Source organism: Allobosea sp. 05L423, assembly GCF_056397745.1.
Window position 1 is genome coordinate 55,910 of record NZ_JBFTOA010000015.1, and the last position, 57,671, is coordinate 113,580.

General features: G+C 62.4%; 41 protein-coding genes, 1 tRNA gene and 1 pseudogene (2 of these 43 running past the window's edge). 24 read left to right on the forward strand and 19 right to left on the reverse strand.

The features are described 5' to 3' along the window. Positions 1-638, reverse strand: the 5' end (the start) of a protein-coding gene (locus AC1DNE_RS23755) for an ATP-binding cassette domain-containing protein (RefSeq protein WP_476766923.1). 877 nt of this gene lie to the left of the window's left edge; the window shows 638 of its 1,515 coding nt (coding positions 1-638); it begins with the start codon at positions 636-638; its stop codon lies beyond the left edge, outside the window. 604 nt (positions 639-1,242) lie between these two features. On the opposite strand from AC1DNE_RS23755, the gene AC1DNE_RS23760 reads away from it, so the two are divergent. After that, positions 1,243-2,682 carry a DUF1254 domain-containing protein gene (locus AC1DNE_RS23760; RefSeq protein WP_441472619.1) on the forward strand — a complete coding sequence of 480 codons (1,440 nt, stop codon included), beginning with the start codon at positions 1,243-1,245 and terminating at the stop codon, positions 2,680-2,682. A 90-nt stretch (positions 2,683-2,772) separates the two neighbouring features. Beyond that, a complete protein-coding gene (locus AC1DNE_RS23765) occupies positions 2,773-2,982 on the forward strand; it encodes a hypothetical protein (protein ID WP_441472618.1) in 210 nt (69 codons plus the stop codon). Positions 2,983-3,073: 91 nt separating this feature from the next. Here the strand turns inward: AC1DNE_RS23765 and AC1DNE_RS23770 are convergent, their stop codons facing one another. From AC1DNE_RS23770 to gltB, 3 genes are all read right to left on the reverse strand, one after another. Further along, positions 3,074-4,093 carry a helix-turn-helix domain-containing protein gene (locus AC1DNE_RS23770; protein WP_441472617.1) on the reverse strand — a complete coding sequence of 340 codons (1,020 nt, stop codon included), beginning with the start codon at positions 4,091-4,093 and terminating at the stop codon, positions 3,074-3,076. 292 nt (positions 4,094-4,385) lie between these two features. Next, positions 4,386-5,810 carry a glutamate synthase subunit beta gene (locus AC1DNE_RS23775; protein WP_441472616.1) on the reverse strand — a complete coding sequence of 475 codons (1,425 nt, stop codon included), beginning with the start codon at positions 5,808-5,810 and terminating at the stop codon, positions 4,386-4,388. Between the two features lie 98 nt (positions 5,811-5,908). After that, on the reverse strand, positions 5,909-10,597 hold the full coding sequence (gltB, locus tag AC1DNE_RS23780; RefSeq protein ID WP_441472615.1) for a glutamate synthase large subunit: 4,689 nt from the start codon (positions 10,595-10,597) through the stop codon (positions 5,909-5,911). 614 nt (positions 10,598-11,211) lie between these two features. Here gltB and AC1DNE_RS23785 point away from each other — a divergent pair. Then, positions 11,212-12,267, forward strand: a complete 1,056-nt coding sequence (locus AC1DNE_RS23785; protein ID WP_441472614.1) for a threonine aldolase family protein — start codon at positions 11,212-11,214, stop codon at positions 12,265-12,267. Between the two features lie 92 nt (positions 12,268-12,359). Next, complete coding sequence (locus AC1DNE_RS23790; RefSeq protein WP_476766922.1) at positions 12,360-13,319, forward strand: hypothetical protein; 960 nt, start codon at positions 12,360-12,362, stop codon at positions 13,317-13,319. Positions 13,320-13,536: 217 nt separating this feature from the next. On the opposite strand, the gene AC1DNE_RS23795 is transcribed toward AC1DNE_RS23790, so the two are convergent. After that, complete coding sequence (locus AC1DNE_RS23795) at positions 13,537-14,010, reverse strand: Hsp20 family protein (RefSeq protein ID WP_441472612.1); 474 nt, start codon at positions 14,008-14,010, stop codon at positions 13,537-13,539. 209 nt (positions 14,011-14,219) lie between these two features. Here AC1DNE_RS23795 and AC1DNE_RS23800 point away from each other — a divergent pair, with 209 nt between their 5' ends. Then, the gene (locus AC1DNE_RS23800) at positions 14,220-15,275 is read left to right on the forward strand and encodes an alpha/beta hydrolase (protein WP_441472611.1); all 1,056 of its coding nucleotides are present in this window, start codon (positions 14,220-14,222) and stop codon (positions 15,273-15,275) included. Here AC1DNE_RS23800 and hisN read toward each other — a convergent pair. Both hisN and AC1DNE_RS23810 read right to left on the reverse strand, forming a co-directional pair. Beyond that, on the reverse strand, positions 15,180-15,962 hold the full coding sequence (hisN, locus tag AC1DNE_RS23805) for a histidinol-phosphatase (protein ID WP_441472610.1): 783 nt from the start codon (positions 15,960-15,962) through the stop codon (positions 15,180-15,182). The two genes, AC1DNE_RS23800 and hisN, sit on opposite strands and share 96 nt — an antisense overlap. Before the next feature lie 322 nt (positions 15,963-16,284). After that, a complete protein-coding gene (locus AC1DNE_RS23810) occupies positions 16,285-17,205 on the reverse strand; it encodes an N-formylglutamate amidohydrolase (RefSeq protein ID WP_441472609.1) in 921 nt (306 codons plus the stop codon). A 221-nt stretch (positions 17,206-17,426) separates the two neighbouring features. Between AC1DNE_RS23810 and cpdR the strand changes: the two genes are divergently transcribed. The 9 genes and pseudogenes from cpdR (at position 17,427) to AC1DNE_RS23855 (ending at position 24,407) form a co-directional block, all read left to right on the forward strand. Beyond that, complete coding sequence (gene cpdR / locus AC1DNE_RS23815; RefSeq protein ID WP_038363805.1) at positions 17,427-17,786, forward strand: cell cycle two-component system response regulator CpdR; 360 nt, start codon at positions 17,427-17,429, stop codon at positions 17,784-17,786. A gap of 121 nt (positions 17,787-17,907) precedes the next feature. Beyond that, positions 17,908-17,982 (forward strand) — tRNA-Val (locus tag AC1DNE_RS23820). A gap of 348 nt (positions 17,983-18,330) precedes the next feature. Further along, a complete protein-coding gene (locus AC1DNE_RS23825) occupies positions 18,331-19,176 on the forward strand; it encodes a hypothetical protein (RefSeq protein WP_476841210.1) in 846 nt (281 codons plus the stop codon). Between the two features lie 145 nt (positions 19,177-19,321). Beyond that, entirely contained in the window at positions 19,322-19,561 is a 240-nt protein-coding gene (locus AC1DNE_RS23830) for a helix-turn-helix domain-containing protein (protein WP_476841211.1), read from the forward strand. Between the two features lie 77 nt (positions 19,562-19,638). After that, positions 19,639-20,823 carry a tyrosine-type recombinase/integrase gene (locus AC1DNE_RS23835; RefSeq protein WP_476841212.1) on the forward strand — a complete coding sequence of 395 codons (1,185 nt, stop codon included), beginning with the start codon at positions 19,639-19,641 and terminating at the stop codon, positions 20,821-20,823. 10 nt (positions 20,824-20,833) lie between these two features. Continuing rightward, complete coding sequence (locus AC1DNE_RS23840) at positions 20,834-21,571, forward strand: hypothetical protein (protein ID WP_476841213.1); 738 nt, start codon at positions 20,834-20,836, stop codon at positions 21,569-21,571. Between the two features lie 446 nt (positions 21,572-22,017). Beyond that, a pseudogene (locus AC1DNE_RS23845) lies at positions 22,018-22,698 on the forward strand (IS256 family transposase). Positions 22,699-22,729: 31 nt separating this feature from the next. Next, entirely contained in the window at positions 22,730-23,017 is a 288-nt protein-coding gene (locus tag AC1DNE_RS23850; RefSeq protein ID WP_476841214.1) for a transposase, read from the forward strand. A 409-nt stretch (positions 23,018-23,426) separates the two neighbouring features. Next, positions 23,427-24,407: a methyltransferase domain-containing protein gene (locus tag AC1DNE_RS23855; protein ID WP_476841215.1), complete on the forward strand. Its 981-nt coding sequence runs from the start codon at positions 23,427-23,429 to the stop codon at positions 24,405-24,407. Between the two features lie 94 nt (positions 24,408-24,501). Here AC1DNE_RS23855 and AC1DNE_RS23860 read toward each other — a convergent pair whose 3' ends face one another. Continuing rightward, positions 24,502-25,290 (reverse strand): ABC transporter permease, encoded by a 789-nt coding sequence (locus tag AC1DNE_RS23860; RefSeq protein WP_476841216.1) that lies wholly within the window; start codon positions 25,288-25,290, stop codon positions 24,502-24,504. 642 nt (positions 25,291-25,932) lie between these two features. On the opposite strand from AC1DNE_RS23860, the gene AC1DNE_RS23865 reads away from it, so the two are divergent. Then, positions 25,933-26,733 carry an IS110 family transposase gene (locus AC1DNE_RS23865; RefSeq protein WP_476841217.1) on the forward strand — a complete coding sequence of 267 codons (801 nt, stop codon included), beginning with the start codon at positions 25,933-25,935 and terminating at the stop codon, positions 26,731-26,733. 84 nt (positions 26,734-26,817) lie between these two features. Here the strand turns inward: AC1DNE_RS23865 and AC1DNE_RS23870 are convergent, their stop codons facing one another. The 3 genes from AC1DNE_RS23870 to AC1DNE_RS23880 are packed head-to-tail and all read right to left on the reverse strand — an operon-like array spanning position 26,818 to position 31,382. Then, complete coding sequence (locus AC1DNE_RS23870; RefSeq protein ID WP_476841218.1) at positions 26,818-28,959, reverse strand: glycosyltransferase; 2,142 nt, start codon at positions 28,957-28,959, stop codon at positions 26,818-26,820. 36 nt (positions 28,960-28,995) lie between these two features. Next, complete coding sequence (locus AC1DNE_RS23875; protein WP_476841219.1) at positions 28,996-29,922, reverse strand: FkbM family methyltransferase; 927 nt, start codon at positions 29,920-29,922, stop codon at positions 28,996-28,998. A 38-nt stretch (positions 29,923-29,960) separates the two neighbouring features. Beyond that, complete coding sequence (locus tag AC1DNE_RS23880) at positions 29,961-31,382, reverse strand: mannose-1-phosphate guanylyltransferase/mannose-6-phosphate isomerase (RefSeq protein WP_476841220.1); 1,422 nt, start codon at positions 31,380-31,382, stop codon at positions 29,961-29,963. A 386-nt stretch (positions 31,383-31,768) separates the two neighbouring features. Between AC1DNE_RS23880 and AC1DNE_RS23885 the strand changes: the two genes are divergently transcribed. From AC1DNE_RS23885 to AC1DNE_RS23900, 4 genes are read left to right on the forward strand one after another with little or no spacing between them, the layout of a single operon-like run. Then, positions 31,769-33,298: a cytochrome P450 gene (locus tag AC1DNE_RS23885; protein WP_476841221.1), complete on the forward strand. Its 1,530-nt coding sequence runs from the start codon at positions 31,769-31,771 to the stop codon at positions 33,296-33,298. Between the two features lie 15 nt (positions 33,299-33,313). Then, positions 33,314-34,162 carry a lysophospholipid acyltransferase family protein gene (locus AC1DNE_RS23890; protein WP_476841222.1) on the forward strand — a complete coding sequence of 283 codons (849 nt, stop codon included), beginning with the start codon at positions 33,314-33,316 and terminating at the stop codon, positions 34,160-34,162. Further along, the gene (locus tag AC1DNE_RS23895; RefSeq protein ID WP_476841223.1) at positions 34,068-35,021 is read left to right on the forward strand and encodes an SDR family oxidoreductase; all 954 of its coding nucleotides are present in this window, start codon (positions 34,068-34,070) and stop codon (positions 35,019-35,021) included. Before AC1DNE_RS23890 ends, AC1DNE_RS23895 begins: the two co-directional genes overlap by 95 nt. Positions 35,022-35,079: 58 nt before the next feature. Next, the gene (locus tag AC1DNE_RS23900; protein WP_476841224.1) at positions 35,080-35,868 is read left to right on the forward strand and encodes a hypothetical protein; all 789 of its coding nucleotides are present in this window, start codon (positions 35,080-35,082) and stop codon (positions 35,866-35,868) included. A gap of 36 nt (positions 35,869-35,904) precedes the next feature. Here AC1DNE_RS23900 and AC1DNE_RS23905 read toward each other — a convergent pair whose 3' ends face one another. The 4 genes from AC1DNE_RS23905 to AC1DNE_RS23920 all read right to left on the reverse strand — a co-directional run bounded on the left by AC1DNE_RS23905 (position 35,905) and on the right by AC1DNE_RS23920 (position 47,531). After that, positions 35,905-37,197 (reverse strand): glycosyltransferase family 4 protein, encoded by a 1,293-nt coding sequence (locus AC1DNE_RS23905; RefSeq protein ID WP_476841225.1) that lies wholly within the window; start codon positions 37,195-37,197, stop codon positions 35,905-35,907. Between the two features lie 147 nt (positions 37,198-37,344). Beyond that, entirely contained in the window at positions 37,345-38,694 is a 1,350-nt protein-coding gene (locus AC1DNE_RS23910; RefSeq protein WP_476841226.1) for an aminotransferase class I/II-fold pyridoxal phosphate-dependent enzyme, read from the reverse strand. Beyond that, complete coding sequence (locus tag AC1DNE_RS23915) at positions 38,691-46,127, reverse strand: SDR family NAD(P)-dependent oxidoreductase (RefSeq protein WP_476841227.1); 7,437 nt, start codon at positions 46,125-46,127, stop codon at positions 38,691-38,693. The genes AC1DNE_RS23910 and AC1DNE_RS23915 overlap by 4 nt, the downstream gene beginning before the upstream one ends. 120 nt (positions 46,128-46,247) lie before the next feature. Beyond that, a complete protein-coding gene (locus tag AC1DNE_RS23920; RefSeq protein WP_476841228.1) occupies positions 46,248-47,531 on the reverse strand; it encodes a glycosyltransferase family 4 protein in 1,284 nt (427 codons plus the stop codon). A 264-nt stretch (positions 47,532-47,795) separates the two neighbouring features. Here AC1DNE_RS23920 and AC1DNE_RS23925 point away from each other — a divergent pair, with 264 nt between their 5' ends. Beyond that, on the forward strand, positions 47,796-48,407 hold the full coding sequence (locus AC1DNE_RS23925; protein ID WP_476841229.1) for a CDP-alcohol phosphatidyltransferase family protein: 612 nt from the start codon (positions 47,796-47,798) through the stop codon (positions 48,405-48,407). Between the two features lie 39 nt (positions 48,408-48,446). Here the strand turns inward: AC1DNE_RS23925 and AC1DNE_RS23930 are convergent, their stop codons facing one another. Then, on the reverse strand, positions 48,447-50,216 hold the full coding sequence (locus AC1DNE_RS23930) for a WcbI family polysaccharide biosynthesis putative acetyltransferase (RefSeq protein WP_476841230.1): 1,770 nt from the start codon (positions 50,214-50,216) through the stop codon (positions 48,447-48,449). A 272-nt stretch (positions 50,217-50,488) separates the two neighbouring features. On the opposite strand from AC1DNE_RS23930, the gene AC1DNE_RS23935 reads away from it, so the two are divergent. From AC1DNE_RS23935 to AC1DNE_RS23950, 4 genes are all read left to right on the forward strand, one after another. Then, on the forward strand, positions 50,489-52,249 hold the full coding sequence (locus AC1DNE_RS23935) for a fatty acyl-AMP ligase (protein WP_476841231.1): 1,761 nt from the start codon (positions 50,489-50,491) through the stop codon (positions 52,247-52,249). A 59-nt stretch (positions 52,250-52,308) separates the two neighbouring features. After that, positions 52,309-52,554, forward strand: a complete 246-nt coding sequence (locus AC1DNE_RS23940; protein WP_476841232.1) for an acyl carrier protein — start codon at positions 52,309-52,311, stop codon at positions 52,552-52,554. Positions 52,555-52,711: 157 nt separating this feature from the next. Further along, positions 52,712-53,608, forward strand: coding sequence for a metal-dependent hydrolase (locus tag AC1DNE_RS23945; protein ID WP_476841233.1), 897 nt, complete (start codon positions 52,712-52,714; stop codon positions 53,606-53,608). An 81-nt stretch (positions 53,609-53,689) separates the two neighbouring features. After that, positions 53,690-54,475, forward strand: a complete 786-nt coding sequence (locus AC1DNE_RS23950; protein WP_476841234.1) for a class I SAM-dependent methyltransferase — start codon at positions 53,690-53,692, stop codon at positions 54,473-54,475. A 40-nt stretch (positions 54,476-54,515) separates the two neighbouring features. Here AC1DNE_RS23950 and AC1DNE_RS23955 read toward each other — a convergent pair whose 3' ends face one another. The 3 genes from AC1DNE_RS23955 to cysC all read right to left on the reverse strand — a co-directional run. After that, complete coding sequence (locus AC1DNE_RS23955; protein ID WP_476841235.1) at positions 54,516-55,289, reverse strand: sterol desaturase family protein; 774 nt, start codon at positions 55,287-55,289, stop codon at positions 54,516-54,518. 35 nt (positions 55,290-55,324) lie between these two features. Then, positions 55,325-56,227 (reverse strand): FkbM family methyltransferase, encoded by a 903-nt coding sequence (locus tag AC1DNE_RS23960; protein WP_476841236.1) that lies wholly within the window; start codon positions 56,225-56,227, stop codon positions 55,325-55,327. A gap of 83 nt (positions 56,228-56,310) precedes the next feature. Continuing rightward, positions 56,311-57,671: the 3' portion of an adenylyl-sulfate kinase gene (gene cysC / locus AC1DNE_RS23965; RefSeq protein WP_476841237.1), read on the reverse strand. The gene runs 544 nt beyond the window's last position; the window shows 1,361 of its 1,905 coding nt (coding positions 545-1,905); its start codon lies beyond the right edge, outside the window; it ends in the stop codon at positions 56,311-56,313.

A 57,671-nucleotide genomic window follows, 5' to 3' on the forward strand; every position in this document is an offset into this window, starting at 1 on the left:
GCCTGCAGTGCCCGCGAATAGGGCAAGGCGAAATCGGCGCTTTCCGCCGGACGCAGGAACAGGGTGCGCGTGCTGGCATCGCCGAGGAAGGCGCGGTCATGGCTCGCGGCGACAACGGCGCAATCGCGCGGCAGGGCGGCAAGGAAGCGTTGCAGCAAGCCGATCCGTTCGAGGTCGAGATGGTTGGTCGGCTCGTCCAGCAGCAGCAGATCCGGTTCGACGACCGCAGCCCGGGCCAGCAGCATCGTCCGCTGCCAGCCGCCCGACAGGCTGTGGACGGCACGGCCGCGCAGCCCCTCGTCAACCATGAGGTCATCCAGCAGCACGTCGACCCGCCAGCTCTCGGTTTCGGCGGCCTCGGCGTCGAGCGCGTCGCGTACCGCCTCGTAGAAGCTCATCGGCAGGAGGCGCTCGGGCGGATCTTGCGGCGCGAAGGCACTGACGAGCCCGCGGGCTCGGGTCAGCGTCCCGCCCGTGGCCTCGTCCTGATCGGCGAGGATGCGCAGGAGCGAGGATTTGCCGCGGCCATTGGCGGCGACGAGACCGAGGCGATCGCCCTTGGCGATGGAGAGGTTGAGCCCGGCGAAAAGCGGCGCGTTGCGGACGAGCGAAAGGTCTTTGATGGCGATCAGGGACATCGGAATCTCATGAAGTCAGGCAGGCGCGAACGAGCGCGCCGAAAAGGGCTGACGATGAGACGGCGATGCGCTCCCGGTCAGCCCCGCGAGGTGAAGCGCGGGGCGGAAACAGGTCCTCGGGTGCGGAAATGGAAGCCCTGGCTCAGCGCCAGCTTCCCCCTCTGTTTCGATTCCATGGCCGCCACCATAGCGGCGTCGGCCCGGATGAACAGTGCGTCCACGGCATGACCGTAGCACTCGCGGCGCCGGTCATCTCGCGGAGCGCCCGGTGCGGCGCCGACGGAACCGCTGCGTCTACGACCGATTGCTGCCCGGACACGTAGCCCCCGCCGCGCCTCTCCGCCTGGCAAAAGGGGGCACGCATCCTACCGTAACCTACTCCCCGCGGGCCGCCTGATCGGCAATTCTCGTTCGTCGCAGGCATCTCTCTGCAGCATCGCATCGGGGTGCCCCAGTGCTCGGCAGATGATCACTCCGGAAATCCCGCAGATCGACATTCGGGTGCGATCGACGGCGAGCCTGTCACGGGGTCCCCATCCGCGCTCAACTTCAATCGAATGTTCGATCGACGTCTGAAACGCACTTACATCGAGGGAGGCTAAAGATGCCGGAACCTATTACCCGTCGAAATCTGGCTCTCGGTGGTGTCAGCCTGTTGGCCGGATCCTCGCTTGCCTCGCCGAGCCGGGCCGAGTTCGACAAGTTTCTCGGAATCGGCGAAGGCATGGAGGATTTCTGGCTCGCCACCGACGCCTATATCTACGGCTATCCGCTGGTCACCATGGAGATGACCCGCAAGATCGTCACCAATGTCGCGGCGCCGGTGGGAACGCGCGCGCCGATGGGCACGATCATCAGGTTGCGCGAATATCCGAACGCTTCCTTCAGGGATGTCACGGCGCCCAACGCAGACACACTCTACACCACGGCGTTCTTCGATGTCGGCAAGGAGCCATGGGTCCTGAGCATCCCGGACATGAACGGCCGCTATTTTCTCATGCCGATGCTCGACGGCTGGACGAACGTCTTCCAGGTCCCGGGCAAGCGCACGACGGGAACCGGCGCGCAGACCTATGCGATTACGGGCCCCGGATGGAAAGGGACCCTTCCGTCAGGGGTCAAGGAGTACAAATCTCAAACGAGCATCGTCTGGTTGCTGGGGCGCATCTATTGCACGGGCACTCCGGAGGACTATGCCGAGGTTCATAAGCTCCAAGACGCCTTCAAGCTCGTCCCGCTGAGTTCCTATGGCAAGCCCTATACGCCGCCGCCCGGGACCGTCGATCCCTCGGTCGATATGAAAATGGCGGTCCGCGAGCAGGTAAACCGCATGGACGCGGTGTCTTATTTCACGCTGCTGAGCAAGCTGATGAAGGACAATCCGCCGGCCGCTGCGGATGCCCTGCAGATCGCGAAATTCGCGCGGATCGGGATCGTTCCCGGGCAGGATTTCGATGCGAGCAAGCTCAAGGCCGATTTCCTCAAGCGCGTTCCCGAGGTCGCCTTCGACCGGATCATGATCCAGTTCAAGACCAACAAGGAGGTCCGGGACGAGAAAGGCTGGGGCTTCACGACGAAGACCGGGATCTATGGCACGGACTACCTGATGCGGGCGCTGGTCACGGCGATCGGGCTCGGCGCCAACCGGCCTCAAGACGCAATTTACCCGACCTCGCTGAAAGATTCCGAGGGGCGGAAGTACAGTGGCGCGAACAAATATGTCATGCGCTTCCCGAAGGGTCAGTTGCCGCCCGTCAACGGGTTCTGGTCCCTGACGATGTATGACGCCGACTATTTCTTCGTCGACAATCCGATCAATCGCTATTCGATCAGCGCCCGGCAAAATCTGAAGTCCAATCCGGACGGCTCGACCGATCTCTACATCCAGAATGAATCCCCCGGGAAAGACAGGGAATCCAATTGGCTGCCGGCTCCGAAAGGCGATTTCATTCTGATGCTGAGAATGTACTGGCCCAACGAAAAGAGCCCCTCGATCATCAATGGGACGTGGAAAATCCCGCCGGTGAGCAAGGCCATGGCGTGAGGCCGAAATGTGAGGCTCCCGGCTTCGGCTTGGCTCGTCGTCTCGGCTATGCGATCGTCGCTCGATCGCGAGCAAAAATGCGAGGGCGCTATGGATACGGACCAGGCGGCCAAGGACCGCGTTACGCAAACCTTGATGAAGCACCTGGAACTCGCACAGGAGCAGCTCGACATGGCCGAGCGAGGTATCCTTTTGTCGATCGACGGGGCGCCGGAAGGGATCAATCTGACCAAGGAAGCGCTGGCCATCCGCGTCGAGCAACTGCAGGGGGCCCTCGACCGGCAGCGAGGACGCGGCTGAAGCCCTGCCCTTCGCCCGTCCGGAACGGGCTCCTTCCAAAAGCGGGAGATGGATTGGCCCATCCGGTCGGTTCAACCTGATGGGATCGACTCTAACCTCGCGCGATCTGCGCCAGAAGGTCGCGCAGGTTCAGTTCGGCATCGGGCGGGGTCCCATAGGCGGCGTTCGCGGGAATCCCCGACAGCGTCGCATGCATCACGTCCTTCGGCGTCAGGCCGAACTCCTTCTTGAAGGAGCGGCTGAAGCTCGACGGATCGGGAAAACCCAGCCCCTCGGCGATGGCTGCAATCGAGCCGAAATTGGCGCCGTTCGACAGCTCCGCGAAGGACTGCTTCAGGCGTCGCCGCTGGATGTAGTTCCTCACGCCCCCCTCGCTTTCGAGCAGGCGATAGAGCTGGGAGCGGGACATGCCCGCCTCCCGGCAAAGGAGATCCGGCCCGAGAGCGTTGCTCTGCAGGTTGCGGTCGACGATGCGCCGGACGATCTCCTTGCGGGTCACCGCGACCGGCGCGGCACCGAGGGAATTGTGATCCGACGATGGCGCGATGCAGGCGAGCAGCATGCCGCGCACGGCGGTCTGCAGGCCGGGCAAATCCGCCTCGGAGAAGCTTGAAACGTTACGCGCCAGCAGGACAATGAACTCGGCCAGAAGCTTGCCCATCGCGTCGCTGAGCGGCCGGCCCTCCGCCCCTTCCAGGATGGCGGTCACTTCAGGAAAGGTGTCGCGCGGCAGATAGAGCTGCAGCCGGTCGTCGGCCTCGCGGAAACTGACGAGCTCGCGCCCCAGCGATGCCACGAAGGGCGTATCGGCGGGCACGTCGATCGAGCGCTGCCGCCCCGCCTCTCCGAACGTCCGCTTGTGGCCGATCGTGATGTTCCAGTGGTCGATGGGGTTGCGCCGGACGAGGTCGGCCGTGCGGGACGCGCGCAATTTCGGCGCCTGCACGCGGCTCAGGCCGAAACCACCGAAATTCCAGATCTCGCTGGTCGCGGAAAAGCCGGCCTGAGGATCGTCGACCTCGACATCGAAGACCGCGTCGAACCAACCGCGCCAAGCATCCAGCTGCTTCGCTTTGGGGAGGCCGACCGTTGTGAAAATAACCGGCGTCATCTGACCAAGCGACAGGGGAAGGACACAAGCGCGCTTGCACTCCACCGCGGCGCTCAGGTCAAGTATTTATTCCGGGCAACGACAAATCCTGCCGATTTCCTAGGCAGATATCGCTCTCATCGATGAATTCGCAACAATTCGGTGCTCCGAGCGGCCGCATCTGCGGCTGATCGGGTATCACTGCGCCGCCTTATGATCACTTGTAAAACGCAGCGCGCCCGGACCGGCACATCGGCCGATCCGGGCTGCTGGGAAGAGATTGAACCGAGATCGCGCCGGGACGGCGGCGACCTCACACCGGCAGGATCGTCGCGCCCATCAGCTCCTTGTCGATGGCGTGCGCCGCCTGTCGCCCCTCGCGGATCGCCCAGACCACGAGCGACTGGCCGCGGCGCATGTCTCCGGCGACAAAGACCTTGTCGGTGCTGGTCTTGTAGTCGCGGTCATTGGCGACGACGTTGGCGCGCTTGTCCACCGCCGCGCCCGACTGCGCGATCATGCCCTCGATCAGCGAACCGGCAAAGCCGATGGCAAGGAAGCAGAGATCGGCCTGCAGCACGAATTCGGTGCCGGGGATCGGCTTGCGCTTCTCGTCGACGCGCGCGCATCTCACGCCGGTCAGCCGGCCTTTGCGGCCTTCCAGTCCGAGCGTCGCCGCCTGGAACTCGCGCTCGGCGCCCTCGGCCTGCGACGAGGAGGTGCGGAACTTCGTCGGCCAGTACGGCCAGACGGTGAGCTTGTCCTCGATCTCCGGCGCCATCGGCCGGATGTCGAGCTGCGTCACCGAGAGCGCGCCTTGCCGGAAGGCGGTGCCGACGCAGTCCGAGGCCGTATCGCCGCCGCCGACCACCACGACATGCTTGCCCGCGGCCAGGATCGGCGCCTCGTTCGATACGTCCTCGCCGCCGACCCGCTTGTTCTGCTGGGTGAGGTACGGCATCGCGTAATGCACGCCCGCCAGATTGGTGTCCGGCAGGCCGGGATCGCGCGGCGCTTCCGCACCGCCCGTCATCAGCACCGCATCATGCTCGGCGACGAGCGTGGCGAAGGGCAGGGTCACGCCGACATTGGCGTTGTAGTGGAAGGTGACGCCCTCCGCTTCCATCTGCTTCACGCGGCGATCGATATGCCCCTTCTCCATCTTGAAGTCGGGGATGCCGTAGCGCAGCAGGCCGCCGGCCTTGGCCTCGCGCTCATAGACATGGACGTCATGGCCGACGCGGGCGAGCTGCTGCGCCGCGGCCATTCCGGCCGGACCGGAGCCGACGATGGCGATGCGCTTGCCGGTGCGCTTGGCCGGAATTTCCGGCGCGATCCAGCCTTCCTGCCAGCCCTTGTCGGCGATCGCCTGCTCGATCGTCTTGATCGTCACCGGCATGTTCTCGAGGTTGAGCGTGCAGGCTTCCTCGCAAGGCGCAGGGCAGATGCGGCCGGTGAACTCCGGGAAGTTATTGGTGGAGTGGAGGTTGCGCAGCGCATCCTCCCAGGCGCCGGAATAGACGAGCTCGTTCCAGTCCGGAATCTGGTTGTGCACCGGGCAGCCCGTCGGCCCATGGCAGAAGGGGATGCCGCAATCCATGCAGCGCGCCGCCTGCTTCTTGATGTCGCGCTCCTCCAGCGGGAGCGTGAACTCGCGGAAATGCCGGATGCGGTCGCCGGCGAGCTGATATTTCTGCTCCTGCCGGTCGAATTCGAGAAAGCCTGTGACCTTGCCCATGCCGTTTCTCTCGCCGTGTGCCCGGGTCGTCCCCGCGCGCGTGCCTGTCTGATCGCGTGACCGGGGCCGTTCGGGCCCCGGCGGGTGGCGCGTTTCGCTTATTCCGCGGCCTGCAAGGTGCGGGCCTGTTCCATCTCGCGCAGCGCGCGGCGGTATTCGACCGGCATCACCTTGACGAACCTGGTGCGGTAATCCGCCCAGTTGTCGAGGATCGTGCGAGCGCGCTCCGAGCCGGTGTAGTTGGCGTGGTTCGTCAGCATCTGCATCAGGCGCTCTTCGTCATGGCCGGACATGTTGGTCATGTCGATGCGACCCTTGTGCTCGAGATCGCCGCCGTGATGGTGCAGCCGCTCCATCAGCTCCTCTTCCTCCTCGACCGGCTCGAGATCGACCATCGAGAGGTTGCAGCGCGACTTGAAGGTGCCGTCCTCGTCCAGCACATAGGCGATGCCGCCCGACATGCCCGCGGCGAAGTTGCGCCCGGTCTGGCCGATGACCGCGACGACGCCGCCGGTCATGTACTCGCAGCCATGGTCGCCCGTGCCTTCCACCACCGCGATGGCGCCGGAGTTGCGCACCGCGAAGCGCTCGCCCGCCACGCCGCGGAAATAGGCCTCGCCCGCGATCGCGCCGTACAGCACGGTGTTGCCGACGATGATCGAGCGCTCCGGCACCGCCTTTGCGGCGGGATCCGGCTTCACGATGATCTTCCCGCCCGACAGGCCCTTGCCGACATAGTCGTTGGCCTGGCCGGTGAGCTCGACGGTGACGCCCGCCGCGAGGAAGGCCGCGAAGCTCTGGCCCGAGGTGCCCTTGAGCTTCACGGTGATGGTGTCGTCCGGCAGGCCGGCATGGCCGTACCTCTTCGCGACGGAGCCCGAGAGCATCGCACCGGTGGAGCGATCGACGTTGCAGATGCGCTCCTCGATCACGACCGGGGCGCCGGTCTCGATCGCGCCTTCCGCCGCCTTGATGAGCCTGCGGTCCAGCACTGTGTCGATCGGGTGCTTCTGCAGCTCGACATGGCGGATCGCCACCTCCGGCAGATCGACCTTGTGGAACAGCTTGGTGAAGTCGAGGCCCTTCGCCTTCCAGTGCTCGATCGCCTCCCGCTTGTCGAGCAGGTCCGCGCGGCCGACGATCTCCTCGATCTTGGTGAAGCCCATCTCCGCCATGATCTGGCGGACATCCTCAGCCACGAAGAAGAAGTAGTTCACCACATGCTCGGGCAGGCCCTTGAAGCGCTTGCGCAGCACCGGGTCCTGCGTCGCGACGCCGACCGGGCAGGTGTTGAGGTGGCACTTGCGCATCATGATGCAGCCGGCGGCGATCAGCGGCGCGGTCGAGAAGCCGAACTCGTCGGCCCCGAGCAGCGCGCCGATGATGACGTCGCGGCCGGTGCGCAGGCCACCATCGACCTGCAGGGCCACGCGGCCGCGCAACTGGTTCAGCACCAGCGTCTGCTGCGTCTCGGCAAGGCCGATCTCCCAGGGCGAGCCGGCATGCTTCAGCGAGGTCAGGGGGCTTGCGCCCGTGCCGCCCTCGAAGCCGGAGATGGTGATGTGGTCGGCGCGCGACTTGGCGACGCCAGCCGCGACCGTGCCGACGCCGATCTCGGAGACGAGCTTCACCGAGACATCGGCCGCCGGGTTGACGTTCTTCAGGTCGAAGATCAGCTGCGCCAGATCCTCGATCGAATAGATGTCATGGTGCGGCGGCGGCGAGATCAGGCCGACACCCGGCGTCGAATGCCGGGTCCGCGCGATCTTGGCATCGACCTTGTGGCCGGGGAGCTGACCGCCCTCGCCGGGCTTGGCGCCCTGCGCGACCTTGATCTGCATGACGTCGGAATTGACGAGATATTCGGTGGTGACGCCGAAGCGGCCGGACGCGATCTGCTTGATCGCAGAGCGCTTGGAGCGACCGTCCGGCATCGGCTTGAAGCGGATCGACTCCTCGCCGCCCTCGCCGGTGTTCGACTTGCCGCCGATCTGGTTCATCGCGATGGCGAGCGTCTCGTGGGCCTCGCGCGAGATCGAGCCGAACGACATCGCCCCGGTGGCGAAGCGCTTGACGATATCGGCAGCCGACTCGACGCTCTCCAGCGGCACGGGCGCCCGCCCGTCGTCACTGGCCATCTTGACCTTGAACAGGCCGCGGATGGTGCTGAGCCGCTGCGCGTCGTCATTCACCTGCCTGGCGAAATCCTCGTAGCGCTCGCGCGCATTGAGGCGCACCGCATGCTGCAGCGAGGCGACGACATCCGGCTTCCAGACATGGTCCTCGCCGCGGACGCGGTACATGTACTCGCCGCCGATATCGAGGCTGTTCCGATAGAGCGGGGAGTCGCCGAAGGCGTCGCGGTGGCGGCGCAGGCTCTCCTCGGCGATCTCCTCCAGGCCGACGCCCTCGATCGCCGTGCCGGTGCCGAAGAAGAACTTGTCGACGAAGGCGCTCTTCAGGCCGACGGCATCGAAGATCTGCGCGCCGCAATAGGATTGGTAGGTCGAGATGCCCATCTTGGACATCACCTTCAGCACGCCCTTGCCGACCGACTTGATATAGCGCTTCACCACCTCGTCGGCGTCGACCTCCTCGGGGAAGGCGCCCTGCGCATGCTGGTCGAGCAGGGTGTCGAAGGCGAGATAGGGGTTGATCGCCTCGGCGCCGTAGCCGGCGAGGCAGCAGAAGTGATGGATCTCGCGCGGCTCGCCGGATTCGACGACGAGGCCGACCGAGGTCCGCAGGCCCTTGCGGATCAGGTGATGGTGCACCGCCGCCGTGGCCAGCAGCGCCGGGATCGGGATGCGGTCCGGTCCGACCTGCCGGTCGGACAGGATGATGATGTTGTAGCCGCCATGGACCGCAGCCTCCGCGCGCTCGCAGAGCCGCGCCAGCGCGCCTTCCATACCGGCCGCGCCCTCGCGCGCCGGGTAGGTGAAGTCGATGGTCTTGGTGTCGAAGCGGTCCTCGTAATGACCGATGCAGCGGATCTTCTCTAGATCGTCATTGGTCAGGATCGGGGTGCGCACCTCCAGCCGCTTGCGCCGCGAGGTGCCCTCGAGATCGAGGATGTTCGGACGCGGCCCGATGAAGGACAGCAGGCTCATCACCAGCTCCTCGCGGATCGGATCGATCGGCGGGTTCGTGACCTGCGCGAAGTTCTGCTTGAAATAGGTGTAGAGCAGCTTCGACTTGAGCGAGAGCGCCGAGATCGGCGTGTCCGTGCCCATCGAGCCGACGGCTTCCTGTCCGGTCACCGCCATCGGCGCCATCAGCAGCCGGACATCTTCCGTGGTGTAGCCGAACGACTGCTGGCGATCGAGCAGCGGCACGTCCGTGCGCGACGCACGTGCCTCGACCGGGGGCAGGTCCTCCAGCACGATCTGGGTGCGCTTCAGCCAGTCCTTGTAGGGGTTGGCGAGGCACAAGGAGGTCTTGATCTCGTCGTCGCCGATGATGCGGCCCTGCTCCAGGTCGATCAGCAGCATCTTGCCCGGCTGCAGGCGCCACTTCTCGACGATCTTCTCCTCCGGGATCGGCAGCACGCCGAACTCGGAAGCGAGCACGACGAGCCCGTCATCGGTGACGAGATAGCGCGCGGGCCTGAGGCCGTTGCGGTCCAGCGTCGCGCCGATCTGGCGCCCGTCGGTGAAGGCGATCGCCGCGGGCCCGTCCCAGGGCTCCATCAGCGCGGCATGGTACTCGTAGAAGGCGCGCCGCTCCTCGTTCATCAGCGGGTTGCCGTTCCACGCCTCGGGCACCAGCATCATCATGGCGTGGGCGAGCGAGTAGCCGCCCTGAACCAGGAATTCGAGCGCGTTGTCGAAGCAGGCAGTGTCGGACTGGCCTTCATAGGAGATCGGCCAGAGCTTCGAGATGTCCGAGCCGAACAGGTCGGAATCGACGCTCGCCTGCCGGGCCGCCATCCAGTTGACGTTGCCGCGCAGCGTGTTGATCTCGCCGTTATGGGCGACCATCCGGTAGGGGTGCGCGAGGCGCCAGGACGGGAAGGTGTTGGTCGCGAAGCGCTGGTGGACGAGGGCGATCGCGCTGTCGAAGCGCTCGTCCTGCAAATCCTTGAAGTAGGAGCCGAGCTGGTTCACCAGCACCATGCCCTTGTAGACGATGGTGCGGCAGGACATCGAGACGGGGTAGTATTCCGCCGTCTTGCGCTCCTGGTGCTTGTAGACCTTGTTCGAGACCGACTTTCTGAGAACGTAGACCTGCCGCTCGAACTCGTCCTCGCTAGTGATGTCGTCGGGGCGGCCGACGAAGAGCTGGCGATGCACCGGCTCGGTTTCCAGCACCGCCTTGCCGAGATCGGCATTGTCGACCGGCACGTCGCGCCAGCCGAGGAAGTTCAGCCCTTCCTCCTCGACGGTCTGGGAGATGATCTCCTCGCAGAGCGCGCGGATCGCCGGGTCGCGCGGCATGAAGAACTGGCCGATGGCATAGAAGCCGGGCTCGGGCAGCTCGATGCCGAGCTTGCCCGTCTCTTCCTTGAAGAAGCGATGCGGGATCTGGACGAGGATGCCGCAGCCGTCGCCGAGCTTCGGATCGGCGCCGACGGCGCCGCGATGATCGAGATTGTGCAGGATCTGCAGGCCCTGCTGGACGATGGCGTGGCTCTTGCGGTTCTTCATGTCGGCGATGAAACCGACGCCGCAGGAGTCTTTCTCGTTGCGGGGATGGTACAGGCCCTGATGCGTCGGCATCGCCGGGTCGCGCACGGCCGGAAAACGCTCGAAGCCCTCTGCGCCGCTCGACTTGCTGGTCACGCTCATCGTCAAACCCCGCTTCCCAGAACCCGCTGGCGCGCCGCCGGCAGGTAGACCCGTCAGTCCACAATCCTCGCCGCTCCGGCCCTCAGTGCCGACGTTGCGTCAGCAGCAAGGTGGGGCCAAGGCGGCTCGGCCGTCGTCTTGTCAGAGGCTTGCTTGCGCTTTGTTTCCACCGCGCCCGCGTCCTCCGCAGGCGCCCCGGGCGTTCTCTCGCCCGCTCGCGCCTGTCTTCAGCCCGTCGTTTTACGGGCGGTGCACGTACGGTTGGCTTTGGCGTGTTTAGCCCGGCCCCTCGTCATGCTCCGCTCCATGCGACGGCGCGACCTCCAGCCTGCATCGGCTTTCGGTCGGCGCGGTGAAAAATGGGACAGCAACACTGTCCTATTGAGATGAACTTGCCAGAATTCCAATCTGCGCACAAGCGTCGATTTTGCACCGCGGCGAAATTTTATTGCAAAATTGAATCCACGCCAGACATTTCCGAGACGAAAGCCTAACTCCGGCAGCACGCTTCTTGTTTTTGGGCATGCAGCGAGGTTTCAGCCCGGCGCGCCGCGCAGGCCCCCCTTTCCCGGCGCCCGCTTGGCAGCAGACCGCCATCCGCCTAACCCTCGGTCATGCATTTCTTCAGCGACAACACCGCCGCCGCCAGCCCTCGCGTCATGGCCGCGCTCGCCGCCGCCAATGAGGGCAACGCCTCTCCCTATGGCAAGGACGAGTGGACGCGCCGCGTCGAGGAGCGCTTCGCCGCGATCTTCGAGCGCGAGGTCTCGGTCTTCCTTGTCCTCACGGGCACGGCGGCGAATGCGCTGGCGCTGGCCAGCATCGTGCGGCCCTGGGGCGCCGTCCTCACCCATGAGGAAGCCCATATCGTCGAGGACGAGTGTGGTGCCCCGGAATTCTTCAGCAATGGCGCAAAGCTGGTCGACCTGCCCGGCACCGGCGCCAAGCTGCAGCCGCAGACCGTGGCGAAGGCGCTCTCGCATCTGCGCGACGGCGATTTCCATCAGGTCCAGGCCCAGGCGCTGTCGATCACCCAGGCCACCGAATGCGGCACCGTCTATACGCCTGACGAAGTGCGGGCGCTGAAGGACGCCGTCACCCCGCGCGGCCTCAAGCTGCATATGGACGGCGCGCGCTTCGCCAATGCGCTGGTCACGCTCGGCTGCACGCCCGCGGAGGTCACCTGGAAGGCCGGCGTTGACGTGCTCTCCTTCGGTGGCACCAAGAATGGCGCGCTCGCGGCCGAGGCCGTGATCTTCTTCGATCCCGGCCATGCCGAGGAGATGAAGTGGCGCCGCAAGCGCGCCGGCCAGACCCTGTCGAAGGGCCGTTTCCTTGGCGCCCAGTTCGAGGGGCTCCTCGCCGACGATCATTGGCTCGACCTCGCCCGCCATGCCAACGCCCGAGCCAGGCGCCTGGCGGATTCGGTCGCGCAAGGCAGCGAGGCGCGCCTGGCCTGGCCCTGCCAGGCGAACGAGGTCTTCATCGTGCTGCCGCCCGCCGTCCAGGAGCGGCTGAAGGCGGCCGACGTCGGCTATTATGACTGGTCGGCCCGCTCGCTGCCGCCGGAAGCGCCGCTTCGGGACGGCGAGATCGTCGGCCGCTTCGTCATGTCCTTTGCGACCGAGCCGGAGCATGTCGAGCGCCTGATCGCCTCCATCGCAGGCTGAAGAGGCGCATTTCAGCCCCGTTTCCAGCCCCATGCCTGCCGCATTCCCTAACAAGACTGCCCGCCACGAAAGCAGTCGTTAAGGAAGGTGGCATGGCAAATCGTTCGACCGCACCGGGGCGCATCGCGCTGATGGGCCTGGTCGTGGCCAGCGCCCTGGCCGGCACGGCGGGAACCGCCGGAGCCCAGTATTACTATTATGACGACGGGTACGCCCCGTATCCCGCCTATGGCTACGGCTATCGCTATGACTACCGTTACGCACCCCGCCCGCCGGCGTTGGTCCCGCGCACACCGGCGCCGGTCTCGCCTTATGCGGTCAACCGCATAGCGGCCCGCGACTACGGCCTCGTCAGGATCGACCGCTCGATCCGCCGCGACGACACCTATATCGTCGATGGCGTCACGGCTGGCGGCCAGCGCCTGCGCCTGATCCTCGATGCTTATGCCGGCGATCTGATCCGCCGCATCCCGCTGCGCGGACAGGGCGTGCCCGCGCCGGATGTCGCTCGCATCGACCCGCATCAGGGGCAGGCACCGCGCCCGCGCCTCGTGCCCCAGCCCCCCGAACGGCCGGCCGAGCTGAAGCCGCCGGCAGAAGCCAGCGCGCCCGCGACGTCCGTTCCCCCATCACCGGCGGCGCCGGCCGCACCCGAACCTGCCAAGCCCGCCGAGGCCGCTCCGGTCGAGGCCAGCGCTCCTGCCACGGCCTCGCCCCCCTCGCCCGCCGCACCGCCTGCGCCGGAGCCTGCGAAGCCCGCGGAGAGAGCGCCCGCCGAGGCCAGCGCGCCTGCGACCATCACTCCGCCGCAGCCGGCGAAGCCGGCAGAGCCTTCACCGGGCGCGACCAACCCGGAGACCGGCGCCGACAAGCCCAAGCTCGTCAACCCGGGCGATGTGCGCGGGACGGACGCGGCGGAACGCAAGCCGCCGCTGTCGACCGCAGCGCCCGCAAACCAAACGCCGTTGATCCCGCCCGTGCAGCAGATTGATCCATCGCCGTCCACGCCCAAGCCGGAGACGCCGATCGCTCCGGTCGCCCCGATGAACTGAGGATAGCTCCCCCGAGGGGGCGTCATTCCGGACAAGCCGCCATAGCGGCGCCGGTCCGGAATCCATTGGAGGGCGCCGAAGTTCTACGATGGTTTCCGGGTCTGCGCTTCGCTCCGCCGGGAAATGACGACGTGTCGTTGTCGCCTTGCTCAGCGCACCAACAAAAAAGGCTCCCGTTTCCGGGAGCCTTTCTCGTCAGCCCGTAGGGCCTTTCGCGTTACGCCGCCTTGGCGGTCTCGATCTTGGCTTCGAGAACCTTGGCAGAAGCGGCGGCAATCGGAATCTGGCGCGGCTTCTTGGCCTCGGGAATCTCGCGCACGAGATCGATATGGAGCAGGCCGTTCTCGAGGCTGGCTCCGGTCACCTGCACATAGTCGGCGAGCTGGAAGCGGCGCTCGAAGGCGCGGGCGGCGATGCCCTGATGCAGGACTTCGCGCTTCTCGGCGCTGCCGGCAATCTGCTTCTCGCCCTTGACGGTCAAGGCATTTTCCTTGGCCTCGATGGAGAGGTCAGCCTCGCCGAAACCCGCAACCGCAATCGTGATGCGGTAGCCGTTCTCGGCGGTTCGCTCGATATTGTAGGGGGGATAGCCCGGCGCGGCGTCGTTGCTCGTCGCCTGATCGAGGAGAGAGAAGAGGCGGTCGAAGCCGACGGTCGAGCGATAGAGCGGGGAAAGATCGAATTGACGCATGATATGTCCTCCGAAGAAGCGACAGTTTGGTCAGCCCGCCTCGCCTGAGCACGGGCCTGTTTCGGTTTGCGCACCCGGTTCCGGCCTGCGCATCCATGATCTGGGATGGCTTTCGCGCTTTTCAAGAGCCCCCGCCAACGGGCATAAACGAAGCCCGAAAGCAGTTCGGCGACCGGCGGGGGCATGCGGTCGCGATCCGGAGTGAGCCGATGGCCGAGGCCGTTCTTTTTGCCCATCCCGGCTATCCCGTGCCGGGCCATGGCAAGGTCTGGCACGCAGCGACGCGCGACGGCGCCTCCCTGCGCTTCGCGAGCTGGCGCCCGACGGTGAAGCCGGCGCGCGGCACCGTCGTGCTCGTGCAAGGCCGCGCCGAATTCATCGAGCGCTACAGCGAAACCGCCGCCGAACTGCGCCGACGCGGCTTCCATGTGCTGACCTTCGACTGGCGCGGCCAGGGCGGCTCGCAGCGCTTCGTCCGGCGCGAGCGCAAGGGCCATGTCGGCCGCCTCAAGCATTACGAAGCCGATCTCGCCCTTGTGATGGCGGAAATGCAGGCGAAGTTTCCGCCGCCCTATTTCGTCCTCGCTCATTCGATGGGCGCGGCACTCTGCCTCGACGCCGCCCGCCATGACGCCCTGCCGGTGTCGCGCATGGTGGCGCTTGCCCCGATGCTCGGCCTCACCATGATCGCGCACCCGGCCAGGGCCAGCCGCCTGGCCAGCCTGCTCTATTGGCTCGGCTTCGGCCGCGCCTTCGTCCCGGGCGGCGGCGACACGGCCATCGCGACGAAACCCTTCGAAGGCAACCGGCTGACGAGCGACGCCGTCCGCTACGCCCGCAACAGCGCGCTCTCTTCCGAGGCTCGCCATCTCAGCATCGGCGACCCGACCATCGCCTGGGTCAGGACGGCCTTTCGCCTGATGGCACGCCTCGGCGCCCCGTCCGCCGCGCTGGAGGTGAAGGTGCCGACACTGATCATCGCCGCCGGACAGGACCCGGTGGTCTCGACGCCGGCGATCGAACGCTTCGCCGCACGTCTCAAGACCGGCTCCGCGCTGGTGCTAACGACGGCGCGACACGAGATCCTGATGGAGAACGACGCGATCCGCGCCCAGTTCTGGGCCGCCTTCGATGCCTTCATTCCCGGCGAGGGTCAGGCCGCGTCCGCCTCAGCCGGCGAGTCGCGCGAGAGCAGCCTCATGCAGCGCCTTGTTGCCGGCAGCGAGGATTCGCCCCCCGCCGGCAGCGCTGCCGCCGTCCCATGAAGTCACGATACCGCCGGCTCCCTCGATGATCGGGATCAACGCGACGATGTCATAGGGCTTGAGGCCGCTCTCGATGACGAGATCGACATGGCCGGCCGCCAGCATGCAATAGGCGTAGCAGTCGCAGCCATAGCGCGAGAGCCGAACCTGCTTCTCGACGCGGCCGAAAGCCTTTGACTCCTCGCCCTCGAACAGCCCCGGGGAAGTCGTCATCAGCGTCGCGGCGGCGAGATCGGTGACCGGCCGCGTACGCAGCTTCCGCGGCCCGCCCGGCCCCTCATAGCGCGCCTCGCGCCCGTCGCCGGAATAGCGCTCGCCGGAGAAGGGCTGGTGCATCATGCCGTAGACCGGCACGCCCTTGCGCGTCAGGCCGATCAGCGTGCCCCAGACCGGGATGCCGGAGATGAAGGCGCGCGTGCCGTCGATCGGATCGAGGACCCAGACATAGTCGGCCTCGGTGTTTTCGCTGCCGAATTCCTCGCCGAGCACGCCATGGGCCGGAAACTGCCCCTTGATCATGTTGCGCATCACCGATTCGCCCGCGCGGTCGGCCTCGGTCACCGGATCGAACACGCCGCCCTGCGACTTGTCCTCGGTCTGATGATGCGCCCGGAAGAACGGCAGGATCGCCCGCCCCGACTGGGTGGCCAGATCCGCGACGAAAGCGCCGAAATCGACTGCGCTCATGAAAGCTCTCCCCTTTGCTGCTCCGCAGCATCAATCTCGTAAGGCACCGGGCCACAAACTCGCATAGGTGACAAGAATCGCAAAAACACCGGCAAAAACCGCCCCCGTCATGCGCAATGCGCATGACCCCTGCGAGTTGCGTAATTTCGCTTGCGTTTTGCAGCGCACTCTCATATTGTGCACTGCGAAGGGGAGATGACCTCAAACCTTCGTTGCCCTCCTTGGGCGTTTCCTCCCTAGACTTGGGCCGCCACATCAGTGTGCGGCCCTTTTTTCTTGTCCGGCGTCGCTGTCTCGGCGCGGCCACCTCCGGCTTTACCGCCTATTCGGCCGCCTCGCGCCAATCGTCGAGCCAACCGCTCCAGCGCGCGAAGCAATCCGCCATCGCGCTGGCGATCGCCTGCTCGATCGCGACAAAGCCCGCATGCGGCTCCAGCGTGGCCTCGTTCATGTAGAGCGCCCGGTTGACCTCGATCTGCAGGGCGTGGACCCCGGAGGCTGGCGCACCGTAGTGCTCGGTGATGAATCCACCGGCATAAGGCCGGTTGCGGGTGACGCTGAAGCCGAGCCGGGTGAAGGCCTGCTCGGCAATGTCAGTGATGTAGCCGCCAGCGCTGGTGCCGAAGCGATCGCCCAGGATGATATCGGACTTCGACAGCCCGTCCCGGTCGAGCCCTGCGGACGGCATCGAATGCGCGTCGACCAGGATGCAGGTGCCGAACACCCCTTGGGTACGCTGGACGAGCCCGCGCAAGCCGGCATGGTAGGGCCGATAGAGGCCGTCGATCCGGGCGAGCCCCTCCGAGATCGGGATTCGCCCGAAATAGATCTCCTGCGCGTCGCCGACGATTCGGGGAATGGTGCCGAGCCCGCCTGCGACCCGCATCGAGCGGGTATTGGCGAAGGGCGGCACCCGGCCCTCGAACATGCGCGGATCGAGCTCATAAGGCTCGCGGTTCACGTCGAGATAGGCGCGGGGAAACTCCGCCACCAGCAGCGGCGCGCCCAGCGCGACGCTCTGTCCGAACAGGCGGTCGACGAAAGCATCCTCCGAGCGCCTCAGGCTGCGCAGAGGCAGCCGCGCCGCATCGACGAAGCCACGCGGATAGCGCCTTCCCGCATGCGGCACATCGACCACGACCGGCACGACCTGAAGAGCCGGCTGATACAGGCTGAAGGGCCGCTCGATCTCGGCGACGACATCGTCGGGACCTGGCGGAAACGGGGCGGAGAACGCGCTCATGCCCTGTAACTGAAGCACACAAACCCGGCCGGTTGAAGCGACGTTGTGAAACCGTGGAAATCCACGATGGGATTCACCCGTTGTTTACCATGATACTGCCTTATAGAAGCGCATGGTTCCAACTGCGTGGACGGGTGAGTACCCAGCCGTTCCAGGCCCGGCGGTGGCACCGGCGCCAGACGCATCGAAACACAGGCCTCAGGGACGGACACAACAGGCCCATGACGAAGATACTGCTCGCGGAAGACGACAACGACATGCGTCGCTTCCTGGTCAAAGCCCTGCAGAATGCGGGCTACGACGTCGCTTCCTTCGACAACGGCCTGTCGGCCTATAATCGACTCCGCGAGGAGCCGTTCGAGCTGCTTTTGACCGACATCGTCATGCCGGAGATGGACGGAATCGAGCTGGCGCGCCGCGCCACCGAGCTCGATCCCGACATCAAGGTGATGTTCATCACCGGCTTCGCCGCCGTCGCGCTCAACCCCGATTCGCAGACGCCGAAGGATGCGAAGGTGCTCTCCAAGCCCTTCCATCTGCGCGAGCTCGTCAACGAAGTTGAGAAGCTGTTGGCGGCTTGAGAATTTATGCGGCAAACGCCTTGCAAGCTGCGAGGCGAGCCGCTATAGCCCCCTCACCTCGCAGCGTGATCGCGGCCAACACGGCCCGGACACGCTACCGGAAGCCGCTTCTGGCGGCGACGGGCGCGTAGCTCAGCGGGAGAGCACTACGTTGACATCGTAGGGGTCACAGGTTCGATCCCTGTCGCGCCCACCATTTTCCAAGCCCCGGAAATCGCTTCAGAAAAGCGGTTTTCGGGGCTTTTGGTTTTGGCCTCGGAAACACCGGCCAAAATGCCGTTTTGCACGCAGTTTGCACGCAGGCGATTTTTCAGCACCGGCCGCACCTGGCGAACGCCTGCAGCCCAGAGCCACGCAGACGTCGTGATTCGGGGCTCGCCATCGAAAGCATCGCCGGCAATCACCGGCATCGACGGGCGTAGCTGTGCATAACCCTCAAGGGCTGCGGGCAATCGCTCGGTCGGTTGGCGGAATGAGTTGATCATTCTTGTTATGATGTGGTGTAACAAAAATCATGTCAACTGAGCTATCTGGTTCACGATCAATGCCGGCCCCGAAGTCCAAGACTGAACCGAACTGGATCGCGCTCTCGCTCCCATTCTTTGAGGAGTTCCAGGCGACCACCAGATCGTCTCGAACCGCGTTCCTGCAGCGTATCAGCGACAAGGTCGGCAAGGCCCCCAATACGGTTTATCGGCAGTTCGTCGCGTTGGCCTACCTGGCTTCGAAAGGTCTCGATCTCAACCAATTGGCGCTCCAGCACCCGCCGCTCATGGCGGTCGAAGCGATCGCCCGTGTCGGCAAGGGGGATCCGCAGCAAGAGGCTGATCTCCTGAAGCGCCTGTTGAGGGGAGAAGGCAGCGTCAGGGGCTTTCGCGATGCGGCCATGTTCAAGAATCGACAAAGTCGCCCGCTCGACGTTGTGCACCGCGTGACGCTCTCTCAGCTCCTAAGAGCCCATCTGTTCCCACAATCCACCTATCAGGATTCAGCAGCGGACGCTCTCGTGGTGGGACTGGGCTTTTCGATCGCTCCGCTCCATGAGCGTCATCAACGCAGCGCGCTTGTCATCAACCAGGGAATTCCCAGGAAACAGACTGCGATTCTGATCGCAGATGACCGCGATCCGCTCGCCCAGGCGCCGGATTTCGACATCCTGTTCGAGGCAACGATCCTGCGTTCCGTCGTGATCTGCGACAGGGTCATCGTCGTCACCAACATGACGCTTCCGCGCTTCGACAGCACTCTTGCGGTCATGAAGCCCGAACTGCGCGCGATCATTCATGTCGAGCGCTGCGATCTCGACATCGATGTCACGCTGCCTGCACGCGACGAGAGGTTCGACACGTTGGTCGAGTATCTGGAAAAGCACGCGGTTCGCCCGGCCTGAACGGAGATCGGGAGCGCCGGCGACCGCGCGCCCGTCGCCCCCTCCGCACCTTCGGCAAAGTGGGTATCCCCATTTCGCGTAACAGAAAGCTTGACTCTCATCATTTGGTACATTCTTGTTACATCAATCGTAACAGGAATGAACCATGCCGAATCGCGCCCCTTATGCCGACCTGCCATCCGTGATGACGGCGAGCGAAGTCGCCGGCTGCCTGCGTGTCTCCAAGGCGACGATCACGCGCCTGGCTCGCAGCGGCGCACTCCCGGCCATGCCGGTCCCCGGGCGCCTGCTTTTCGTCTCGGATGAGGTCGCGCTCTTCATGAAGCGAGGCCGCAACATTCCGACGAAGCCACCCGAGCAGTGCGACGAGTTGCCTGCGCGCTAGCCGGGGCTCGGCCAGGCCTCTCTTCCATCCCGATCGCTGTCGTTTCGGCCACCATCCGTGGCCGCCGTGGAGGCACTATGCCCGCGACCTACATCACCATCGAAAATTTCGGCGCGTACGCGCTCGTTCGACATCAGAACGGGGTCTTCTACATCGCCTGGTACGATTCGGACTTTCGGCAGACACGGCGCCGCAGCCTGAAAACCAAGCTGAACAGCGACGCGACCGACCGCGTCAGGCAGATCAGCGAATTGGGGATGACGGGCGACCCCAGCGCTGCACTGGCAACAAAGCCTGTCCGGACCGTGTTCGATGTGCTCGATGAACACCGGGATTATGTGAAGGGCTTGGCCTCAGTCGAGGCCGAGACGATCCATATTGATCTGATCTGTGCCTCCGCCATCGCCGGCAAGCGCGTGGCTGCACTGACCCTCCGGGATTTTGAGGCGCTGCGCGACGACTGGGTCGCAAAAGGCGCCAAGATCAGCACTATCAGCCGACGGCTTTCGACGCTGAGATCCGCCATCAAGCGCGCAGGCGACAACAAGCAGCTGTCCGAGAAAGACACTCCGAAGATTCCGGAGTTTCGGACCGCCAACCATGTTCGCGCGGCCGAGCCCAAGGGTGATCCCTGCGGCACCACTGCTCTCGCAAAACTGTACGATGCCACCAATGAACCGCATCTCCAGTTGTACTGGGCTTTGCTGTTCGCCACTGCGGGACGCCAATCGTCGGTCCTCGAAATTGAGGGCGACCAGATCGATCGCGCGCATTCGCTGATCGACCTCAACCCAAAGGGCCGTATCCAGACGGACAAATACCGCCCCATCCTGCCCATCCAGCCGGCGCTGCAGCCATGGCTGGCTCTTATCCCCCAGGGACGCCTGATCACCTGGCGCGAGAAACCGATCGCTAGCGTCAAGACTGGGGTTAGGCGCGCCGTCGCCCGCGCCGGCCTGCCCGATGACGTCAACAGCTATTCGGTCCGCCACAGCCTTGGCCGCTTCATGACACGCGAGGGCATCGATCCCGGGCAGATCAGCGTTTGGCTGGGCCATGTCAGGCCGCCCCAGAACAACAAAACCACCCTGATCTATTCGCCTTTCGCGCCGACCTACATGATCGATGCAAGGAAGGGGGTCGAGAAGTTCGTCGGGGAGATCGCGGCTCAGGCAAAGACGCCGCTGCTGACGCCACCAGAGACCGTCAAGGCCTACCTGCAGCGCCTCATCACGATCGAAAAGCGCGACCGCGAATGCTGAGGCGACAGACATGTTTGCCTTCGTTCGCGCCGCTCCGATCAAGAATGCCAACTATCTTACCGCGATGAGCCGCCATGCCAGGCGCCTCGATGGGCGAAGCGAGATTCGCTCCGATGCGGTCGCCGGCACGGCGCTCGTGTGGCGACCACCTAACACGCCGCAATTCGAGGACGGGCGCGACTACCGCTCCAACCTGCACCTGCATCTGCACGAGCACAGTGCCCATATTCGCAAGCGTGCGGCCCTCGGCCTGCATCTACTCGTGGGCGTTTCGCCAGCATGGGTGGAGGAAACAGGGTCACTCCACGCCATGGACAATCCCCGCAACCTCGCACTCTTCAACGAGGCGCTCGCCTGGGTCGAAACGTGGGCCGGCGGGAAGTCAATCTTCGGTGCCCGGTTGGACCTCGACGAAGCCGGCGGCGCGGTCGCCGACGTTTTCTGCGCCCCGCTTTTCGAGGAAGCCCACAAGAGCGGTAGCAGGCGCGTCAGCGTCAGCATTCGCAAGGCACTCGCCGGTCTCCAAGGCTCCCATGGCACCACAAAATCCTACGTCGCGCTTCAAAGCTCCTGGCACGCCTGGGCCGAACGCGCCCTCGATCAGCGCCTTCGGCGTGGCGAACCCGTGTTGCAGACAAAACGGCGGCATCTTTCGGTCCAAGCGTTCAAGAAACTGATGAAAGCCCAGAGCCTCGAAGCGGAAGCGAACGAGCCTTTCGGGTTTGGTGTCTCTCGACCCCGTCGGTGAGCTGCCGGAGATCCGGCACATTCGCGAGGCCGGCCGGCCCAGTGGCGAGCTTGCGCATTGGCGAAGACCGGCCACCGCCACCGGGAGCAGCAATGTCGACAGGTCGAAGCCCGGTACGGGCGAGGCGACAAGGTCGCGATCCGTGTCCGAGGGAGCTGCCGGGCCCCGGGGGCACCATAAGCTCGCCAACATGAAAAAGGCAGCGCGTTTGACGTGAAACAGCGCCATCGGCGGGCTTCGCGCCGACTCGGAGCACGCCCTTATTGATCTCGGCCACCCGGGCCGGATCACAGCACTCGACGCGCGCGCATCAACGCGGGACTGTCAGGATTTCCGTCTGCGGGCGGCCATAATGGACCCGAAGGAGGTTCTCGATGGCACGACGCAAAGCTCCCCGCATTCCTGACGCGCTGCTGGACCAGTTGCTGGCCGGCGCCGATCCCAAGATGGCCTTCGACGGCAATGGCCTGCTCGATGAATTGAAGAAAACCCTGTCCGATCGTGCCCTGAACGCCGAGATGGATCATCGTCTGGCCGGCAACGAGGCCGGCAACAGCCGCAACGGCTACGGCCGCAAGACGGTGACGACCGAGACCGGCTGGATCGAGTCCGAGATCCCGCGCGATCGACAGCCGACGTCCGATCCGCAGCTCATCGCCAAGTAACAGGGCCGCTTCCTCGGCTTCGACGACAAGATCATCTCGATGTACGCTCGCGGCATGAGCGCCCGCGAGATCGTCGGGCATATGCGCGAGCTCTACGGCACCGGGATCTCCCATGATCTCATCAGCGCCGTCATGGGCGCGGTTCTGGAGGAGATCGCCGCCTGGCAGGCCCGGCCGCTGGAGCCGGTCTATCCGCTCGCCTCTTCGACGCCCTGCGCGTCAAGTTCCGCGACGAGGGTATTGTCCGCAACAAGGCCGTGCATATCGCTGTGCGTCCGCACCGACGGCGCCAAGGAGATTCGTGGCCTCTCGCTGGAGCAGAACGAAGGCACGAAGTTCTGGCTGCGCGTTATGAACGAGCTGCGCAACCGCGGCGTCGAGGATATCCTGCTCGCTGTCGTCAACGGGCTGAAGGGCTTTCCTGACGCGATCAGGGCCGTTTTCCCGGAGGCCATGGTCTAGACTTGCGTGGTTCACCTACCTGCGACATAACTTGGATTTCGTTTCCTACGAGGATCGCAAGCCCGTCGCGGCTGCCCTGAAGATGAGCTACCGCGCCGTCGATGCTGAGCTGGCACTACGCACCTTCGAGGAAAGCCTCTGGGGCCGCCGCTACCCGGCCATCGCCCAGAACTGGCGGCGCGCCTGGAGCGAGGTCGTGCCGTTCTGTGCATTTCATTTTGACGTTCGTCGGATCTTGTACACCACGAACGCCATAGAAGCCTTGAATGCTAAGCTGCGCCGCGCGCTCCGGACTATAGGTCGTTTTCCGACCGACTAGGCCGCGATGAAGCTCCTCTTCCTTATCATTAACCGCTCCGAAAAGGAGTGCAAGATGGCGCCCCGTGAGATGGGGCATGGCCAAGGTCCAGTTCGCCGTTATCTTCGGCGAGCGCTTCACAAGGGCAATGGCGGCCTGATGTTTAACCCGCCGCCCGCACACGGAAATCCTGACAGTCCCCATCAACGCAACTCCCAGCCAACGAGTCGCGAACAACTGCGGCTTGGAACCGTTCCGAGGATGTCGGCGCAGTAAGAAAGGCCGCCCCTTTGCAAAACCGACGAGGACGCCACCGCCACTGACCTTGCCTCGAAGGGATTAGAGATGTGACTAGCAAACGGAACCAATAGGCGCGTTGCCATCGTGAAAAAGCAACCGTATGTTGCCGGCGCAACTGGGAATCAGGTGAATGTCTGTCAATTTTGAGCAGTCCGCAGAGTCGATGGTTCGCTCGCTTTACAACGAGTTCCTAGGAAGAGAGCCCGATCCGGTCGGGTTCCAACTTCACACAGAGCGGTTCACGCGCCTCGGAATAGCGGCGGTCCTCCGCGACTTTATTGATAGCTCCGAATTTGCCGCAAGGTCGATTAATCGGCCCAATCCGTTGCTTAATTGGGGGCCACCCATGAAGATCGACGCGGACGTCTCAACCGACGAGATCGCAAGACTGTGGCAGCACGTCGGGACCGTCTGGAGCCAACTGGGAAATAGCGAACCCCATTGGTCCGTTATTACCGACGATCGATTCAAGCGCGATCGCATACAAGACGCTGAGTCCCGAGACATATTTGACAAATCCGGGAAGGAAGCAGTCGACTTGTTCAAAGCGTTCCTCGCAAGGAACCAGATTGAATTTCCTAAAAGTGCAGTGGCCGTGGAATACGGTTGCGGAGTCGGTCGGATTACTAAGCACTTAGCCCCAGAGACTGGAAGATTGCTTGCTATGGATATATCGGCACCTCACCTTCAGGTCGCAGCCGATCACCTATCGTCGGCCGGGGTCGATAACGTCGAGATGATTCACGTCACTGGCGCCCATTCGCTAGAGAAATTCGATGGCTGCGATCTCTTTTTCTCTCTGATTGTGCTTCAACATAACCCTCCGCCATTGATTATTGATATCCTTGAGCGTGCGTTCAGAGGCCTCAAACCGGGGGGAATAGCTTATTTTCAAATCCCGACGTATGCAGCTGAGTATTCATTCAATCTCGCCTCATTTTGGCAGAATGAGGGCAAGGCGAAGAACATGGAAATGCATTTTGCTCCTCAGCATCTAGTCTTAGCGGCGGGACGTCGACACGGAGTGCAACCACTGGAGATCTTGGCAGACCAGCATGCGGGGCACTATGAGCGGTGGCTATCCCATACATTCTTGATGCAAAAGTTCTGAGAAGCGAGCGCTTTCTGCGCTCATTCAATGTCGCTGTCGCCTCACAACGCGAAAGCTGAATTCCTAGCTGTCAGTCGAGCTTCAAGGGAAGGCTCTACGGCTCAATGTGGTCCTTGACCCTATCGAAGAGGAAAAACCCCACGCCCGTCATGATTAGGGCACAGGCAAAGCCGTAAAGCGCATTGCCGTGAGTTACGATGGAGGGCCCGAATAGGCCCGCGCGAAAAATCTCGAACGAATGTACAAACGGGACGTACGATATGTACTCTCGGGCTCCGGGAGGAAGCCAATCCAAAAAGAAAAAGCAGCCTGACAACGGCAGCATCAGATACTGAAATGGAGGAATGAACTTTTCAGAAATCTCGCTGGCTTCAGTCATCCCCGCGACGATCATCCCACCACCGAAGCCTAGCGCCGCCATTATAAGCCAGCCAATCAGCAAGTCAGAAAGACTATAGAACTCCAATATCAAGTTAAGTTGGCTCAAAACAAAATATATAACCATTGTTGCTGCAGTTACAGAAAAAAACTCTAGAAATAATCTCGCCAAAATGATGTCAAGTTGAGATATCTGGCGAAAGTGACTGGCACTTTTGTTCACGCGAAGAATGTATGCCATTGAATTGCTCATGTGACGCCAGAGCGTTAACGGCATATATCCGGTAAATACCACCGCGGACAGCTGAAGTCCGTGCTCCATTGTTCCTTTAGTCAGAGACCAGATAATCAGAACGCCAACACAGAGAATCATGGGCTCTAATACAATCCAGAGGAAGCCAACATTCCCCCTACCGTGTCGCGTTACGACATAACGAAGTATAAGCGCGTCATAAACACGCCGCTTGACTTCCAGACGATCGAAAAAACTGCCTTCTTGATCCAACGCGAATCCTGCCCGGGAACGGCTCTCCCGCGGTCGATAGCACACGCAGCAGCCGAGAGTCAGGCGGTAGTTAAGGTGCGACATACAAAAGCGCGAAACATACCGCTCTGCCCCGCGAAGCTATCGAGCTTCAAAGCTGGAGACTCCTCATGAAGCCAGCATAGCACCACCGGTACAAAGCGCATTAAACTTCGGCCGCCACGCTGTCTTTGTTTCCGCCGATGCGCCTTGCTTCGATCGGCACAAACGTCGGCACCCCCATTAAGGCGGGTGCCAACGCAGGTCTCAGAGCCCACCAACGCGCCATCCGCCGCCTCAGCGGACGCCTCCTGACCTTAGACCGCCTTCCCCTCCAGCTTAAGGGAACCGACACGGAAAACTTGTCTTATGACTTCTATCGCCCAGCGGGCGAAGACGAGATCGCAGAGGCAGGGCAGCCGCCGCTCCCTGCGTCGAGGGGCGGATCGGTGAAAACCTGACCATTGGCGGGTCGAGTTAGAGTAGGATCGCCCTCGTCTTTCCCTTGAGGCCTGAACGGATACCAAGGCGTTGCGGCCCGGATGACAAGGCGAGGACTCGGAAAGATGGATCAGTTTACGCTCGTCACCGCGGGTGTCGACATCGGCAAGGATGCTCTCGACGTTGACCTTCATCCCGATCGAAGCGCACGACACTTCTCAAACGACGCCAAAGGCCAGCGCGCTGATCGCGTGGCTGGCACAGCATAGGATCGTCCGCGTGGCCTACGAAGCCACTGTCGCCTCCCATCGTGCTTTCGAACGCACCCTTGCCCAGGCCAACTTGCCGCTGGCGAAGGTGAACCCACGTCAGGCCCGACGCTTCGCCGAGGCAACTGGGCGACTGGCCAAGACCGATCGTTGCGACGCGGCCATGCTGGCGCGCCTGGGAGCTCTCCTCGAGCCGCCGGTGCGATCCCTGCCGAGCGCCACACTCGCCGCGATGCGCGAACTGCACAGCGCGCGCCAAAGCCTCATCACGGACCGCACCGCCACCCTCGATCGACAGAAAGGACTGGCATCGGCTTTACTTAAGCGTCAGGCGCTGCAACGGCTCGCGCAGATCAAAGCGCAACTAGCAGCCATCGAAGCCGAACTCGACGTGCTATGCGTTGCCGACCCGGATCTCGATCATCGCCGCGCCATACTCGCCAGCATCCCCGGCATCGGAGAAGCCACGGCAACCGCGCTCCTCGTCGAGATGCCAGAACTCGGCAGCCTCGAGCCGGGACCAGCCGCAAGCCTAGCTGGGCTCGCACCGATGGCCCGCGACCCCGGTCGAGCCAAAGGCAGGCGCTTCATCCGCGGCGGACGCGCCGGTTTGCGGCAAGCGCTCTACATGCCGCCGCTCGCCACGACCCAGATCACTGCCTGTTCGGCCCTTCCTCATACAGTTAGGCCTCCGCGGCTCCTGAGAAAACGATAGAATCCTAGCTCAGCGTTGGGGCAGAATTCTACGATTCAACCGCAATCTCAGGCACGCGCCAGAACTTAAGAAGCTACCTGAGTGCTAGCCGCCAGTTCCCACCAGCCGCACGAGTTGATTAGACGTGATCATGAGCTCTTTCAGAATCTTGATCTGGTCAGAGAGAGATTCGACATCGGCAAAACCGAGCTCGCTAACGCCAACTGACAAGTCCAATCTCGGATCTGAACCGACTCGTATCTCGCCGGCAACCTTGAACTGGATCTTGATTTTGCCGTCGGAGCCTTGTGTCTGCACCGAAAGGCGCTGCGTCGCGCCAAGCTGAGAGCTGGGCACCGCGTACTCGACTCCATTAACGACTATAATGAGCGCGAGATCATCATTCCAAGGCGTCGTTGAAAGCGAAATGTACAGATCGTATGTGCTCTCTGATTTTTCGACGTTAAACTCGATCGAGCCTGAGCCGCCTGCAAGCCACCGGCCGAAATTTTCAACCGGATACCAACTTCGGTCAAAAATAAAAGGCACGACTTGAGCTATGCCGCTAAAGGAATACTCAACCCTTTTATCCTGATGACCGATGCGATGGATAACACCCGGCAGTAGAAACTTCTTTCGCCCGCTAACATTCAGTGAGATCTTCATCTCGTCGGTCCCGATCAAAATCTCATCGAGCTCCTCAGCGACGTTGTCCCACGTCCTCGGAGTAAAGTTAGCCTGAATGTTTTTCAAACGCTTTTCGTAATGGTTCTTGTCAACAATGAGTTTTCTAATTGTGGTATAGGCCTCCTCCAGATCGTCTGGGTCAAAATAATCACAAAATTGCCCTCCCACCTCGGGAATAGAACTAGCCGATGAGGCAGCTACCGGCTTGCCAAAATAAAGCCCCTCTCCGACAGGGAGGCCCCAGCCTTCCTCAAAGGACGGAAATACTGAGAAACGGCAATTCAGATAAAGATGTTGAAGTTCAACATCACTAAGATCATGAAGGATCTTAATATTTCCATTCAAGTAATTCGTGCTCTTGAGCTGAGCCATAAGATCTTGAACGCGCCAGCCTGGCCTTCCAACTAAGAGAAGTTTCGGGGTAGAATTTCCAAATTCCTCTCTCAATTTCTTCCACACTTTAAACAAAATGATATGATTTTTACGGATCTCGATAGTTGAGACAAAAAGAATGAAATCTTCAGCGGTTTCAGAGAGAACGCCCTCTGAAACCAAATCTCGATTGTATGCACCCACCTCCCAAGACAGATGAGCATTTTTGAGGACATACGTAGGGGCGGCTATATTGCGAGCAACCAATTGTTGCTTAACAGCAGAACGCGTGTGCTCCGAAATGCAAAGAATAAAGTCAACGACATCAAAAACCGAATTCATGTAAAGCGTAAAGGATGCTGTTAGGTCAGTTTCACAGAATTCGGGATGAGTTATTGGAATTAAATCATGAATCATAATTCCAATTTTTACACCGAATTTCTTAAGATGGATTATATTTTCGACAACATTCTCCATTACCCAGAAAGCACCAAGCATCAAAACTGTATCGCCGCGGCGGGGACGATACAAGCGCCCTTCTGAGGTCGCTCGCCTCAGAATTGCCTGAAGCTCGACGGCGTCAAAGGATCCGGCAGCGAGGCCAAACGCCAGCTCTGCAACAATTCTTGCTTCCACGGTAACGTAATCACCTCGCGATGATCCCGCTGTTACAAACAGAATCTCACGGCTTTTACGATCTCTTTCGATAAGTGCGCGCGCGATCCCCAGCTGAACCCTTTGAATACCAGAAACAGTGCTGTGATGCCGCAAATAGAAAATTACGTCAGACAGATCTATTACGTCCCGAACGGCAGCCGTGACGACGCCTTGATTATCGGGGATCTTCACGCCCAAATTGCGAAGTTCGATTTCAGCTGATGCAGAGTCTGGATCAAGATCCAGACTTTTGCGATAGCTCTTGGCCGCTGCTCCGATCTTACCCATAAGTTTAAGAACATGGCCAAGCTGCAAGTGAAAGTCCGCCACATCGGATTTGAGTCCAATTGCCTTTCTGTAAGCCTCTTCCGCCCCCGGCAAATCACCTTGCTCTTTTCGAGCATGGCCGAGCTGCACCCAAATAGGAGAATTCTTAGGCTCTTTCGCTAGATAAGCCTCGTACCCAACTTGAGCAGCACGCCAGTCCTGGCGATCTCGCGCCGCATCGGCATTCTCAAGTACGGCGGACACGTCTCTTCTGAATAAGCTCTTCATGGCAGAATCAACTCACTTTGCGATAGATATCGCTCCGACGTTTAAAATATCTCTCGGCCAATCACTTGGAAACCGATCGATCTTCTCACCGCCGCGCTCGCCGTCAATAATCTCCACTTCGTAACCTAAGCCTATGATCCATGAAATGTATTCATCCGGAGAAATTTTTGATATATTACGAAGTGCGACGGGATTTATCTCCGTCATTATCGTCGGCTTACTTTCAACAATGGTATCTATAGCGCCTCTTAGGGCGGGAAATTCGGATCCCTCAACATCAATCTTTATGAATGCAACATTTTTCAAATTGAGAGAGTCAATAGTAACGAGATCAATCTCATTGGAATCTACATGACCAGAAAGAACCTCGCTCGTAACAAATGATCCGCCTGGATTATCTGTACCTATGGCCGAGTTGATAAACGCTTTTCCGGCTGAATCCGACACACCAGCGTTGTAGAGGCGAACGATTTTTTCTAATCCGCTTGCTGCGACTGAGCGCCTCAGGTTCGTAAACGTATCAATCCTTGGTTCAAACGAATAAATTTCGCCAGTTGTACCTACGATTGTACTGGCAAGCATCGTAAACCAACCGATATTCGCACCAATATCGACAAAGATATCGCCGGCCCGAAGGTGTTTACGCACGAAACCAGTTTCATGCGGCTCGTAATTATCAAACAAGCATGCTTGGGAAACGTATCTATCTGAAAGGTTGATCCACAATTTTCGAGACTTATCAAAAACCTCAGCCATCACCCATCTATCAGCTACTGATATACTCGAAGCAACGCTTCTAAATTCCTCTGTTTTTAATAGACCGGCTCGTAGCTCGAACCAATCACGGAAATGGGAATGGGCTTGGATGGTATCAGCCGACTCTGGATCTCGCCCAAATAAGTAGCGAAAAGCCCAAATTACATCATCATTATTAAGCATTTTTCCTACCGAAGTTATTTGCGAAGGGATTTGCCGTCTTATAGTTGTCCAATTCGATCGTACACATCCTGAATGCGGACGATGTCGTCCTCGCCGAGATAAGAGCCGACCTGCACCTCGATGAGTTCGAGCGGGATCTTGCCGGGATTGGCCATGCGGTGGACGCAGCCAATCGGCAGGTAGATCGATTCGTTCTCGTGCACGACGATCGTTTCCTGGTTGCGGGCGACCTCAGCGGTCCCGCGCACCACCACCCAGTGCTCGGCGCGATGGAAGTGCTTCTGCAGCGAGAGAACGCCGCCGGGCTTCACCGTGATGCGCTTGACCTGGTGGCGAATTCCAAGATCTATCGACAGGTACTTGCCCCAAGGCCGCTGCACCTCGCGATGTGCGCCAGCCTCGGCTTCGCCCTTCGAGGTGATCAGTGCGACCATGTCCTTGACTTTGTGGGCCTCAGCCTTGGGCGCCACAAGCACGGCGTCACGCGTCGAGATCACCGCCACATCGTCGAGCCCGATCACGGCGACGAGAGCGTCTTCCGACCTGACGAGGTTATTCGAGCCGTCGAGCACGTAGCCGCGTCCCTCCACGACATTGCCATTGGCATCCTTCTCGGACAGATCCCACACGGCCGACCAGCCGCCGACATCGGACCAACCGAAATTGCCGGCAACGACCGCCGCCTTCTTCGTCCGCTCCATGACCGCATAGTCGATCGAGATCTTCTTGGCTTGCCCGAAGCTGGCGGCGTCCAACAGCAGGAAGTCGAGACCCGGCTTCGCCCGCGCGACCGCCGCGGCGACCGGGCCCAACAATTCGGGCTCGAAGGCATCGATCTCCGCCTTCATCGTCTTGGCATCAAAGATGAAGTTGCCGGAATTCCAGAAATAGCCTTCGAGCAGGTATTGGGCGGCCCGCCCCGCATCCGGCTTCTCGACGAAGGCGGCGACCTCGTGGGCGCCGTCGCCGACCTCCTCGCCTGGCCGGATATAGCCATAGCGCGTGGCGGGATGGGTCGGCGGGATCCCGATCGTCACGATCCGCCCCTGTGCTGCCAGTACTCCCGCCTTTCGGCAGGTCTCGACAAAGAGCCTGCCGTCCTGCACCACATGATCGGCGGCAAAGACGCCGACGATGGCCGCCTCGTCCTGGGCCAGCGCCAGTTCGGTAACCGCGGCGATGGCCGCCGCTGAATCCCGGCGCGTCGGCTCGAGCACGATTCTGGCGGCGAGGCCGATGGCCTGTAGCTGCTCCTGTACAGTGAAACGGTACTCCGCATTGGTGATCACGATCGGCGCAGCGAAGACCGTACTGTCGGAGAGCAGTCGCACCGCGCGCTGGAAAGTTGACTGCTCGCCGAGCAGCGGAATGAACTGTTTCGGCATAGCGTCACGCGAAACCGGCCACAGGCGCCTGCCCGCGCCTCCGCACATCACGATCGGCAAAATCCGGCTAACCATCGTCATTGCTTTGACCTAACATCATCCGGCAGAGACAGAGTTGTCCTATTTCGCCTTGGAAATAATTTCCAGTCCTGATTATCAAAAAATAGGGCATTGCGGTTATGTGGCAACTTCGCCGCAGATCGCGCTTGCAGAAGACCTTGACTTGAGCGACGCGAAGCCCCGACACATTTGACGAAGGCTCGAGAAACGTTGAAAGTCACATTGGACGCAAGCAAGTTTGCGTGCTTTAACAGGAGAAAACATTTCTCGGAGCGCAGGCTCCGCCCTGCTTTGGGCTTAACAGCGCGCGACGCTCTGAAGCGCGTCGCTCTGAACAATGCGAATCACCCAAAATTCGTCGAAATGGCAATATACTTTATATAATCTGCTTTATCTTTACCTTGAACAAAATTGCGATAAACTACCGAACCATGAAACGAAAATCCTCTAACTGGCTATCGTCTGCACAGCAGCTCCTTATTAAAGGCAGAGAAGCGTTTAGGTATCTGCCATCTCTATTGCCCGCCCCACCGACTGTTGTTGAGCAGCGCGAGGCCTGCGAGTTCGTTCCCTGTCACCCGGAGCCACCGAAACGTGATCCGAGTCTTGTCCGCCTCGCAATAGGCGCACGCCGCAATCTGATCGAAGGCTGGCCTGCCAGCTCCTATCGTTCGGGCATCGATAGCTTCTACATTATGCGCCGGCAAATCGTCTTCGTGAACAGCCCGGAGCATATCCGCTACGTGGTTGTGACGCGGCACAGCAATTACGAGCGGAAAAGCCCGCAGATGCGACGCGCGCTCGAAGCGCTCTTGGGGGATGGCCTCTTCATCAGCGACGGTGAAACTTGGAAGAAGCGTCGGCCCCTTGTCGCCGATATCATTCACAAGCGCCGCCTGCCGGAATTCGGCCAGACGATGGAAGGCGCGGCTCTCGCCGTCGTTGCCGAATGGGCCAGTCTGGCTGCCGATGCAGAAATTGAACTGACCGAGGAAATGGGCCGCCTCACCGCCTCGATCATCTCGCGCGCGGTCTTCGGCAACAACATCGCACGCGAGGCAGCCCAACAGGTCATCGATGGCTTCAGTGCCTACCAACGCCATGCCGATTCCTTCAACCTCGGCTATTTCCTGGGAGCCGACGAGGGGTGGCCCGCCTTCGGGGGCAAACGCCGGCGCAAGGCCATCGCAATGGTGCACGCCGTCGTCGAGAACGTCGTCAACGCCCACCTCGCCGGCGAAGGGGATGCCGGCTCGATGGTCGACCTGCTGATCCGCCGCAACCAGAAAACCGGCGGAGCACCACTGGACATCACGGCGCTTCGCAACGAGGCGGCGACGATCTTCATGGCCGGGCACGAGACCACGGCAACGACGCTGAGTTGGGCCTGGTATCTGCTCGCCAATGCAGCCTGGGTCCGCCAAAATGTCCATGACGAGATCGCCGCGGTCTGCGGCGACAGGGCGCCAACGCTCGCCGATCTCCCCCAACTGCGCTGGTGTCGCGCCGTGGTCCAGGAAACACTGCGGCTCTATCCGCCGGTTCCGCTGCTCCCGCGACAGGCGCGCGAGGCCGACCGCATCGGGCATATCGATGTCGAGAAATCCGCTCTCGTCATGATTGCGCCATGGCTGCTGCACCGTTCGGTGGATCTCTGGGAGAAGCCGAATCACTTCCTGCCGGAACGCTTCCTGTCCGGCTCCCGGATCGATCCCTTCGCCTATATTCCGTTCGCGATCGGTCCGCGTATCTGCCCCGGCATGAATTTCGGCCTGGACGAGGCGACGCTATGCCTTGCGATCCTGGCGCAGCGCTTCGAGGTGCTTCCGCGAGAGGGTTACAAGGTCGAGCCGGTCTGCCGCTTGACGCTGCGTCCCAAGGGTGGTCTGCCCGCCCGCGTGGTTGCGCGCGCACCGCGGCCCATGACCTGACGGGACGAGACCGCTATGCAGGCCCTTGAGAGAGTGCTGCATCACGCCTTGCGGAGGCTGCCGATCTCGTTCGTTTCGAACCTCGGCGCCCGGCTGGCCTGGCTCAAGATCCGATTCATCGACCCTGACGTTGCCCGCAAGGCGCGCGCCAACATCCGGCACCATTTTCCGGCCATGCCTGAAGCGGAGGCCGACAAGCTGGCATGGCGCTTTGTCGAGAATGTCGGACGCCTGATGGCGGAATTTTCCATCGTCCATCGTTTCGCCGCGGCCGAGCGGATGGAACTCGTCGGTGCGGATGTCGCCCGAGCGGATATCGGAAAGATACCGACCATCGCGCTATGCCTACACCTCGGCAATTGGGAGGTTCTGGCGTCCGCGTTACAGATTATGGGAGTTCCGATCGCGTCGATCTCGGAAATCCCCGACAACGCAGCGCATCGTGACATCGCCGAGGCGACTCGCAGCAGCTTCAACGTCAATGTGCTCCCACCAGACCGAAACGGTGCGCTGCGCGCGCTCTCCATACTCAAGGGCAACGGCGTCCTTGCCATCTTCCCGGATGAAAAGCGCAAAGGAACCATGATGGCGCCACTCTTCGGGCGCCCACCCCACCTGAAGGGCAATCTGGCTTTGGTGGCAAAGCTTGCCCGGCGCACCGGTGCTCAGATCGTTGTCGCCTATTGCGAGCGGGCTGGCGATACGCGGTTCCGCCTCCACTTCGAGCGGCCATTCCAAATGGAACCAGGAATCGGAAATCCCCTCGCCGATGTCGCCTTCCTCAATAGCCGGATCGAGCCGGTCATCCTGCGCCATCCCGAGCAATGGTATTATCTGGACGATTCTATTGGGCCGATCGCGTAGAGCCCCTTCCCACCACGGCTTGACCGGAGAACATCCTGTGCCAGCGCCGCCTCCGCTTAAGACTGCCGTCGTTTCTGGCGGCTCGAGCGGCATCGGGCTGGCTTGCGCGCGTGTCCTCCTGGCGCGCGACTACCGCGTCGTCCTGCTGGCGCGTGACATGACCCGATTGCTCGATGCAAAGATGCTGCTCGGCCCGGAACGCGCCAGCTTGGTCGATCTCTTGCCAGTCGATGTAGCCGATGTCTCAGCTTCGCAAAGCGCGATCGCTAAGATCGAGGCTCGCCACGGCCGCATCGACTGGCTCATCACATGCGCGGGGATCGTCGAGCCGGGATTGTTTTGTGATCTCGATCTCACCGCCCATCGCGCGCAGATGGAAACCAACTATTTCGGAACGCTGCACTTGGTCCACGCGACCGTGCCCCTCATGCGCCGCAGTGGTGGCGGCCGGATCACGCTCGTCTCATCCGGCGCAGCTTTCATCGGCATCGCCGGTTACAGCGGCTATGCGCCGGGAAAGTTCGCAGTGAGGGCGCTCGCGGAAATCCTGCGCCTGGAGCTCGCTGCCGACCGCATCGCCGTCAGCGTCGCCTGTCCGCCCGATACCGAGACGCCGCAGCTCGCGAGCGAGAGGTCGAAGCGCCCCGCTGTCACCCGCATGATCTCCGAGCAGGGCGGCGTGATGACCGCTGAACGCGTGGCCCAGCGGATCATCGAGAAGGCCGAGAGGGGGGTGTTCCTGCTGGTGCCGTCCACGATGATGGCGCTATTGGCTTGGTTTCATAGCCTGTACAGACCTCTGCTCGCCTGGCAGCAACAACGCCTGCTCAAACGCAGCTCCGGTCCCGCGAAACCATGAGAGCAGCATTTTCGCCTCATCGACCGTACCGTCAACTTGCTGCCGATCGGGTCGGGCCATGATCTATATCTGCTACGGGATCACGAAATCGGCGAGCACCTTTCTCTACCAGATGACGGAGGAGGTCTTCCGTGCTGCCGGACGGCCGGTCGTCAGGCTGGGGGCGCCGTTCCGGAAGTCAGATTCGGTCGAGAACTACTTCAACTTCATCGACCACAATCTTCTCGGCGAGATCGAGCACCATGTCGGCGGAGGCGACATTGTCCTCAAGACGCACGGGCCACCTCGCGGCGAGGTCGCAAACCACGTGGCAGCGGGGAAAGTCCTGGCGAGTGCTTCGATCAGGGATCCGCGCGAGATCGCGCTCTCGATGATCGATCACGGTGCCCGCTCCCGGCGCTGGCGAAACAAGCCGTTCTCGGAATTCCTGACTGTCGCCGACACGCTGAACTCGCTCGACATCCAGCTCGGTTGCTTCCGGGAGTGGGCCGTCGTCGAGCCCGTCAAGATCTTCACCTACAACGAGATCTGCTACGACAGCGAAGCCGTGATCCGCGCCATTGCGAACCAGATCGGCGCAGCCATCGACGCCGAGAACGTTCTTGCGAAATTCAGCGACAAGGGTGTCATCGGCCAGTTCAGCAAGGGCAAGGCGCTGCGCTATTCGGAGATGAGTCCCAGCGATCAGGCGGTCTTTCTTGAGCGCTATTCCGAGCTCTACGCCTCTCATGCATTCGACACCGACAAGGCCCGCAGCGTTGCGTCGGAGCAATCCTCGCTCAAGCTACGGGCGTCAGGCGAGCTCGCCCAGCACATCACCAATCTCAGACGCCGCTTCGGCATCTGAGAACAGATCCGAAGCGCAGAACATTATAAAGCGCTGTCAGCCGAGGACGCGGTCGTAGACCGCTTTCATCCGCTCGGCATAGAGCGCGGGCGAGAAGAACTCGGCCCGCTTGCGCCCTCGGCTCACGAGCTCTGCGCGTAGATCGGCGTCGGCATCGAGCGTTCGGATCGCATCGCGAATCTCTTCGATCTTGTAGGGATTGACCAGCATCGACGCGTCGGCTGCGACCTCCGGCATCGAACTCGTATTCGATGTGATCGTCGGCGTTCCCAGAAGCATAGCCTCGAGGATCGGAAGACCAAAGCCCTCGTAAAGCGAGGGAAACAGAACCGCCCGCGCGCCCCGGATCAGGGACATCAGAGAAGCCAGCGGCACATAAGGCAAGCGCTGGACGCGACGCTCGGGCTTGATATGAGAACCGTCGAAGCGCCAGCTCAGCAGCCGCTCGTCCTTCAACGTTTCGAGATCCTGCTCATATTGCCAGCCGAGACCGCCGACTAGGATGAGCGGCCGCGTCGACCCGGAAGCGGCATAGGCCTCGACCAGACGCGAGATGTTCTTCTTGGGCTCGACAGCGCCCAGGAACAGAAAGTAATCCCTGAACGACAAGCCGTATCGATTTTCAACGTCACGCGCCGCTTCTTCGTCTGAATTAGAAATCACAGCTTCGTTCACGGAGACCGACTGCCACGTATTGGTGATCCGATTGTCCGGGATCTTAAAAAATTCCTGGACATCCCGCCGCGTAAATTCGGAAACGGTTACGATATGATCCGCCTTTTCGACGATATGCCGGATCATGTTGTAGAAGTATTTTTTGTTGTCCAGCGTGGCATAAGGTAACCGCAGCGGAACGATATCGTGGATCGTGTATATGTTGGCGGCACCCTTGACGAACACTGGTGTCGGCCGCGTTACATGGAACAGGTCGTGGCGCCCCTCGGGCTTCACCTCCATCCTCCGCCCGAACCGGTTGAAATGGAGGAAGGACCGCTCCCAGAGCCGGACCGATCCGTGCATCGGATGCCGTCGCTCCGCCGCCCTGCCCGAGCCGGGATCGAGCACGATGCGCGGCGCCGGCAAGCGTTGCGCCCTGGAGCCGGTCGGCACCCCGATCGCCCAGTCGATCGCACGGCCGGCCATCTTGATCGGATCGATAGCCTTTGGATCGACCGCGTCGTTGAGAACAACCTCGGAAAGCAGCGCTTGACGGCGATTGATACTGCGCTCGATGCCGACGAGCAGTTCGACATGATGCCCGAGGCCGCTCGCCGTGCTGGCAAGGTTGCGCGCGTATGTGGCGATACCGGTGCCCTGCTTCAGCGTCATCGCATGGGCTTCGAGAAGAATGTTCTTCGACACCGGCTCTATCTTTCCTGATGTTCCTCGCGATGCCCCGTCATGAGCGGTGCCCCGCCTGACGCGGGATCAAGCCTCGCGTTCCTATGATTGACAGATAGGGCGTGAGGCCACGTCCTATCGGCGCAAAATCTCGTTCAGCGAGACATCGCCGAGAGCCTTCACCTCGCGGACCAGACAATCGACTGCGTCGTCGATCTGTGCGTCGCTATGCGTCGCGTTGATGAAGAAGCGCAGCCGCGCCGCCTTTTCGGGCACACCGGGCGGCACGATCGGGAAGGCGTTGACCCCTTGTTCCAAAAGGCGCTCGGCGAGGATGACGGTGGGGACTGTCTCTCCGATGACGATGGGAACCACACCGAAGCCCCAACTTTCGCCCGTGTCGAGCCCGGCCGCACGAGCCCGCTCTCTAAAGCGCTGCGACTGACGCTGCAGATGCAGAACGCGCTCCGGCTCGCGCACCATCAGATCAAGCGCAGCAGTCGCTGCTACCGCATTAGTCGCGGGCATGCCCACGCTGTAGACGAAACCCGGTGCCTGGTGCTTGAGAAGGTCGACGACAGCGGCGCAGCCCGCCACATAGCCGCCGCAACTGACCAGCGATTTCGACAGCGTGCCGAGCCAGAGATCGACGCCATTCGGCGCGACCGACTGATGCTCGAAGATGCCGCGCCCGGTCGGCCCGAGAACACCAAGGCCATGCGCGTCGTCGATCATCAACCAGGCAGAGAAATCGGTCTTGATCTCGATCAGGCGCACCAGGTCGGGCCCGTCGCCATCCATCGAGAACAAGCCCTCGCTGACGATGAGCACCCGCTCGAAACGATGCCGCTCGGCCGCGAGCATGGCTTCGAGCGCGTCGAGATCGTTATGCGGAAACAGCCTGCGGGCGCAGCCGGCAAGCTGAGCCCCGACCACGACGCAGTTATGGATCAGGGCGTCGTGAACGATGAGATCCTTCGGTCCCAGCAGCGTGGCAATCGAGGACACCGCGCCCGCATGGCCGGAGACGAAGGCGATGCAGTCCTGCGTCTCGTAATTGCGGGCAAGCGCCTGCTCGAGATCACGGTGGACCCGGCGCTCGCCAGCCGTAATCCGGCTGGCCGACACGGAACTGCCGTACTCCGCGACAGCCTTGGACACCGCCTCCGTAATCTCAGGATGGCCGTTCAGCCCAAGATAATCATAAGAGGCGAAGTTGGTGACGGGCCTGCCCTCGACCACCGATGTCGCCCCCGCACGGACGTCGTGTAGACGATAATAGGGATTCTGCAGTTTGGCGAAGTCGGCAAAACTCCGCTGGAACTTCATCTGCTGATAAAGCGGATGATCCTCGAAGGCGATGCTGGCGCGTGCCTGTGGCCGTGGTGTGCGCGCCGGAGCGGGCACAGCGCGCGGCGCCTCGTCCATCCGGGCGAGAAGACTGGCCAGCGCGCCATCGGAGAGAGGTGCTGTGTCATCGCTCATTCGGCGACACCTTGACTGGCACGGCGGACCATCGCTTCGACCTGGCCCGCCTGTTCAGGCGAGAGATCCATCTTCGAATGCACGTTGGCCAATCTGATGATCGTTGCCTGGATATTCTCGGCTGGAGCCTGCTCGACTTCCGCTTCGGCTTGATCGAGCTGATCGACGATCGTGCCGGCCATGTCGAGGAGGCTGCGGTCGCCGGCGCCGACCACCGCGATCTGAACGCCGATGGCTTCCTCGAGCGCCATGTGGAGCTCCAGCGCCATCAGCGAGTCGAGGCCGAGATCCGCGAGCGGCCGCGTCAGATCGACCTTGGCTTCAGCCATGCGCAGGATCTCCGCGACCTCACGGCGCAGAACTCCGGTGACGATCCCGATGGCTTCCTCTCGGCTCTTCCCGCGCAAGGTCGAGCCGAGATCCTCGCCATGGACCGCCCGCACCTCCCCACCGGGGTGGCCGAGATCGATGAAGGCCGCGCTCTTGAGCAGGTTCAGCTTGTCAGAGCCGCCGCCCGGCGAGATTCCGGCGAAGAACTGCACCGGATCGGCAGCGTTGCCGAGGCTCAGGAGCCGACCCAGATGCGCCAGTGCCTCGAACGAGCGCATCGGCACGACGCCGGTCGTCCGCCGCAGGCGCTGCCCGAGTTGCTTGTCCCGGGCGATCAGGCCGACATCGGAGATAGCGCCCCAACCGATTGCGAGGCCAGGTTTCCCCTGAAGGCGCCGGCCGCGCATGAACCCTTCGAGGAAGCCGTTTGCGGCGACATAGGCGCCCTGCCCTGGGCTGCCGATCAGCGTCGTCGCCGACGAGTAGGCTACGAAGAAGTCGAGCGGTTGATCCTCGGTGGCCTTCGACAGGTTGATGATGCCGTCGACCTTGGTCCGCAGAACCGCCTCCAGGCGCTCCAGAGACAGATTGGCGATCAACCCGTCGTCGAGATGCACCGCTGCATGGATCACGCCCCGGACGGGACCGTGCTCGCGAGCCAGCCGCTCGACCGTGGCCGCCACGGCAGGCCCGTCGCAGACATCGAGGGCTTCGACGATGACCTGCGTGACACCGGCCCTCATCGCGGCAAGCTGCGGCGCGAGATCCTTGTCCACCTCACCGCGACGCGACAGCAACGCGACATGCGAAGCGCCCTTGCGGGCAAGCCATTGCGCCGTCGCGAAACCGAGTCCCGCCGTGCCGCCGATGACGAGATGGAGGCCAGGGCGGACCTTGTAGCTCATCGAGGCAAGGTCGGTCCGTACGACGCGCGGCGGCCGGATCACGATCTTGCCGACATGCTCGGAGGCCTGCATCGTCCGGAACGCTGCGCCAACCTCGTAGGCGTCGAAGCTGCGATATGTCAGGGGACGCAGCCCCTGGGTCTGGAAGGCCTCGGACAGCGTCGCCATCATCCCGCGCACCAGCTCCGGATCAGCAGCGAGCAACTCGTCGAGGTCGATACCGCTATAGGCGATGTTGCGCAGGAATGGCCTCAAGGCCAGTTGAGTGTTGTCGAGGAAGTCACGTTTTCCGAGTTCAAGGAAGCGCCCGAACGGCTTCAGCAGGCGGAAGCTCGCGAGCATCGCGGAGCCAGCCAGCGAGTTGAGCACGACATCGACGCTGCCGAACCGCTTGCGGATTTCGCCAGCGAAACGCTCCTGGCGCGAATCGAAGACTGCGTCCGCCCCGGCGGCGGACGCGATGGCACGGCGTGCCTCATTGCTCGCGGTGCCAAAGACTCGCGCGCCATGAAGCTTTGCAATCTGGATCGCCGCGAGGCCGACTCCCCCGGCGGCTCCGTGAACCAGAACGTCATCGCCGGCACGGATCCGGCCACGTTCGACCAGCGCATACCAGGCCGTCGAGAACGCGACGGGGATCGTTGCGGCAGCTTCGAGATCGAGCCCGTCCGGAACGGGGAAGAAATGCCAATCCGGGCAGGCGATATGGGAGGCGAAGGCGCCGGTGGCAAAGCCCATCACGGCGTCGCCGGGCCGCAAGCGCGTCACACCGGCTCCAACCCGGCTCACCCTGCCCGCGCATTCGAAGCCGAGCGCCGCGCGGGTCAGTCCGGCTCCCAGAAGATCGTCATCGAGAAGGCCGAGCCCGACCATCACATCGCGATAGTTCAGACCTGCCGCGACGACCTCGACCTCGATCTCGCCTGCTTCCGGGGCCAAGCGCGGCTTCCGCTGCCATTCGAAACCGTCAAGGCCGACGCCGTCGGCAAAGTGAAGCACGGCGCGCTCGACGGGGCCGATCGGCGCCTCAAGTTCAATGCCGCGCCGAATGCGGCCGACCTCGATCCCATGGGAAGCGATCCGCAGCTCACGCTCGGCATTGTCCAAGGTCAGGATATCGGCGAGGCCGTTCTCCAGAGCAGAATCGGAGAGGTCGACGAGACGCAGGTCGATCTCGGGAAATTCGTTGATGGCCACGCGCATGAAGGCCCAGACACCGGCATCCTCGCCCGAGCGTTCGGAATCGATGCTTTGGCCGCTCTCGGTCAGAACCACCATCCGGCGTGGCCGTTCCGCCGCAGCGAGCAGCTTCAACAATTCGGTCAAAATCTCGATGCGAGCAGAAAGTCTGCGGCCTGGCGCAGCGTCTGAAATCTCGGGCGCAATGACAATCGTCACGCGGTCGCCTTCCGGCAGCGTTTCGAGCCACGCGGAAAGCGTTTCGATGCGATCGCAATCGAAGAACTCGGCCACCAAGCCATAACGATCGTGGCGGCCACCCGCGCCCGGCGCAGCCAGGATGGCGAAATGTTCCGGCGCGACCTGCGGCCTGTCGGAAACGGCGGCCCGGGCCGTGAGCAGAGCCAGCGTGCCGTCCGCGTTCTGACGTTCGTCGATGGCGGTGGCGCAGACCTCCTTCAAACAGCGTCGAGCCCCGTCCATCCCGCCATGCGCCGCAATCGCCTGGTCCTGCCAGACGGAGGGCGTGGAGGCTCCCAGCAGGAAGGACAGATGTGGATCTTCGACGGGTCCCGCCAGCAGGATTGGCGCTTCGCCGACAAGCAGATCCAACGCACCGCGTATCGCCGCTTCGTTGGTAACCCGTAGCTGCGAAAGCGGCATGTCGAAGCCGATGAGCGCATCGAAACGAGCGGGGGCGGACTTCTCGACGCCGTCAAGGATGAGCATGTCGAACAGGCTGCCGGCTCCGGGCCAATGTCTCTGTTCGTCGGCTCTCGCAGCGTTCGCGACGGCGACCGTGACTCGCACACGACCGGCTTGGACCGCTTCCGCCAAAGCCTCGGCAAGCCCGCTATTCCAATCGCCGGCGACGAGCAAGCGCAGGGGCCTGCCGGCGGCCGCGCTCCAGGTCGTGAGCGTGCTGCTCATCAGATTCCGCATTGCCGCGGAAAGCCCGAGCAAGCTCCAGTGATCATGGGCGAAGCCGGCCGGACGCGCCTCGACCTCCCCCGTACGCAGGAACGGACCCGCATGGCTCAACGCCTGGGCGGCCAAGCGCAGCTCACGGTTCGCAGCCGGGACCCGCTGCAGCAGGGTGCCGAGCAGAGTTTCGGGCGAGGGCAGCGCGAAAGTCGCCGACAGCCGCGTGCCATCCTCCGCGCTGTCCAAGCCGCCGGCCATTGCCAGCACATCCCGGGCCAATCCGAAAAGCGGCTGGGCCACCGGCGGAACCGTGCCGTCGACAACGACACTCTCGAAGCTGTCGCCGCGTTCGGGCGACAGCAGATCGCGGCAAAGCCTCTGCGCCAGCGAAATGGTGAAGGCCTTCAGCAGGAGGGAAAGCTGCTTCGTTTCACCGGTCTGGCCGCTGTCGGCATCCGGCGAATCGTCCGCGACTTCCGGCAAGACCACCGGCGCGATCGACAGATGCTCCTGCCGGAACGTCCGCTCGATCATGAATGGCTTGACCAGATGGACCGAGCGCAGGACTGCGGCCTCGATCGCCGCGACAAGCACTCCATCCTCACCTAACAGGATGACCGATAGCGTCTTGAAGCGGTCGGTCTCCCGCGACAGCTTCGTCACCGAACGCGTTATCTTCGTCGCCGGCTTCCAGACGCGGATGCGACGAAAACGGATCGGGAGATGGGCCTTGCGCTCGCCGTCGCGTTGCGGGCGCGCGAGGAACAGCCCGTGGAAGCTGCCGTCCAGCGAGATCGGGTGAAGTACATGCAAATCGTCGAAGGCGCCGGTGCCGCCTTGGGGAACCGACAGGCGGCTTTCGCCGACGGTCTCGTCCCGTAGCGTCGAGAGCACGACCCGGAAGCGCGCTCCATAGTCCAGGCCGGCGCGTTCGGCGGCCGAATAGATCTCAGCGGCCTCGCTGAATATCGGGTCCTCGACCTCGGGGATCTCAGGCACTTGCGCCGCTGCGGCAGGCCGCAGTGGTTCCAGCGTCCCACGAGCGTGCAGGATCCAGTCCCCGCCGGCGAAGCGACGCCGGCTCCAGACCTCGATCGAGCCGGTATGCTCGAAATAGCGGGTGGAAATCTCGCGTGTCTCATCCTCGGCGAACGTCATCGCCTTGGTGATGTCGAATTCCACGATCTCCAGCGGCACGGCGCCGAACAATTCGCGGCCGGCCGCCAGAGCGAGCTCGATCAGCCCCGCCGCCGGCATGACCACGCCGCCGTCAACTCGATGGTCGTCGAGGTAGGGCAGCAAGACGGGATCGAGCAGATTGCGCCATTCCGGTGAGCCGTCCGAGAGTCGGGCCCCGAGTAGCGGATGCAAAGGCACGCTTGCGATCAGGCGGCCATGAGCGCTGATCGCTTCGCTCGTTCCCTCGAAATGATACTGTTCCGGCTGGAAGGGATAGGGCGGCAGAGCTGCGATCTTCGCCGGAGCGTCGCCAAAAACCGCCCGCTGCTCGTGAGCGATACCGTTGACCGCAAGGCGAGCGACCACCACGCTGATCGGGTCCCGGTCCACGGTGTCGTTGGTCGACAGGGTCGACAGCACGGGACTTTGGACTTCGGCAGCCTTCAGAACGTCCGAGATCGGACCGACGAGGATGGCGCGTGGAGAGATTTCGACGAAAGCCGCATCGGAATGCGCCGCCAGTGCCGCCTCGACCGCTTCGCCGAAGCGGACGGGGCGGCGGATATTGTGCCACCAATAGAACTCGTCCAACTCCTCGCGCGCCAGCGCGCGGCCGGTTACGGTCGAATAGAAGGGCGTGTGCGGCGGCTGGGCTACGATTCCGCCGAGATCGCGCACGAGAGGCTCGCGGACAACATCGAGCGCGCGGGAATGGAACGGATAGTCCACATGCAGCGGGACACAGGCGACTCGGCTCTTGCGCGCCACCCGCGCCAGCATCTCGAGTTGACCGGCAGGCCCGGATACCGTCGTCGAAGTGGCGCTGTTGTAGGCGGCGATATCGACCTCATCCGCGCCGGATTGCCGCAACAGGTCCTCGACATTCGAAGAGTTGCTCGCCAGGACCAGCATGCGGCCCTTGCCGCGCACAGCCTCCTGGTGCCAGCTGCGCTTGTGCATGATGCGTAAGGCGTCGCTCCGGGAGATCAGCCCGCAACACTCCGCTGCCGCGATCTCTCCGACACTGTGACCGAGAACCCCGGCAGGACGGATGCCGTATTCGGCCAGAACGGCTGCGAGGGCCGATTGCACAGCGAAGATCAGCGGCTGCGCGATCGAGGTTTGCTCGAGCTGCTCGGGCGAGACACCGTCCCGCAGGCAGTCGGCAATCGACCAGCCGGCGATCTCTGCGTAGAGGCGGTCGATCTCGTCGATCTCACGCCGAAAGGCCGCGTTGCCGCGATAGGCAGCGACGCCCATCTGTCCGAACTGCGCACCGTTCCCGCTGAAGACGAAGACGGCGTCGCGGACCGCGCCATGGACCACGGCTGTCGAGGCACGGGCCTGCACATCGGAGCCCTGCCCGAAGGCGCGCAGGGTATTGGCCACATCCGCTGCGGCAATTGCCTCGCCAGCAAGCGGAATGGCAATGCGATGCGGCAATACCTCTCGCTGATATGCGAGGGCGCCCGCAACATGGGCACTCGTTTGGCCGCCCGAAATCGTCTCCGCGATTTGCAGCGAGCGAGTCTTGAGCGCTTCCGCTGTGCTGGCTGAGACCAGCAGCACTTCGGCGGAGCGTGAAGACAGCTTGTGTGCTTCGGTGGCCTCATTGCTTCGTGCCGTGCGCAGGATGGCATGGCCATTCGTGCCGCCGAAGCCATAGTTGCAGATGCCGGCGAAGAGCTCCTGGCCATTGGATGGCAGCGCAAGCGACTGGGTGACGGGCGAGAGGTTGAGGTCATCGAAGGCGATGGCCGTATTCCGTTCTTCCGCGAACAGCGAGCGGGGAACGACGCGATACTCCAGCGCGAGGCTCGCCTTCAACAAGCTCGCGAGGCCCGAGGCAGCCTCGAGATGGCCGATATTGGATTTGACCGAACCGATCGGCAGAGGGCTCGCCCGGCGCTGCCCTAGTGCTTGGCCGATAGCCGCAGCCTCGATGGGGTCGCCGATCTTCGTCCCCGTTCCGTGCGCCTCGACAAAAGCGAGCGCATCAGGGTCGAGCCCCGCCGACCGGTAGATCGTCTCGATCAAATGCTGCTGAGATTCCGTTGAGGGCAGCGAGATGCCATTAGTCCGGCCGTCCGCATTCGTGCCGGCGGCGACGACCACGCTGCGGATCCTGCGCCCGGCCGCGACCGCGTCGGACTCCCGTTGCAGCACCAGCACCACCGCCCCTTCGGAGCGCACATAGCCGTCTGCAGCTTCCGAGAACGGGCGACATAACCCTGTTGGCGAGAGCATCCGGGCTTGCGAGAAGCCGATGAAGGGAACCGGCGAAAGCAGCATGTTCACGCCGCCGACGATCGCCACCTCGATCTCCCCGGCTCGCAGCGCCGCGACAGCTTGCGACAGAGCCACGAAAGAAGACGAACACGCCGCGTCGGCAGTGAAGCTCGGCCCCTTCAGGTCAAAGACATAGGATAGCCGGTTGGCGAGAATCGACAGGGCATTGCCCGTCATGAAGTGACTGCCGATGACGGCTGGATCGAACGCGCCGACACTTTGATAATCGGCAAGCGAGGCGCCGACATAGACGCCGATATTGCGGCCCGCCAGCGATGACGGAGGCAATCCAGCATCCTCGCAGGCTCGCCACGTCGCCGTCAGCAGAAGGCGCTGCTGCGGGTCCATCTGCTGCGCCTCGCGTGGCGAAATATTGAACGGCGCCGGATCGAAGCCGAAGGCATCGTCGAGATACCCTCCAGCGAAAGTATAGGAGAAGCCAGGAGCGGGGTCGCCCGGCCGAAGGAACCGCTCGATATTCCAGCGCCCGTGCGGCCTTGGCGCCACGACGTTTCGGTCGGCCTGCAGCAATTCCCAGAATGATGCGAGCGAATTCGCGCCGGGCAGGATGCACGATGCGCCGACAATAGCGGCTTCAGTGACAGTCGACGGCTTTCGAAACGACATAGACTTCGGCAATCCCGACGACCCCGTGCAATCAGCGCAGGTATATTACGGCAGAGTCATGCCGCCACACCCGATCTGCTGATAAGGGCCACCCGTGCAAAATACAATACGAGTTAAACTTTAGATCGCGCCACCGGCCTCGATCTTATGGACGAACTGTGAAAGCGACTCGAAGTAATCGGACCAGGTGAAACTGGCGTAGCCCGGCGAAGGAGCCAGGCGGCGCGGCTCGTCCAACAGGAAAGACGTAACGGCAGCCTCCCAGCCCAGGCCATCGATCGGATCGACGAAGACCGTTTCAGGGTGCCCTACTTCACGATGCGCCGGGATGTCGGAGGCGATGACCGGCGTGCCTACCGCCGCTGCTTCGACGACAGGCAGGCCAAATCCCTCGATGAAGGACGGCATCAGCAACGCGCGAGCACCACTGATGACGCGCTTGAGCGCCGGAGTAGACAGGCCGTGGAGCACATGAATCTGCGCGCTTACATCACCTGAGCGCCGCAGCCGATCGAGGATCAGGTCGCCTTGCCAGCCCTTGGCACCCGCGATCACGAGGTGGGGCGTATTCGGCCCAAGACGACGATGCAAGCGCTTCCAGACCTCCAGAAGCATCAGATGGTTCTTTCGTAGCTCGATCGCACCGCAGACCACGAAATACGGAATCGAGGCGAGCGTCGGGTCTGGGTCCGGTGGGTGACGGAAGATCGACGGAACGGGCAAGGGCAGCGCGAGCGTGGGTAGAGCCTTGACGCCCCGGCGCTCCAACTCCACCGCAATCGCTTTCTGAGCAGTTCGGGTCGTCACGATCAGGCCCGCGGCGTAGCGCGCCGTTTGATCGACCATGACCGAATGCGCCTTAACGGCGCTCGGGGCGACATATTCCGGCGTTTCAAGCGGAATGACATCGTGCAGCATGAAGAGAGGTCGGACATCCGGCCGCCGGTTTAGCCAGCGAAGCAAGAATGGGACTGCAAGGCCTACTTGGCCGACATTGAGGTAGACGGTGTTTTGCTTGAGCGTTTTGGCCGCATCGTCACCGAAGCCGATGCCGGTTGCCTTGATGAGCGAGGTCATCCGGGCTGTCAGAGTTAAGGGACCGCTCGACGGAAGGTACCATGACGATTTTCCGGCTTGCATCGTCGGCGCGAGCGAGGTCCAGGCGCCGTCGACCGCCGGCAGCTTGTTCTCGGCCCACAGTTCCTCCAATCGGGCCAGGCCGCGCAGGACGCGCTCACGCGGAAAAACGCGTGTGCCCCAGGCCGTCGGAAGGATGGCGCAGCAATCGTCCTTCTCATGCTCAAAGAAATAGCGCGCATAGGCGAGATCGACCCGGTCAATGCCGCGTGGGGTCAGGGACAGCGGTCCCAAGAAGAGTCGCGTCGCGTCATAGGCGATCGGCACGGAGGAATCCTACAGGGCTGGCTGAATTCGATTGCCGATCGTTACGGTCTCAAAATATGTCGCCCCGAGCGGGCAACGATCCGACCTTGTGATGAAATGCGGATTATTCGCCGACGATGGTTGAAACCGGCAGCGTACTCGGCAATAGCTAGCCCCATCATTCCCAGCAACCAGTAAACGTCCTTGATACGCATCAATAACAGCCTCGTCGGCGCTGTCGAGCGGAAGGCGCTGGCTTGGCTCGTCAGGCGTGTGCCGGCGCGAATGACGCCGGATATGCTAACGGCTTTCGGCATCGTTGGCGCGGCTCTTACGCTGGTAGGCTATGTCCTCACCGCTTGGTCAGCCGGATTTTTGTGGCTGGCCTCGTTGGGCCTCGTATTTCACTGGCTCGGCGATTCGCTCGACGGCAATCTCGCGCGTTTCAGGAAGATTGAGCGGCCAAAATACGGATACTTCCTCGACCAGACGATCGATGTCATCGGCAACCTGCTGATCTGCTTGGGAATGGGGCTCTCGCCCTATGTGCGGATGGACATCGCCTTGCTGGCACTCGCTGGCTACCACGCGCTCTCGATCTATTCGCTGGTCAAGGCCTGTGTCTCAGGAGAGTTTCACATTTCCCTGGTCGGTTGGGGGCCGACCGAAATGCGTTTGCTCATCATTCTGATGAACACGATGATCTTCTTTTTCGGCGCGCCCGAATTCGCCTTTGCCGGCTTGGCCATGACGTGGTGCGACATCACCGTGCTGCTGATGGCGGCCGGTTTCTTCGTCACCTTCGTCCACCTGCTCGCGAGCTATGCGGCGGAACTCGCGCGCGAAGAACGCAGTGGTCACGACGAGGAGGCTCGGGTTCGCCCGCGTGTCGTCTGAGAGGACTGTGGCCTTGAAAAGGAATGAACGAGCAGGCGCTCAGCCATAATAGGCGATGTATTTCCGGAAATAGTCCTCCCAGGTTATCCATTCGCCTCGAACGAGGTATTTTCGCCTCGCATCCGCCCATCCGATCTGCAGTGCAGTCGCAACCTTCGGATGGATCGGGACCTGCAGGCGACGCAGGGAATCCAGCGAGCCGGGCAACCAGAAATGGAGCGAAAGCCCGAGCTCTTTCGCAACCTGCCGGACCAGCATCTTCATGATGCGACCATTGGGATGAGCGGTCGTATAGAAGGTTTGCCTAGCCCTGAAATTCTCGAGGATGTAGGCGCCGATGCCTGCCTCGAACTTCCGATCCATGTCCTCGAGGCGAGCCTGTTCGAAGCGATGCAGGCGATTAAAGTCGATGAGCCGATCGACCTCGAGCGCTTCATAGGCTTTGAAGCGTTGCTCATGGTTGGGAATCTCTCGCCGCAACCGCGCCAGCAAGCCGTCGAAATAGGTGAACTCGAAATTCGGGAAGTCCCGATTGCGGGCCAGCTTGTCGTCCGGCCCGTTGAACGCGTCGAATGGCCAGGGTGAAGCAAAACGAACACAGGGATAGCGTAGCGTCGGCAAGTCGCTCGGCACATGGGCGCGCAGCGGATATTGATCCCATTCCCGGATATCCTGGACGAGGAGCAGGTCGCACTCCTCCAAATCGCGTTTGCCCTGCTCATGCAGATTGGCTGGAAGCTCCATGTAGTGGTGCTTGACCGAAAAATGGCGCGAGAAGCCTGAATGGTAGCGAAGCGCCTCGGCCAGCAGGTTGCCCTGACAGTTCCCGAAGATCACGATCTGCTTTTTGACCGACGTGGCGGCCGCCGCTCTCCCCCGTGCCGGCAAAATCGATGGAGCTATTTCCGCGGACAGCCGGCGCAGATCGAGCGAGCGGAGGACGACATCCGCATTGCGGAAGTGGCGCAGCCGAATATCGATCGTGCGCGGCACACCGACATCAAGGCTCAGATCCTTCGCAACGGCGAATTCGAACGAGACACTGCCCGTTTCCAGCTCGCCCGCGTGGAACCGGGCGTGCCCCAGGACAATGCCGTCCCGCGTCTCGACGGCGATTTCGAGCGCAGGTTCCGACGCGCTCCGCATGTGCTTGAGCTCGCAGATGACATCGGCGCGATAGGTCCCGGCCGGAAGCCGCAAAAGAGCCGAGCTGCGGCCCAGTTTCAGGCGTGTAATCGAAAGGGGCGTCAGACGCACCGAGCCCGGGATCGGGAGGGTCCGCAGTCGGCCGAGCAACCGCCACGGCGCGAGCACGCTCGGTGTTTCAGTCAGCGGCTCGGCGGCCTCGCGATGCAGTGTGACCGAAGCCATGGTCAAAAACGCATTGCCGAAATGGGTGAAGCGGAACTCGAAAGGGGCATCGGCGCCGCTTTCTATGCTGAGCTCCCGCGGCACCTCGAAGGCCAAGCTCAGCTCACCGCTGCGGAGTTCGGCCGCCGTGTAGTCGCGCCATGCGCGCAGGATTCGATTCTGCGCGATGACCTCCAGGCCCAGAACTGGATGCTCGCCTTGGAGCGGCATGCGCACACGGCACTGAAACGATATGCGATATCGACCCGCCTCCAGACGCAGGAAAGGACCGTAGAGGAACGCCTGCGCCGGAATCAGGAGAACCACCGATACGGTACCATCGGACCAGCGCCTCGCCGGCTCGCGTACCTCCATCAGTGGCAGGAGCGGCCGCGCATCACTGTTGCGAGCGTCCGGTGCGGCATCCTGCGTCGTCTTGACTTGCGCCAAAGCATCCATTCTCGGTTCCACCGGATGAGAGCCGGGTCTTGTGCCTCATTAGCCAATGCGCAAAGCAGCAACCAACGCCGTCGGCAGGCCTTGCCCCGCTTTAGCATTCCTTGCGTCAGCGCGCAGCCGGCACAGCAAGACTTTCGCGGTTGATCTGGCTGCGGCGCGACTCCATAGAATAGCGATAGTGCTTTCACCTCGTTCGTGGGGCAGAAGAAAATTGAGGCGCTCTATCCCGCCTCTCGGATCGATGCCCGCGCTCGCTTTATAGATAGCTTTCAATGAGCCATTTCTCGTCTTTGGCAGAGGTCTTGCAGCATCAGGCCGAGAGACGGCCTGAGATTGCCGCGGTGACTGTCTATTCCGATCGCCCCGGCGATCGCCCGAGACTGACCTTTGCCGAGCTCTCCGCCCAAGCATCGCATCTCGCACAGCAACTCGCAGCCGAAACGACGCCCGGTGACCGTGCTTTGCTCATTTTTCCATCCTGCCTGGAATTCGTCGTGGCCTATTTCGCCTGCCTGATGGCCGGTGTCGTTGCGGTCCCGATGATGCCGCCGCGTCGCAACGCGAATCACGACGCCAGCGCCGCCATCATCGCTGACTGCGCACCGCGGCTGGCGCTGAGCCCTGCGTCCGATCCGGATCCGCGGGGGCTGCTACGCCAGCGCCTGGCTGAGCGGGGCATTCGCCACATGCTTGTCACGCTGGCACCCGAGCCCGCGCCGATCTGCGCCTTACGCCGCAATCCGACGGACCTTGCCTTCCTGCAATATACGTCCGGCTCGACCTCGTCACCGAAGGGGGTGATGGTCAGCCATCGCAACCTGCTCGACAATCTGGCGATGATGCAGGCGCGCCTGGGCAACCATGCAGACTCGGCCCATGTCAGCTGGATTCCGCTCTACCACGACCTCGGCCTGATCATGAATTTGCTGCAGCCGATCTATCTCGGCGCGCCCTGCGTTCTCATGACGCCGTCGGGGTTCATGCACCGCCCGCTGAATTGGCTCAGGGCGATCAACGATCACCGCGCCGAAGTTGCCGCGGCTCCGAATTTCGCTTTCGATCTGTGCGTCGACCGGTTCCGGCCGGAGCAGATGGAAGGCGTCGATCTCAGCGGCTGGAAAATTGCCCTCAACGGCGCCGAGCCGGTGCGCGCCGCAACCCTGGAACGATTCAGCGCGACCTTCGCCTCCTATGGCTTCAAGGCGGAAGCGATGCGTCCGGCATACGGCCTGGCGGAAGCGACCTTGCTAGTGACCGCCGCCAAGAGAGGCGCCATTCCACGCATACGCCAGGTGAGCGCGAAGGCCCTCAAAGCCGCACGCATCACGGTCCCGGAAGATGCCGAAGATAGCTGCCCGATCGTCAGTTGCGGTTCGCCGATGGACAACTTGTCCGTCCGCATCGTCGATCCAGCCACCCAACGTCCGTTGCAGCCCGGCGAAATCGGCGAGATCTGGATCCAGGCTTCGAGTGTTGCGGGCGGCTATTGGCAGCGCCCCGAAGACAGCGAGCACGTGTTTCGCGCGCATCCGCAGGTGCTTGAAGACGAAGCCCCCGAGCAAGTCGGCGCCTGGTTGCGGACCGGGGATCTCGGGCATCTCGACGAGGATGGCGAGCTCTACGTCGTCGGCCGAATCAAGGACGTCATGATCGTCCGAGGCGTCAACCATTACCCTCAAGACATCGAGGCTACGGTTGCCGCCAGCCACCCTTCCCTGCGGCGGGATCACGGGGCAGCCTTCACGGTCACTGACGAACACAACGTCGAGCGCATCGTCGTCGTCCAGGAAGTCGAGCGCAGCCAGCGCCATGCCATCTCCGAGCCGGAGGTGTTTGCAGCGGTTCAATCGGCCGTGGTGAACAACCACGAAGTGGCCCTGCACAAGATCGTGCTGATCCGAACAGGCTCGCTGCCGAAGACGACGAGCGGCAAGGTTCAGCGCAGCTTGACCAAGCGTCGGTGGCTCGAAAGAACGCTCGAGCCATGGAATCTTCCGGAGCCGGTTGAGGATCGCACTATCGTCTCCGCTTGACGGCCAAGGGCCGCCGCTGCATTCGGGGCGCGGACCCACGATCAACGCGACGGACCGCCATGCCGCCAGCTTCCGACATCGAACGCTTCTGCAAAGCCGGTCTTGGGGCCATGCTCGACCGCGACGGGGCCGGGATTGAATCCTCGGCGACCTTCGCGAGCTTGGGCCTTGACTCCGCCGCCGCTGTGCATTTCGTCCTGGAAGTGGAGCAAGAATACGGTGTCGAGCTCTATCCTGGTGTGACGCAAGATTACCCGACGATCGCTCAATTCGCGGATTATCTTGGAACTTTGAAGCCAATCTAAATTATGACCAGCCCGGAGCCTTCCAGCCTCGGCGGTTCGAGATGTACTGGTCTTTTCTTTGGGGCCGATCTCGACTGCGCGGAGCATTGGCGATAATATTTCCTCTGCCGATAAACTCACGCGGCAAGACAAGCATTCTTGGGATGGGCGAGCCCTGATGGCACACGCTTCGAACGCTGCCGGCGGCCAGCACATGGGGAATGCGGACGACATCATTCCGCGCGACATCCGCTTCGGAATTCTGGAGAACGCCCAGCGGCACTGGCTGGAAGACGACATTATCAAGACGGTGCTGATCGACGGCCTGTCGATCTTCCTGCCTGAGGGCGAGCGCTTCTTCATTCGGTCGCTGAAGCACTACGGCCCCAAGCTTCAGGATCGCGAACTCGCCGCCGAGATCAACGGCTATTCCGTGCAGGAAGCCTACCACACGCGCGAGCACGAGGAATACAACCGGGCCATGACGAAGCTCGGTTACGATGTCGAGAAGATGGAAAAGCCGATCCGCCAGGGCTTCGAGATCGTCAAGAATCCGCTGCATCGGCTGTCGATCACCTGTGCGATCGAGCACATGACCGCGACGCTGTCGACACTGACGCTGCGCCATCCCGAACTGATGGACAAGGCCGCTCCGGCCTATCGGCGCCTATGGATGTGGCACGCGCTCGAAGAACTGGAGCACAAGGCCGTGGCGCTCGACGTGCTCAAGGCCGCGACGCCGGACATGTCGGGCTGGCGGCGCTATATGGTCCGCGTCTTGGGAATGAACGGGACGCTCTTCCCCTTCCTCATCCTCTTCCTGCGCAATGTCCCGATTTATGCGAAGACCGACGGGGTCAAGACCGGCTTGCGCTTCTGGCTGCGCTTCTTCTGGGTGACGATGATCTATCCCGGCTACTGGCGACGCTGCCTGCCGAATGTGCTGCGCTACTACCTGCCGGGCTTCGACCCGCGCAACAGCGACGATCAGGAGTTGATGCGCAAAGGACGGGACTGGCTGGCAGCCAATCTCCCGCCGCCACCCGGCACCACCGCCTCCCAACCTAGCGCCTGAGGCATCGCGCCCATGGCTAGCCCTGCTTTCTCCGGCCTGCTTGAAGCCATCGATCGGGGCGCTTTTCCCAAGACGCGCAAATTGCTGTGGCGCACGCTCTACAACATGCTGTCGCGGCGATGGCGCGACGACGATTGGCGGTTCATGAACTACGGCTTTCTGCCGTCGGGCCCCGCCTTTCCGATCGGCCAGGACGACGAAGCCGACCGCCCCTTCATCGGGCTCTACGCACAAGCGGTCGCCGGACTGCCACTCAAGGGCGCACGTGTTCTCGAAATCGGCTCCGGCCGCGGGGGCGGTGCCCGCTATATCGCGCGCTACCACGCGCCTACCTCGGTCATCGGGGTCGACTACTCGTCCGCGACCGTGCGGCTGGCGCGCCGTCTGAATAAGGACACCGCCAATCTGAGCTTCGAGGTCGGCGATGCGGAGAAGCTGCCTTTCGCCGATGCCTCGATAGACGTCGTGGTCAATATCGAATCCTCGCATTGCTACGGCGATGTCGCGGCGTTTGCGCGGGAGGTTGAGCGTGTGCTGGCGCCTGGCGGCTGGTTCACATTCGCCGATATGCGCGGCAAGAACGCCCTTCCCCAGCTGCGGCAGCAGCTGGCGATACCCGGCATGGCTCTGCAGAGCGAAACGGACCTGTCGAAAGGCGTGATCGCCGCACTCGACGCAGCGGAGCTACGCAAGCGGACACGCATCGCTAAGATACGCTTCATGCGCGGCTTTGTCGCGGAGTTCGCCGGTGCACAGGGTTCTGTGCTCTATCGGGAAATGAGCGAAGGCGGTGTCGTCTACATCGCGCAATGCTACCAGAAGAGTGCCTCTGCCGTCTCCCAATCTTCGGCCGAGCCTTTGGGGTAACGCATGGGGCTCCGCAGCGCGACTTGAAGTGAAGTCGAACTCATTGCGACTTCACAGAGCCGGGCCCCGCAGCCTCTGATTTCGGTTCGGAATCCTCGAAGCTTTTCAACGTGTCGTCGTAGCGCGGATGCAGCGTTCCCATCAGGCGATCCCAGAACGAGAAGGTGTGCCCGTAGTTGAACCTGAACGAGCCGTGATGCTGATCGTGGAACACGGTGCTGGCAAGCGGCCATGGTGAACGGCCAGCCGGGGAGGCGAAATGCTCGAAGCCGGCATGGCCCAGCATCCCGCTCACCTGATCGTAGATCTTCTGCAGCACGAGCATCTGCCACGGGATGGGCAGGACGAAGACGATGATCGCGTAATAGGCCTGGTTGAGGAGCGCTTCGCCAAAGCTCTCGTGATGGTTGCTCCAGACCGTTGGCGCCACGCTCTTATGGTGAAGTGCGTGAAAGCGATAGAAGGGCCGGCTGTGTAGCAGCCGATGAACCCAATAAAACCAAGCGTCATAAAGAATAACCGACACCAGCAGTGTCAAAGGCCCCGTCCACCATGTGAGTTCCAACGGAACAAGCGACCAGCCTTGCCGCTGTGCGAAGAGACCGAACGCGAAACAAGCCGACAAGGTGAGGATCGAAATCGGAGCCTGCCGCAATTCCTTCCATTTGCGGCGGTTGAGCCGGTTCTTCTGAATGCGGCGTTCGGGGTGGCGGGCGTTCATGATCTCGAAGAAGAGGCCGGTCAGCAGCATCACCAGAACGATGGCGCCCGCCACGAGACCAAGAAGATATAGAAAGTCGATCAGCAGCGTCACGGTCCAACCAATCTTCGGGCCTCGGCCTCTCCGGGTTACGGATGCGCCTGTATCGCAGCGCCATCGTCCAGATAAAGCAGACGATCCTCATGATTGGTGGGATCGAGCAGGCTTTCGTCCGAAACGGGAACAACTTCCGCATCGTAGCCGAGGCATTGGAGCACGGGATAGGGTCCGCGCAGCAACGCGAGCAAGGCTTGTGGATCGCGACAACGCCCGGGGTTGAACTCAAGCACGATGCGCGGCCGCCAACGGGCGATGGTCTGACCCAGCCCGACAACGATGTCCTCCTCCGCCCCTTCGGCATCGATCTTGAGGAAATCGACGCGCGGAAACTCCCCGAGCAACGCGTCGAGGCTGCGGATGGGCACAGCGACCAACGCGGCATCATCATGCTCGGCGGCAGCACCAACGAGCATCGCGTTCTTTGGCTCGCCCGCGGGCACGAAAAGGCGCCCCTCTCCCTCGTTCGCGCCGGCAGCGGCGGCCATGACGGTGCTGCGGCCGGCAAAGCCGTTGAGCTCGAGGGTTCGCCGGAGCATCTCGACGACCGGCGGATTCGGCTCGACCGCCATCAAGCGACCGGTCGGGCCGACGAGATCGCTCATCAGCAGCGAATAATAGCCGAAATTCGCGCCCACATCGGCGACGTGCATTCCAGGCTCGACTAGACGGGCGATGAATTGCGTCAGCCACATCTCCCAATAGCCGTCGAGCATCACATGCGCAGCAAAGCCTCGATCGCGCGTATCGAGAAACGCCTTGTATCGCCCCAAAATGCGCGAGAGGACGACATGTTCGCCGAGATAGGCGGTTTGCGTCGCCGCACGGCAGAGGCATTCAGTGTGATAACGATCCGGTCCCCGCAGTTCGTCCAGGGACAGGATGCTCCCGGGAACGATCGGCTTCGGCATTGGCAGATCGACCGGGAGCGGCATCTTCTTGTTCCTGATCAACCTGTCTGCTCCAACCGCCATCCCGACGCGCGCCCACCAATTCGCCGGCTTGTCCGTGCTGCCCACTAGGTAGCGATACCCCGTTCAACCAACAAGCGCACGACACGGTCGGCGAGCTCGTCGGCCTCATACCGGCTGCTGTCAAGAACGAGATCCGGCGCGGCAGGACGCTCGTAGCTTGAACTTATGCCGGTGAAGTTTCGAATCTCGCCACGCCGCGCCTTGGCGTAGAGCCCCTTCGGGTCGCGACGCTCACAGGTCTCGAGAGGAACATCGACGAAGAGCTCGAGGAAGGGTGTGCCTTCAAGACGCTCGCGAACCATCGCCCGGTCGGCGGCAAAGGGCGAGATGAAGCTGCACAACACGATCAGGCCTGCATCGACCATCAGCCCCGCGACCTCCGCGACGCGCCGTAGGTTTTCGACGCGATCCCCTTCGGTGAAGCCCAGATCGCGGTTCAACCCGAGTCGAATATTGTCACCGTCCAGCAGCATCGTCAGCTTGCGCCTGGCGTGCAGCTTGCGTTCGAGGGCATCGGCGATAGTCGATTTGCCGGCCCCGGACAGTCCCGTAAACCAGAGGATCGCGCCCTTCTGGTCAAGCAGGCCCTCGCGTGCGCGCCGGTCGACCGTCAATTTCTGGGCGAACACATTGCTTCCGCGATCAAGGGCGTTCCGGACCATGCCGGCGGCGACTGTCTCGCCGCTCACCCGGTCGATCAACAGAAAGCTGCCAGTGGCGCGGCAACGTTCGTAGCTATCGAAAGCGATCGTTCCGAGCGTCGCAAGGTGGCAGATCGCGATGTCATGGCGCGTGATTTCGGTTGCCGCCACCCGGAGCCCGCTGACGATGTCGAGCTTGCCTCTGATCGCCGTCACGGTGACAGGGCTGACGCAAGTCCCAAGACGCAGCTCATAGTCGCGGCCGGCGAATAGCGGCCGTTCGCCGAACCAGATCACATGCGCTGAAAAATGATTGGAGCAGGCGGGAGCATCGGCATCCGTATGCAGCAGATCACCGCGCCCGAGATCGGTTTCCGGGGTCAACGCGACGGCCACGGCAGCCCCGGGACCAGCCCGGTCGATCGGCCCTTCGACGCCAACCAGTCGTTCGACGGCGGCTTCGGCCCCACCAACTGCGACTCGGACCCGCTCGCCCAGCGACAGGGTCCCCGTTGCTACCGTACCCATGTAGAGGCGCATGCCCTCCGACGTGCGGCAGACACCCTGGATCGGCAGGCGCAAGCCGGCTTTGCTGTCGGCCGGCGCGATTTCGACGCGTTCAAGATGCTCCAGGAGCGTGGCTCCTGCGTACCAATCCAAAGATCCGCTCGCGACGACGACGTTGTCGCCGTGACGAGCGGATATCGGGATCGCGACGACATCAAGTTTCAACTGTGCGGCGACCGGCGCGAACGTTTCGCAGA

Excerpts from the sequence above, each read along its gene's own strand:
- AC1DNE_RS23760 (WP_441472619.1), top strand. The coding sequence starts at position 1,243 with ATGCCGGAACCTATTACCCGTCGAAATCTGGCTCTCGGTGGTGTCAGC.
- AC1DNE_RS23765 (WP_441472618.1), top strand. The coding sequence starts at position 2,773 with ATGGATACGGACCAGGCGGCCAAGGACCGCGTTACGCAAACCTTGATG.
- AC1DNE_RS23770 (WP_441472617.1), bottom strand. The coding sequence starts at position 4,093 with ATGACGCCGGTTATTTTCACAACGGTCGGCCTCCCCAAAGCGAAGCAG.
- AC1DNE_RS23775 (WP_441472616.1), bottom strand. The coding sequence starts at position 5,810 with ATGGGCAAGGTCACAGGCTTTCTCGAATTCGACCGGCAGGAGCAGAAA.
- gltB (WP_441472615.1), bottom strand. The coding sequence starts at position 10,597 with ATGAGCGTGACCAGCAAGTCGAGCGGCGCAGAGGGCTTCGAGCGTTTT.
- AC1DNE_RS23785 (WP_441472614.1), top strand. The coding sequence starts at position 11,212 with ATGCATTTCTTCAGCGACAACACCGCCGCCGCCAGCCCTCGCGTCATG.
- AC1DNE_RS23790 (WP_476766922.1), top strand. The coding sequence starts at position 12,360 with ATGGCAAATCGTTCGACCGCACCGGGGCGCATCGCGCTGATGGGCCTG.
- AC1DNE_RS23795 (WP_441472612.1), bottom strand. The coding sequence starts at position 14,010 with ATGCGTCAATTCGATCTTTCCCCGCTCTATCGCTCGACCGTCGGCTTC.
- AC1DNE_RS23800 (WP_441472611.1), top strand. The coding sequence starts at position 14,220 with ATGGCCGAGGCCGTTCTTTTTGCCCATCCCGGCTATCCCGTGCCGGGC.
- hisN (WP_441472610.1), bottom strand. The coding sequence starts at position 15,962 with ATGAGCGCAGTCGATTTCGGCGCTTTCGTCGCGGATCTGGCCACCCAG.
- AC1DNE_RS23810 (WP_441472609.1), bottom strand. The coding sequence starts at position 17,205 with ATGAGCGCGTTCTCCGCCCCGTTTCCGCCAGGTCCCGACGATGTCGTC.
- cpdR (WP_038363805.1), top strand. The coding sequence starts at position 17,427 with ATGACGAAGATACTGCTCGCGGAAGACGACAACGACATGCGTCGCTTC.
- AC1DNE_RS23825 (WP_476841210.1), top strand. The coding sequence starts at position 18,331 with ATGCCGGCCCCGAAGTCCAAGACTGAACCGAACTGGATCGCGCTCTCG.
- AC1DNE_RS23830 (WP_476841211.1), top strand. The coding sequence starts at position 19,322 with ATGCCGAATCGCGCCCCTTATGCCGACCTGCCATCCGTGATGACGGCG.
- AC1DNE_RS23835 (WP_476841212.1), top strand. The coding sequence starts at position 19,639 with ATGCCCGCGACCTACATCACCATCGAAAATTTCGGCGCGTACGCGCTC.
- AC1DNE_RS23840 (WP_476841213.1), top strand. The coding sequence starts at position 20,834 with ATGTTTGCCTTCGTTCGCGCCGCTCCGATCAAGAATGCCAACTATCTT.
- AC1DNE_RS23855 (WP_476841215.1), top strand. The coding sequence starts at position 23,427 with ATGTCTGTCAATTTTGAGCAGTCCGCAGAGTCGATGGTTCGCTCGCTT.
- AC1DNE_RS23875 (WP_476841219.1), bottom strand. The coding sequence starts at position 29,922 with ATGCTTAATAATGATGATGTAATTTGGGCTTTTCGCTACTTATTTGGG.
- AC1DNE_RS23880 (WP_476841220.1), bottom strand. The coding sequence starts at position 31,382 with ATGGTTAGCCGGATTTTGCCGATCGTGATGTGCGGAGGCGCGGGCAGG.
- AC1DNE_RS23890 (WP_476841222.1), top strand. The coding sequence starts at position 33,314 with ATGCAGGCCCTTGAGAGAGTGCTGCATCACGCCTTGCGGAGGCTGCCG.
- AC1DNE_RS23895 (WP_476841223.1), top strand. The coding sequence starts at position 34,068 with ATGTCGCCTTCCTCAATAGCCGGATCGAGCCGGTCATCCTGCGCCATC.
- AC1DNE_RS23900 (WP_476841224.1), top strand. The coding sequence starts at position 35,080 with ATGATCTATATCTGCTACGGGATCACGAAATCGGCGAGCACCTTTCTC.
- AC1DNE_RS23905 (WP_476841225.1), bottom strand. The coding sequence starts at position 37,197 with ATGACGCTGAAGCAGGGCACCGGTATCGCCACATACGCGCGCAACCTT.
- AC1DNE_RS23910 (WP_476841226.1), bottom strand. The coding sequence starts at position 38,694 with ATGAGCGATGACACAGCACCTCTCTCCGATGGCGCGCTGGCCAGTCTT.
- AC1DNE_RS23915 (WP_476841227.1), bottom strand. The coding sequence starts at position 46,127 with ATGTCGTTTCGAAAGCCGTCGACTGTCACTGAAGCCGCTATTGTCGGC.
- AC1DNE_RS23925 (WP_476841229.1), top strand. The coding sequence starts at position 47,796 with ATGACGCCGGATATGCTAACGGCTTTCGGCATCGTTGGCGCGGCTCTT.
- AC1DNE_RS23930 (WP_476841230.1), bottom strand. The coding sequence starts at position 50,216 with ATGGATGCTTTGGCGCAAGTCAAGACGACGCAGGATGCCGCACCGGAC.
- AC1DNE_RS23935 (WP_476841231.1), top strand. The coding sequence starts at position 50,489 with ATGAGCCATTTCTCGTCTTTGGCAGAGGTCTTGCAGCATCAGGCCGAG.
- AC1DNE_RS23940 (WP_476841232.1), top strand. The coding sequence starts at position 52,309 with ATGCCGCCAGCTTCCGACATCGAACGCTTCTGCAAAGCCGGTCTTGGG.
- AC1DNE_RS23945 (WP_476841233.1), top strand. The coding sequence starts at position 52,712 with ATGGCACACGCTTCGAACGCTGCCGGCGGCCAGCACATGGGGAATGCG.
- AC1DNE_RS23960 (WP_476841236.1), bottom strand. The coding sequence starts at position 56,227 with ATGCCGCTCCCGGTCGATCTGCCAATGCCGAAGCCGATCGTTCCCGGG.